The sequence below is a fragment of the Agrobacterium sp. AGB01 genome, from assembly GCF_014851585.1.
Taxonomy (GTDB): domain Bacteria; phylum Pseudomonadota; class Alphaproteobacteria; order Rhizobiales; family Rhizobiaceae; genus Agrobacterium.
Genome location: NZ_JACVAB010000010.1, coordinates 114,687 through 160,451 on the forward strand (window position 1 = coordinate 114,687; position 45,765 = coordinate 160,451).

Sequence of the window (45,765 nt, forward strand, 5' to 3'; positions counted from 1 at the left end):
CCGGCGACAGTCTCAACATTTCGACGACTACCGACTAGCACTGGAAAAACTTGTCGCCATGGATCTTGCCTATCCGGCATTTCTGACGCGCGGCGAAGTGAAGACAATCGTCAAGGCATCAGAGGCAGGTGGCACGCCATGGCCACGCGATCCGGACGGCGCGGCGCATTATCCTGACATCGACAAACAACGCACAGCGGCCGAACGGCAGACCCAACTTGCTGCGAATACCCCTTTTGCATGGCGGTTGAACATGCAAAAGGCCATTGCCCAGCTTGATGAACCATTGTTCTGGGACGAGTTCGGTAGCGGCCGGCATCAAACAATCAAGGCCGATCCGGCCCAGTGGGGAGATGTTGTGCTATCGCGTTCTGATGCGCCATCAAGTTATCACCTTTCCGTGGTGTTGGATGATGCGTTGCAGGGCATTACCGACGTGGTCCGCGGCATGGATCTCTATTACGCCACAGCCATTCATCGGCTGTTGCAGCAGTTGCTGAACCTTCCAGCACCAAGCTACCATCACCACAGGCTTATTCTGGGTGACGACGGACGCAAGCTTTCCAAAAGCGAGGGCAGCACCGGACTGGCAACCTTGCGCGCAGCCGGCAAAACACCATTAGATGTCCGCAGCCTGATCGGGCTCTGAACTTTCCTTGATTGTTTTGCCATTGATTGTGCGCTTGATGATGCGGCGGACCTGATACTTCATCAGGGCGGCATTGACCTCCGCACCCAGCATGAAGATCACTCCAATCATGTAGAGAAACACCAGCACGATCATCACCGACGCCAGACCGGCATAGGTGGCGGTGTAATTTGCAAATGTGGCAAGATAGGAAGCAAAAAGCAGCGCGCCAGCCACCCAGAACAGCAATGTCAGCACAATGCCCGGCAGCACATCCAGCAAACGCCGCCTGCCCGCTGGCAGCCACAGATGTGCAATCACCAGGCCGGTAAATAGGACGATGATAGTTCCGTAAACACCAAGGCTGGAGATGGTACTGAGAAAATCGGTCATCCACGGAAAGCGCACTTCCGCAAACGCAAGAGCCACCGGCACCGCCACCAGCACCGTGCTGATTGCAGCAAAAATGATGACCGCCATCAGCACATAAAAAAGGCTCCAGAGACGGGTTACGTACCACCAGCGCGTTTCGGAAACGCGATAGGCACGGTTGAGCGATATGCGCAACGCCTCTACCCCGTTAGACGCAAAGTAGGCGGCAGCCAGCACCGAAACTGTCAGCAGTCCCCCGCGCGGAATGGTCAGGACCTGCTGCACCTGGGCCGCAATGGGTGCGGCAATCGCCTCCGGCCAGGTATCAAAAATCAGATGAACGGCTGTTTCCGAAAAACTGTCCGCGCCAAGGAAACCGGCCAATGCCGTCCCAAAAATCAGGAACGGAAAAAGCGCCAGCAAAATGGACAATGCCACGTGACTTGCCATTGCCCAGCCGTCATCCTCCGCAAAATGGAAGTAGGCGTCAAAGGCAACTTTGTAGGCCAGTCGCAGAGTGGCGAACATGTCACCTCCTGATTTACGCATGCTGATTGTAACTTAGTGGGGAATATGGGAAATCAGCATCGCTTTGTACAGGGAAGAGGCATGACAGACAAACCGGTTATCATCATTACAGGTTGCTCCTCCGGCATTGGCGCCCATTGCGCGACAGCGCTGCAAGACGATGGTTGGCGGGTTTTTGCCACTGTCCGGAGAACTGAGGATATGGCGGCGCTAGAAAACCAGGGCATTGAAACCCTCCTGATGGACTATACCGAACCCACCTCGATTGCGGCGCTGGTCGACACGGTTGCGGCCCGCACTAACGGACGCATTGATGCGCTGTTCAACAACGGCGCCTATGGCCAGCCCGGCGCAGTGGAAGACCTCTCGGTTGATACGCTACGCCGCCAGTTTGAAACCAATGTTTTTGGCTGGCATGACCTGACCTGCCGCGTCATTCCCTTCATGCGCAAGCAGGGCAAGGGCCGCATCGTGCATTGCTCATCCATTCTCGGCCTTGTGCCATATCGCTATCGTGGCGCCTACACCGCCTCCAAATTCGCACTCGAGGGACTGGGTGTCACCTTACGCATGGAACTGGAAGGCAGCGGCATCCATGTCAGCATGATCGAACCGGGACCAATCGCATCAAAATTTACCGCCACCGCCCTTTCGCATATCGAGGCCAATATCGATCTCAAGAACTCGGCGCATGCGGCGCAGTACGAAAGACAACTGGCGCGCCTGGACGGAACAGGTCCGGTTAACAAGCATAAGCTTGGCCCTGAAGCAGTCTATAAAGTGCTCAACCATGCCTTGACCGCTACAAGACCGAGGCCGCATTATCTTGTTACCGTTCCAGCCAAACAGGGTGCGTTTTTGAAGAGGATATTACCCGCCGACATGTTCTATCGGCTGCTGCGCAAGTTCGACTAGCCAGAAACGGAAATTCAAAGCAAAGTTTCGCAATGTGCATTGCGAAAACTTGAAATGATGATGCGTATCAAACGCACGGCACCTCAGGGAAACAAGGATAAAATCATGTCGGGGTTCACAACAGTTCTTGCCCTCATCGTCATGGGACTTGTCGTTCTTGTGCTGATCCGTGGCCTGTTCAACATGCTCAAGGGAACGGATGGCAACAAATCCAACAAGCTGATGCAGCTGCGTCTGGTGCTTCAGGCACTGGCCATCGCGCTAATCATGCTGACATTGTGGATTACCGGTGGCGGACGTTAAGACAGGAAAAACATGGTCAAGCTGAACAAAATTTACACCCGCACCGGCGACAAAGGCACCACAGCTTTGGTGTCTGGACCACGTCGCCGCAAGGACGATCTGCGCGTTGAGACCTACGGCACGGTGGACGAAACCAATTCGGCCATCGGCATGGCACGCCTGCACACCAAGGCATTTCCCGAACTGGATGCCATGCTGATGCGTATCCAGAACGATCTTTTCGATCTGGGGGCCGACCTTGCCGCCCCGGATACGGGAGAGCCGCTGGGTTATGAACCGCTGCGGATCATTGCCGCGCAGGTAACCCGGGTGGAAACCGAAATCGATGCGTTGAATGCAAACCTTTCGGCGCTCACCTCATTCGTGTTGCCCGGCGGTTCACCGGCATCGGCCTATCTGCATCTGGCGCGCACCATTTCCCGCCGCGCTGAACGGCAAATCGTGGAGCTGTCTTTTACCGATGGCGAAACGGTAAGCCCGGCGGCACTGCAATACATCAATCGTCTGTCCGATTTTCTGTTCGTGGCAGCGCGTTTCACCAATGACGGAGGCGCTGCCGATATTCTTTGGGTGCCGGGCAAGAACCGCTGAAAATGATCATGCATCAGAGGAAAATCGATGTTCATACCGTTGCATGATTCGAACTCCCTCAAGCACATAAAAACCCAATACGTCACGATTTCGCTGATCGTCATCAATACGATTGTCTGGCTTGTGACCGGTGCGTTGGTTTCAGACGAAACCTTCGGTCGCGCGGCCATGGGGCTTGGCTTTATTCCAGCAGTGGTGTTCGACTATGCGCATCTGGAACCGGCATTGCAGATGATACCCGATGACGCCACCTTGATCACCTACGCGTTCCTGCACGCCGACTTCTGGCACCTCGCTGGTAACATGGTGTTTTTATGGGTTTTCGGCGACAATGTTGAAGATGCGCTCGGCCATGTCAGGTTTCTACTGTTTTATCTGCTTTGCGCGGCAGCAGGCGCCCTGTTCCATGGTCTGGTCGCGCCAATGTCGGAAGGTCCGCTGATCGGCGCATCTGCAGCCGTGTCAGGGATTGTTGCCGCTTATTTTCTACTGCACCCGAAAGTCCGTGTCTGGGTGCTGGTGTTGTTTCGTATCCCGCTTCCGCTACCGGCGTTTATTCCACTCGCACTGTGGATCGGCCAACAGTTTCTGATGCTGGCGGCAGGCATGGACGACAATGTCTCCTGGGCTGGGCATGTCGGTGGCATTCTGGCCGGCAGCCTCCTGGTTTTGGTCATGCGACGCAAAGGCGTGCCGCTGTTTGATCGGACTATTGTCACGCCAAAAGCAGTCAGACACATGACCGATGATGTAAAAACAATACCGGTGTCGCAAAATCAGCGGTCCAATGGCGGCATCCGATGGGGTCGCTGAAAACAAACCGCTTTATTTTATCTTCACGTAAACGTCAGATATCAATCCAACGCATGGCGTCATGAGCAATGGTCCGTTGAATTTATGGAAAAAATGCGTATCCATGTGCCCACTCGAAAATATGGTGGTCGTATGCTCTGTCCACATGATTGAAGTTGAAGGAAAGCTCCATGAAGATCCTTGTGCCCGTTAAACGAGTTGTCGACTACAACGTGAAAATTCGCGTGAAAGCAGATGGCACGGGCGTTGAACTTGCCAACGTCAAAATGTCGATGAACCCGTTTGACGAAATCTCCGTCGAAGAGGCTCTTCGTCTGAAGGAAGCTGGCAAGGCCGAAGAAGTGGTCGTTGTGTCGATCGGTCCGGCAAAGGCCGAGGAAACCCTGCGCACGGCGCTGGCCATGGGTGCCGACCGGGCCATCCTGATTGAAACCGATGAAACGGTTGAGCCACTGGCAGTCGCCAAGCTGTTGAAGGGCGTGGTCGATGCGGAAACGCCGGATCTGGTTATCCTCGGCAAGCAGGCAATCGATGACGACAGCAACCAGACCGGCCAGATGCTGGCGGCATTGCTCGGCTGGGGTCAGGGCACCTTCGCATCGAAAGTCGAGATTGCTGACGGCTCGGTTGCTGTGACCCGCGAAGTCGACGGCGGCCTGCAGACCGTTTCGCTGAAATTGCCTGCCATCGTGACCACCGATCTTCGCCTCAACGAACCACGTTACGCGTCGCTGCCGAACATCATGAAGGCCAAGAAGAAGCCGCTGGACAAGAAGACCCCTACCGATCTGGGTGTTGATATTGCGCCGCGCCTCAAAGTTTTGAAGACGGAAGAACCGGCTGGCCGCAAGGCGGGCGTCAAGGTTGGTTCAGTCGCAGAACTGGTATCGAAACTCAAGGCCGACGGCGTATTGTAAGAGACGGATAAGGGAGATTTTATCATGGCCATTCTTCTTCTGGCAGAACACGACAACGCAACCCTTTCCGACCAGACAGCCAAGACGCTGACGGCAGCCACCAAGATTGGCGGCGACGTGCATGTGCTGGTAGCTGGCTCCGGCGCTAAGGCTGCCGCCGATGAAGCATCAAAGCTGTCCGGCGTTGCCAAGGTGCTTCTTGCTGACGACGCGTCCTACGCAAACCAGTTGGCAGAACCGCTTGCTGCACTGATCGTTTCGTTGAGCGGTTCCTACGACGTCATCATCGCACCTGCGACCGCATCGGCCAAGAACGTTACGCCACGCGTTGCAGCTCTGCTCGACGTCGCACAGGTATCCGAAATCACCGAAGTGGTTTCCGCTGACACCTTCAAGCGCCCAATCTATGCCGGTAACGCCATCCAGACCGTACAGGCAACTGACGCCAAAAAGGTCATCACCGTTCGCACGGCATCTTTCGCTGCGGCTCCAGCCGGTGGTTCCGCTGCTGTTGAAGCGATCGCTGCTGCGACCAACCCAGGCGTTTCGTCCTTCGTGTCGGACGCACTGGCATCGTCTGATCGTCCTGAACTGACATCTGCCAAGATCATCATCTCCGGTGGCCGTGCACTCGGCTCGTCTGAGAAGTTCAAGGAAGTCATTCTGCCGGTTGCCGACAAGCTGGGTGCGGCCGTTGGCGCATCGCGTGCGGCTGTTGACGCCGGTTATGCACCAAACGACTGGCAGGTTGGCCAGACCGGCAAGGTGGTTGCTCCGCAGCTTTACATTGCTGCTGGTATTTCCGGTGCCATCCAGCACCTGGCTGGCATGAAGGACTCGAAGGTCATCGTGGCCATCAACAAGGACGAAGAAGCACCGATTTTCCAAGTTGCTGACTACGGCCTGGTGGCAGACCTGTTCGACGCTCTGCCTGAACTCGAAAAAGCACTGTAAGAAAACAGGCATCATGCCTTGATTGCCGGGCAGGAAACTGCCCGGCAATATTTATTAATCCCTGCACCCATATATAATGCCCGCATAACTGCACCCGCTTTGCCCGGAGGAAACAGCACCATGACCGTTACATTGAAAAATATCGGCATTATCGGAGCGGGCCAGATGGGTTGTGGCATCGCCCATGTTTCGGCATTGGCCGGATACAAGGTACATATTTACGACCTGAGCCAAAGCGGCATTGAAGCTGGCCTTGCCACCATCAACGGAAACCTGGCCCGTCAGGTCAGTCACGGCAAGCTGGAAGACGAAAGCCGCAAGAACGCGCTGTCCAAGATCAGCGGTTCGACCGATATCAATGATCTCGCATCAATGGATTTGGTGATCGAGGCGGCAACTGAAAACGAAGACATCAAGCGCAAGATTTACGCGCAGGTTTGCCCGGTTCTGAAACCTGAGGCACTGTTGGCGACCAACACATCGTCGCTGTCGATTACCCGCCTTGCATCCGCCACCGATCGCCCGGAACAGTTCATGGGCATCCACTTCATGAACCCGGTTCCGGTGATGAAGCTGGTGGAACTGGTGCGTGGGATCGCAACCGGCGAAAAAACATTCGACACCGCCAAGGGATATGTTCGCTCGCTCGACAAGGCGATCACTGTCGCCGAAGATTTCCCGGCCTTCATCGTCAACCGCATTCTGCTCCCAATGATCAATGAAGCGATCTACACGCTTTACGAAGGTGTTGGCACAGTTGAAGCCATCGATACCGCCATGAAACTCGGCGCCAACCACCCGATGGGTCCGTTGCAGCTGGCAGACTTCATCGGTCTCGACACCTGCCTCTCCATCATGCAGGTGCTGCATGATGGTCTTGCAGACAGCAAATATCGCCCCTGCCCGCTGTTGGTCAAATATGTCGAGGCTGGATGGCTGGGTCGCAAATCAGGCCGTGGCTTTTATGACTACCGTGGCGAAACACCGGTTCCCACCCGCTAACAATTCGCCATTATGCGGGGGAGAAAAGGTAAATTCACCCCCGCCAGATCATTGGATCACGGCCCCTTAGCCGCCGTGATCAAGGCTTTGGCATCAGGGCTATCCCATGCAGCCGGCCCATTCATCGATGCCAGCAGACATCCCTTGCCATCAAATAGCAGGGTCGCAGGCAGGCCAAAGGCCAGACCTTCCTTTTTCAGCACATTAAAAACACCCATCGAACTGTCGCGGTAGTAACCGAGCGCACCGATCTTGTATTCATCAAGGAAGGTTTTCGGCTTTTCATCGCCGCCCGTATCAATATTGACGGCAACCACTTCAAAGTCCTGCCCACCGATCTCCTGCTCGAGAGCGTTGAGTGCCGGCATTTCCTCACGACATGGCACACACCATGTGGCCCAGAGGTTCAAAAGCACCGTCTTTCCGGCAAAATCCGCCATCGTCAGGCTCTGACCTTCCGGCCCCTTGAAGGTAAGGTTGAGTGGACGCGGCTCGGAAGCCGGTGCCATCGCAGCCACCTGCCCCTTAGAAAACGGCGTCAACGCCGCAATACGGTCGCCTGCACCTTCACATAAACCGGCGACATTGGCCTGAGCCTCTTGAACCGAGCTGCCAGACCCAATATGCCTCATGTAAACCGCGCCTGCACCGGCGATGATACCGGCAATGGCAGCAATTCCAACAAGCTTGGCAGAGGGAAGGCGAAATGGTCTTTTTTCTGTCACTACATACTCCGGGACTGGCAAACCATGGCTGACGGCAACGACACGAAATCCTCTAACCAGATGTGGGGCGGGCGATTCGCATCCGGTCCGGCCGCAATCATGGAAGAGATAAATGCCTCCATCGGCTTCGACAAGAAACTTTATGCCCAAGACATCCGCGGCTCTATGGCGCATGCTGCCATGCTGGCTGAAAAAGGCATTATTTCGCACGAAGATAAAGACAAGATCACTGAAGGCCTGAACACAATCCTGTCAGAGATCCAAAACGGCACATTCGAATTCTCGCGCAAGCTTGAAGATATTCATATGAACATCGAAGCCCGCCTTGCCAACCTGATTGGCCCTGCTGCCGGACGCCTGCACACCGCCCGTTCGCGTAACGATCAGGTCGCACTCGATTTTCGTCTGTGGGTGAAGGAAGAACTTCAGAAAACCGAAGCCATGCTGACGGATTTGATTGCTGCGTTCCTCGACCGTGCCGAACAACATGCAGACACCGTCATGCCGGGCTTCACGCATCTGCAAACCGCCCAGCCAGTTACCTTCGGTCACCACTGCATGGCCTATGTCGAAATGTTCGGCCGTGACCGCGCCCGTGTTCGCCACGCCATCGAACATCTCGACGAAAGCCCGATCGGTGCTGCCGCACTTGCCGGAACCGGTTATCCGATCGACCGTCACATGACGGCAAAGGCACTCGGCTTCCGCGAACCGACCCGCAACTCCATCGACACGGTTTCTGACCGCGACTTCGCGCTGGAATTCCTGTCGATCGCCTCGATCTGCGCCACGCATCTGTCGCGTCTGGCAGAAGAAATCGTCATCTGGTCGACACCGCAATTCGGCTTCATCCGTCTGTCGGATGCGTTTTCTACCGGGTCTTCTATAATGCCGCAGAAAAAGAACCCGGATGCTGCTGAACTGGTGCGCGCCAAGACCGGTCGTATCAACGGTTCCCTGGTTGCCCTGCTAACCGTGATGAAGGGTCTGCCGCTGGCCTATTCAAAGGACATGCAGGAAGACAAGGAACAGGTCTTCGATGCCGCAGAAAGCCTCGAATTGGCAATTGCCGCGATGACCGGCATGATCCGCGACCTCGAAGTCCGCACCGACAAAATGCGGGCAGCTGCCGGTTCCGGTTACTCCACGGCAACCGATCTGGCCGACTGGCTCGTACGTGAAGCCGGCCTTCCTTTCCGTGATGCCCATCATGCCACCGGCCATGCTGTGGCACTGGCCGAAAAGAAGGGCTGCGACCTCGCCGACCTGTCGCTTGAGGAATTGCAAGCCATTAACCCGGCTATCACCAACGGCATTTTCGATGTTCTTTCGGTCGAAGCCTCGGTTGCCAGCCGCACCAGCTTTGGTGGTACGGCACCGTCTGAAGTCCGCAAACAGATCGCATGGTGGCGCGCGCGCAACTGATCAATTTAGCGTTACACCAGCATCACAAGAAACAGGGTGCACAAGCGCCCTGTTTTTCTGTATCAGAAGAGCAACTTTTTCCTTTGGACAGACCAATGCTTTCAAAAACGGTTCGTAGCTTCCTTCTTCCCCTTGGCATGACGCTTGCCGTCAGCCTCGTCGTTACCGGTTGCGGCCGTAAAGGCGCGATTGATCCGCCGAGCACGCCGGTAGAGCTGCGCAACAAACGCCCGGCAGATGGCCAGGAAGTCAAACAGGTTACGCCTGAACGTCATTTCGTTCTCGACCCGCTGCTTTAACGGAACTTAGACCGTGAATCATTTTCAATATATTGACGGCGTCCTGCACGCCGAAAACGTGCCTGTGCCAGAAATTGCCAAGGCCGTTGGCACCCCGTTTTATGTCTATTCCACAGCCACACTGGAACGCCACTACAAGGTGTTTTCGGCAGCCTTTGCCGATGTCGATTCCATGGTGTGCTACGCCATGAAGGCTAATTCCAACCAGGCTGTGCTGAAGACATTGGCCCGTCTGGGCGCCGGTATCGACGTCGTGTCCGGCGGTGAGCTACGCCGCGCGCTTGCAGCCGGTGTTCCCGCCAGTCGCATCATGTTCTCGGGCGTTGGCAAGACTGTTGTCGAAATGGACCTTGCGCTGGAAGCAGGCATTTACTGCTTTAACGTTGAGTCCGAGCCGGAACTGGAAGTGCTGAACCTGCGCGCCATCAAGGCTGGCAAGAAGGCACATGTTTCCTTCCGCATCAATCCGGATGTCGACGCGCGTACCCATGCCAAGATCTCGACGGGCAAAAAAGAAAACAAGTTCGGCATTTCCTACCAGCGTGCCCGCGCCGTTTACGCCCATGCAGCAACGCTTGAAGGTATTCAGGTTACCGGCATCGACATGCATATCGGCAGCCAGATTACCGAATTGCAGCCGTTCGAGGACGCATTCCGCCTGCTGCGCGAACTGGTTGAAGAGCTGCGCACCGAAGGTCATGTGATTGATCACGTCGATATCGGCGGCGGTCTTGGTATTCCCTACAAGGACGACAATAACCCGCCGCCACTGCCAGATGCCTATGCCGAGATCGTCAAGGCACAGCTTCGTAGCTTGAATTGCAAGATCGTTACCGAACCTGGCAGACTGATCGTTGGCAACGCCGGTATTCTGGTAACCGAAGTGCTGTTCGTGAAGGACGGCGGTGAAAAGACCTTCGTGATCGTTGATGGCGCCATGAACGACCTCATTCGCCCGACCCTTTATGAGGCCTATCACGAAATCCGTCCGGTCAGGATTTCTGCCGCCAATGCACCGCGCATCAAGGCCGATATCGTCGGCCCAGTCTGCGAAACCGGTGACTATCTGGCGCTTGATCGTGAAATGGCGATGCCGAAGCCCGGTGATCTGATTGCGGTCGGTTCGGCTGGCGCGTATGGCGCTGTTCAGGCGGGCACATATAATTCACGCCTGCTCGTTCCCGAAGTGCTGGTCAAGGGCGATGAATTCCACGTCATCCGTCCGCGTGGCACCTATGAAGAGCTGATCGGACTTGATTCCGTGCCAAAGTGGCTGGATTGAGATCGGCATTCCTGATCACTTTTGAGAGAAATCATCGGAAAAATGAGGGTGAGCAGCCGCTTGCCCTCGTCTTCGCCATAAACAGTGTTATCTTGTAGACATTGCACCAGAACGTCAGGCGTCCGTTTGGACAGCTGATCTGGTTGTGGAGATTTCGATGTGCGTGTCGTGCTTTGCGAAAAGCGATTAGGGTTTTCGCACCGATACGCTAGAATATTTTGCGATTCCGGTTCTTGCGGGATCAGGTGGCCAGAACCGGGAGAACGGATTGATGACCACATCCAGACAAGGCAGAAAAGGCGCCTTCGAAGGACAACCTGCGCTGGCCCGGAAGGTCGCAGCGAAACGGTTTGTGGCCAGATTGGTGCTGCTGGCTGAGCGCGCCGCCCCTCTTTCCATTTTACCGCTGTCGATTATCGCCATTTTCCTGTCGCTGGCTTGGTTCGGTATTTACCGTCAATTGTCGGACTGGCTTCGTCTCGGCGTCGTTTTCATTCTGGTCTTCGGCCTGCTGTCGTCGCTGTTGCCGTTCCTGCGTTTGCGCTGGCCATCAGCCGATGAAGCCGGGCGCCTGCTTGAAGAACGTAATGATCTGCCGCACCAGCCTGTCGGCGTGCAGGAAGACGAACCTGCATTCGACACGCCGTTTGCCCGCGCGCTATGGAAAGAACACCAGCTGCGCATGGCGCAACGTATTGCCACCCTCGATGCTGGCCTGCCGAAACCCGATATTGCCCGCCATGACCGCTTTGCGCTTCGCGCTATTCCAGCACTTGTTCTGGCAGCAGCATTCGGCTTTTCCTATTCCAACGGTGCCGGCACCGTTGTTGAGGCATTCCGCAACAGTCCGGCAGCCGGACCAATCAATCCTGATTTGCGCATCGACGCATGGGTCACGCCACCCTCATACACCGGACGTGCACCGATTTTCCTGACCGGACGTAACGAGGCTGCGACTGAGGCCGTGGCGGTGCCACAGGCATCGAAACTGACAGTTCGTGTCACCGGTGGTGAAGGTGGAGAGCAGGTTAGTTTTGAGCCGGAAATGGCAGGTCGTTTGCAACCCCTGCAGCCAGAAACAACTCCAAGCGGGCAGACACCACCGCAAGCGGCAAACAACGCCCCGGCTCCCGAAGCAGACAACAAACAGCTTCCACCACGAACCTACTCGCTGGAAATCGCCGAAAGCGGCACTCTTGTTGCCAATGGCGAACAATGGGTCTTTGACGTTATCCCGGATAAGCCTCCGGTCATCTCATTTGACAAGATGCCGCGTCGTGCCGTGAACGGCGCGCTTGAAATCGGCTTTATCGCTTCGGATGATTACGGCCTGCGTGAAGCGCACGCGATCATCGAACCTGCGGAAACAAACGAGGGCGCAACACCGCTTTATCCCCTGCCGGAATACAAGCTGGACCTGCCACGTCAAAACAGCCGCGAAATCAAAGGGCTGACCAGCCGCAATCTAACGGAACATCCGTTGGCTGGCAAAAAAGTGCGCATCACTCTGGTCGCCAGCGATGGTGCCGGACAGGAAGGTCGCAGCCCTTCACATGAAATGGTTCTACCCGGCCGCGGCTTCAGTGAACCACTGGCAGCAGCGGTTGCCGAACACCGCCAGATTTTCGCACTTGATACCCGACAGATGCCGAAAGCCATTGCCTTTAATGAGGCGGTGACAATGCGTCCGGAAGAAACCATCCCCAACAAGACGCATTATCTGCTGCTGCGCTCCGCTCATACCCGCATGAAACTTGCCTATGACGAAGCTAGCCTGAAGGACACTGCCGATTACCTCTGGGAAATCGCCCTCGGCATTGAGGACGGCGACTTGTCGCTGGCCGAGCGCCGGTTGCGCGATGCACAGAAGCAGCTTTCCGACGCCCTTGAACGCAATGCACCGGACGAAGAAATCGCCAAGCTGATGGAAGAACTGCGCAACGCCATGCAGGATTTCATGAGCGAAATGGCGCAGCGTATGCAGAATGCGCCGCAGTCCAACATGAACCAGCAGGCGCAAAATTTCCTGCGTCAGCGTGACCTGCAAAACATGCTGGACCAGATTGAAAATCTGGCCCGCTCTGGCAACCGCGATGCCGCCCAGCAAATGCTGTCACAGCTGCAACGCATGATGAACAATCTGCAGATGGCACGCCCGCAGCAGGGTCGCCAGAACCAGCAGAACAGCCAGCTGCGACAGCAAATCGACAAGCTCGGCGAAATCATGCAGCAACAGCAGCAACTGATGGACCAGACCTTCCAGTTCGATCAGGCGCTGCGTGACCGCATGCAACGCGGCGATCCCCAGCAAGAAAGCGAAAACGGCGAACAGCAACAGGGTCAGCAAGGCCAGCAGGGTGACCAGCAGCAGCCAGGTCAGGGGCAGAATCCCACCGACCAAATGACGGCGGAGCAGCTTCGCGAAGCCTTGAAGCAACTGCGCGCGCAGCAGGACGCACTTGGCAAGCAGCTAGGTGAATTGCAGCAGGGTATGAAAGATCTTGGCATGCAGCCCGGTGAAGGTTTTGGCAAAGCCCAGCAGGAAATGCAGGGTGCCGGTGAAGCCTTGGGCCAGGGACAGGGTGACCGCGCCGTTGAGGGTCAGGGCAATGCCCTGAATGCTCTGCGCCAGGGCGCACAGGACATGATGAGCCAGATGATGCAGGCCATGCGCCAACAAGGTCAGGGCCAAGGCCAGGAAGACGGCATGATGGGTCAGGGCGGCCAGAATGGTCGTGATCCGCTCGGTCGTCCACGGGCCACCAACGGTCCGGACTTCGGCGATCAGGTGCGTGTGCCCGATGAAATCGATGTGCAGCGGGCCCGCGAAATTCTCGAAGCAATCCGCGAGAAACTGGGACAGAACCCGCGAGGCGAAGCGGAACGCCGCTACCTCGAGCGTCTTCTGGATATCCGCTAATACATCTCCAAAAGCGCAGAACCGCTTTTGGAGAGCCCAGATACTGTCGTCAGGTCAGATCGTGCAGTTCTTTGCGAAGTGACGCGGTGAGTTGAAAATCTGAAAAACGGACCTTTAACCCTGACCGTTCAGGCGTGCAGGCCATAGGGCCAACCAGATAATGATCAGCGACATCAAAAGGCGCCAGCCGCACCAGCGGCCAGAACTGTCCATCGGCAGATACCTGCACGCGGATAACGCCCTTTTCAACTGTGACCCGCATCCAGAAATCGTCCGCGTTGCCTTCATATGGCGCGGTTGACCAGTCGGAGCGACCGTTGGTCAATACACTCGCCAGCATCGCGCGACCGTCGGAAAGCTCGATCCCGGCCTTGATCCAGCGGCGCTCATCAATCCGCACCATGATGCCGGCCTGATCGTAAAGCGCCTGATAAGAGCCGCGAATACGAAACTGGGCTGTAAAAGCCGGTGGTGTCTGAACCCCGAAAAAATGCCCGCTGTCACGCGTGAATCCATAATAGGTCTCACGCCAATAATCAGAACCCTCATCCGTCACCAGGTCAAGTATACCATCCTTGAGCGACCAATCCTTCGGCTCATTCAGCCAGACACCGTTTTTCAAGTCACGCTCCCGTCAGAAGTGTTGCGAAGGTTTAAACTGCACCGGTTTTAAAATGAGGATACAGAAAAGGAAAACCGAAATACCTAAGACATCAAACGCAATGCAGCTCAAGCCGCCGTGCGGGCCGCCAAGGCACGTGCAACAGCCATGCGAATATCCGGCAGAGCAAATGGCTTGGAAACCACGTCCACGACCTTCTCCATCAGGTCGTCAGCCCGCTCCCGCTGTTCGGCATAACCGGTCATCAACAGAATGCGCATGTCAGGAAATTGCGATGCCGCACGATGGGCAAGCTCGATGCCGTCCATAACCGGCATTCGGATATCAGACAAAAGCAAATCAAAGTTATGTTCTTGCAGTTTCTCCAGCCCCTCGGCGCCATCAGCCGCCTCATGGGTCTCGTGGCCATCAAGGCGCAAGGCACGCGCCACAAATGAACGCAGCGAATCCTCGTCTTCGGTAATCAAAATTTTTGCCATAATAACCATTGCTCCTGGCAGTCATCTCCAGCCGTGAGCAAAATCGCCGCTGCACCTTTTCAATCGGTAAAGATTGCGCCCTTTGTTACAAGATAAGACGCGATGCAGCGGACATGGTTAACAAGCGGTCATCAAAACGGAGGCGCTTATGCCTCCGCATCACCTTTCACGACGCCAACAAATGGCAGTTCGCGGAACGCATAAGCCACGTCCATGCCGTAACCAACGACGAAATAATCGGGGCATTCGAAGCCGACATAATCAGCCTCGAGGTTTTCCTTGCGCTTGACCTTCTTGTCGAGAAGAACGGCGATGGTCACGTTGCGGGCGCCACGCTCATAAAGCAGTTCCTTGGCGAACAGCAGCGTGCGGCCAGATTCGAGAATGTCATCGATCAGCAGAACGTCGCGGTCCTTCACATCGCTGTCGATGTCTTTGACGATCCGTACGCCCTGCGAAACCGTGCCAGCACCGTAGCTCGACAGGGTAATGAACTCGACTTCAGGCGCAAGACCGCTATCATGCAGCGAGCGAATGAGATCGGCAGCGAAAATGAACGAGCCTTTGAGAACCGCGATGACCAGCAGGTCTTTGGTTGGACCCGAAGCGATGCGCTGCGCCATATCCCGGTTACGCTCGGCGATTTGTTCCGCCGTATAAAGCGGCTCGATGATCTTTCCACGAACGACGGGCAATGCAATCTCCTTGACTGACTGTCGGGCAGACCTTGACCTACCCGTTCAACGAAAGGAAATCCGCTACCACAATCACGAACCGGAAACACCCGTTTCCATGAAGGAAAGCTTCACACGTGGCGTTTTTCCACCGGGATGGCGCAATTTTGTCGTGAATCCGTGGCTTTGACGCCCCAGAATTTCGCTAACCGGTGCTTCGATGACAATACTGGCAACCAATTGGCCATTTTCGGACAGAAGATCAGCACGGATATCTGGAACCGCCACCACATCGCCGCCATGGTTCTCGACAATACCGTTGATGGACAGCACTTCCATGCCATCTGCATCCTGTGGTGTGACGGTTACATGGGAAAGCCCAAGCGGATTCACCTGTTCCTGCGCAGCAGACGGGGTGCCCGAAACGAGTGTGAAACCACCGGAGACGCCGAAGACCACGATGACAGAAAGCGCCACCAATGCTGAATAAGCATCGACAGACAATTTGCCGAGGCGTCTTTCTACGCGCTGCATCACGCCGGAGACCGGACGAGACGGCATCACACGCTGTTGATAACGACGTTGCCGATTGTCATTGCCATAGCCGCGTGCCGGTGTTTCCTTTACCGTCACAAATTCGGCATCGACCACATCGTTTGCTGGCGTGCCGGAACGGGGCGCTTTTCGCGCCGGATGTTCAGGCAGGAGAAGATCGAAATCGAATGTGTCATGACGACGCGACGAACGGAACATACCCATGGAATTTCCTCTATGGTTTTCCGCCCTTTGAAAACTGGGCATTGAAACAAATACTCACCAAACGTAAATTTAAATGGTTAATGCTTCGCAAACATCGGGTCATCGCAGACACCGCACCACGGGCATGAAACCATGCAGCGACCTGAAACGTTCCATGCAAAATTGCCGTTGTGAAAGAGAAAGACTGGAAGTCCGTTGATCCATTTCGAAAATGTCGGGTTACGCTATGGTATGGGCCCAGAAATCCTCAGGGACATGACCTTCGATATTCCCAAAGGATCATTCCAGTTTCTGACCGGCCCTTCCGGTGCTGGCAAAACCACTCTTCTACGGCTTTTGTTTATGTCACTGCAGCCAACCCGCGGCATGATCCGCATGTTTGATCGTGACATTTCCCGCATTCCCCGCGCAGAACTTCCACTTTTGCGCCGCCGTGTTGGTATCGTCTTTCAGGATTTTCGCCTGCTTGAGCATTTGACGACCTATGAAAATGTCGCACTGCCGCTGCGAGTGCGCGGCAAGGACGAAAGCTCCTATCGTTCCGATGTGATTGAGCTTCTCAAATGGGTGGGACTTGGCGAACGCATCAACGTGTTGCCACCCATTCTATCCGGCGGTGAAAAACAACGTGCAGCAATTGCCCGTGCCCTGATGGATCAGCCGGAAATTCTGCTGGCCGATGAACCGACCGGCAACGTCGACCCTCCCATGGCAAAACGGCTTCTCAACCTTTTTCTCGAATTGAACCGGCTGGGAACCGCCGTTGTTATCGCAACGCATGATTTTGCATTGATGGATCAGATCGACGCACGCCGCATGATCCTTACCGAAGGGCGGCTCGATATCTATGAATGAGATCAACCGCCAACAGCTTTCACCGCAACAGAACCGCAAGCAGCGGTCTGCCATGCGCATCCGTCCGATGGGCCCGATCCTGCCCCCGTCCAATATTCAGGGCAATGCACTGATCGTCGTTATCGCCATCATGGCATTTCTGGCCTGTCTGACGCTGGGTGCTGTCAGCATGATCCGCGCAACGGCATCATCCTGGCAAAGCCAGATTTCCCGTGAGATTACCATCCAGATAAAGCCTGAGGACGGTCTGGACATGGCCGCCGCGCTGAGCAAGGCGCGCAACCTTGCTCTCACCTTCGTCGGCACCCGCGAAGGCACCATTCTCGATGACGCGGCCACAGCTCGCCTGCTCGAACCCTGGCTCGGTTCGGGCCTTGATCTCAATGAACTGCCTGTGCCACGCCTCATTGTCGTTACCATTGACGAAAACAATCCACCTGACTTTCAGGCCATGCGTGACTTGCTGAAAACCGAAGTGCCGCAAGCCTTTCTCGATGACCACCGCACATGGGTAGACCGTCTGGTGTCTATGGCGCGAACAACCGTGATGATCGGCATCAGCGTGCTGGGTCTGGTTTTCATTGCTATGGTGCTGACTGTGGTCTTTGCAACACGCGGCGCACTTGCCGGCAACAGACACATCGTGGAAGTTTTGCATTTCGTCGGTGCGGAAAGCAAATTCGTTGCGCATGAATTTCAGAAACACTTTCTCAAGATCAGCTTCAAAGGTTCAGCCGCTGGCGGATTGCTCGCCTCAGCGGTGTTTCTGCTGGCGGGCTTTTGGCAATCACGCTCGATAGCCACTCCGCAAAGCGATCAGGCAACAGCACTGTTCGGCACGTTTTCGGTTGGCTGGACCGGTTACCTCGGCATCTTCGGCACGATGATCTTCATCGCGCTGCTCACCACCCTGACGGCAAGGATGACCGTCATTCGCACGATTGACGATATTGACCAGATGCGTTCTGACGCTTCCCGCACTGATGGAATTCCTCCGGGCTGATATTGATTGGCGTGGAAATGCCTGTTCCTTGCCTCAATCTGCCATTATTGATTAGACATGCTGATGAGTCGGTCGCAACGCAACGATGAGACAAATATCTCACGGGAAAGCAGATCTGGAAAGGATTTGCTTTCGCGGCGTGGACCATTGCGCCGCACGGCGCGTTATCTGATCCTCATTATCCTCATCATCGCAGCCGTTGTTTTTGCCGGTTTCCTGCGCTTTGCCGATGCGGTTGCGACCATGCGACCGCCAGAAGATATCAAGGCAGATGCGATTATCGTATTAACCGGTGGCTACCAGCGGATCGATCAGGCCGTCGAACTTTTGCGCTCCGGTGCTGGTACGCGTCTGTTGATTTCCGGCGCCAATCCTTCGACCAGCCGCGCCCAGATCCGCAAGATGACACAAAGCTCGAGCGATCTGTTTTCCTGTTGCGTTGATGTTGGTTATGACGCTATCGACACCATTGGTAACGCCAATGAAGCGGCGCGCTGGATTACCGATCACGACTATACGAGCGTTCTGGTGGTGACGAACAATTACCACATGCACCGCAGCCTCTATGAACTGCGCCGCGCAAGCCCAAAGACCGAATTTGTCGCCTACCCGGTTGTCAGTTCGGACCTGACCCGAAAGAACTGGTTCGCCGACCCGGATGTGTTGCGCACCCTGCTCTATGAATATGCAAAATATGTTGGTGCAGCCGCCCGTGATATGGTTGGCATGGGCAAAAGCAATGGCCTTCGCGGCACGACTGGTACTACAGAATTAAAGTAAAGTGGTGCACACTCGAGGTTACCAATGACATTCTATGAGCAAATACAGTCGATAAGCCTCATTCTTGAATGAACCATCTGCGGGACCCCAAGTTATACTAAAATGTCAAACGGACTTGCCGTAACTGCGCCTTTTCGTGTAGGCGTGCGGTAATTGCACCCGATATTGTGGTTTCGAAATATCTCCCCTCGAAACAGCGGATGTGCCCGGAGAGTTGCCCTTTATGCTCAAGCTGCGTTCCGCACTGTTCAACACCCTGTTTTATGCCAATCTCATCCTCAGGATGGTCGTGCTGACGCCGATCTATTTCATCCTGCCACGCAAGATCGCCTATGAGATTCCCAAGAACTGGGCCCGTTCCAGCCATTGGCTGATGAAAAACATTGTCGGAACTACCTTCGAGATCGAAGGTCTGGAAAACATCCCGACCACTGGCTGCATTTTTGCGCCCAAGCACCAGTCCTTCTGGGACACCTATGCATTGCTGCCAAACCTCAATGATCCGGTTTACATCCTCAAGCGTGAACTGCTTTGGATACCGCTGTTTGGCTGGTACGCGATGAAGCAGCGCATGATCCCGGTCAACCGTGCCGCACGCGGCAAGGTTATGTTGAAGGTGATGGAACGCGCCAAGCAGGAAATGGCGAAAGGCCGTGAGCTTATCATTTACCCTGAAGGTACACGCCGCCCGCCCGGTGCTGAGCCACAGTACCGTTACGGCATCGCCCGCCTTTATCGTGATCTCAATGTTCCGGTCGTTCCCGTTGCCATGCATCCAGGCCTGTTCTGGCCACGCCGTTCGACCATGCGTTATCCCGGCCACTTCAAGGTGCGCATTCTGCCGCCGATTGAACCGGGTCTAGATCCGGATGCGTTTTTCAAAAAGCTGATACAGGTCACCGAACAGGCAAGCGACGAGTTGCTGGTCGAAACGGCAACCAATAATCCGAACCTTCCCTTGCCGCCAACCGCCATCAAGCGTCTGGAAGAAATCAAGGCGATGAAAAATCAAGACGGCTGAAGGTCGCTTCCAAACCTTTCACAGCAGGTTAGCGACCCGTCTTGCCTTTAGCACTTCCATGACAGGAACGTTTGTTACAAAATTGTGTACTAGTCACGGTTTTGCCGCTTATGACCGTTCTCATTGTGGTTGTCGCCCTGCGCTGCTGCATCCATAAGAGTGGATTACCGTTCGGGCGACGAATCGCCCAAACGACTCCGGGAGAGACGACGTCTATATGATTGCAATGAAACAGATGAGGTGGGGCGGAGCGGCCTTGCTGGCCTTAAGCTTCGCATGCGCTGGAATATTACCCGCATGGACTGGCTATGAAAATGGCCCGATTGAGAATGCGCAGGTTTTGATATTGCTGGGTGGCGCAGTCATGGCAATGGTTTTCGCCGCAGATGAACAATCAACGCTGCGATGGTTCTGGTTGGCCGTCTTTCCTGTTTGGATCGTTATGGCGCTGCGCGAATTGAGTTGGGGTGGCGTCTTCATGCCGGCCCTGTCCGTCAGTGAACACGGACCATATTTCTCATCCTCTCAGCTTTGGTATAGATCTTACATCGTACCAATGCTGGTGGCAGTGAGCCTTCTGGTTGGCGTGCTTTTTATCAAGGCCAACGGCCCGCATATTCTGAAGTACCTAGTCACTACGCGGCAACTTCCCTACGCTGATATTGTCCTTGTTATTCTCGCAATGATCATTTCAGCCGGCGCCGAGGGGCATATGGGCCTGAATTTCGGTGATTGGGGTCACATGCTGGTTCTGGAGGAGATGTCAGAAACGGCGGCTTATGTTTTCCTGCTCTCCGCCCAGGCACGGGTGAGGCTGGCGCTTCGGCACTACAGCCCCAACTAATCCCAATACGGCGACAAATGGGAGGAGATAGCGGCTTAACCGCCGCTCTGCTCTAGGCCAGATGCAACATTTTCCAGCCAAGGATCACGAATACCGATATCCGCCAGATGCTGGATTGTGTTGACCACGTAATCAGTGTTGGGGCCAGACCGACCAACACTTGATCTCACGATCCGGGCGGCATCTTCAGCGCTCAGGCCACCGGCATATTGTTCGTGCAGCGGGTCGGCCACATAGGTCACGGCACTGACCTTATGCCCGGCCGCCAAGCTAACCGGGACAATACGTTCTTTATAAACATTGGTGACAAGTTCGCGCTCGCGCAGGTAGCCGATAACCTCGCCATGATTGCTTCCCTTGACACGAAAAGCCACTCCACGGCAGGAGCCACCACGGTCCAACCCCAGAACAAGACCAGGTTTTTCCAATGTGCCACGATAAACGCTGGACCATATGCACAGAGAGCGTCTGTAACCATGCAAACGGGCCGTCTGACGTTCCTCAAACGCAAAACCCGGGTTCCACATTAAGGAGCCGTAGCCAAATACCCAAAAATCGTCCATATCGCACGCCAGATCATTATTATGTTTCGTCGCCAGCCTTGGAGAACATCATGGCAGCATCAAGCCAATCGACAAGCAACAAAAAATTTCTCTTGCTCGGTTCGGGCATTGTGCTGGCAATCGCTGTTTATACCGGCGGCTGGTTCTATGCCGCATCGGCCTTGCGTGAAACGGTCTTGAAAACCATCAGCCCGGCCGGTGGCAAGGAAATCACAGGCGAGTGCGTGGACATGGATTTCCGCGGTTATCCATTCCGCATCGGTCTGTTCTGCTCCAAGGTGAATGTCGATGACAGCACCAACGGCATTTCTGCTTCGTTCGGCTCGCTGCGGTCGGCAGCGCAGGTCTATGCCCCCAATCACATCGTCATGGAACTAGACTCCCCGGCGGAAATCCGCACGGCCCACGGCCTGTCGATCAATGCCGCATGGGAAAACCTGCAATCCAGCCTGATTGCCAAGTTGAAGGGTGTTGATCGTACCTCAACCGTTATCGACGGGTTGAAGGCCACAGCGGTCTCTTCCGTTAGCGGCCAGACAATCAACTTTAATGCCGGGCACACGGAAATTCACCTGCGACAAAACAATGCCGATCTTGATGCCGCCATTTCCATGACCGATTCGGCAACCGTGATTGAAGGCTGGCCGCAGGTGCTGCCACGCCTTTCCACCAATCTGGATGTCACGCTTGTCGGCAAGGCCGGTATGATTGATGGCAGCGACGAAGCAGGGCTTTATGGCGCAACCGGCGAACTCCGTCAGGCCGTTGCCGATATCGGTGAAGGCCGCACCATGACGCTGACCGGCCCGTTTTCTTTCGATGAAAGCGGTTATCTCTCGGGCAAGTTCAAGCTGGAAGTGCAGCAGCTCGGTGAATGGGGCAACAGCGCCAAGGAAGTGTTTCCGCAGCTGGCACCGACCATAGACAGCGCCACTAAGCTACTGCGTGCGCTTGCAGGCGGCAGCCAGCGTGTATCGGTCGATCTGGTGGTGGATCGTGGCCGCGCGACCGTAAGTGGCTTTATTCCTTTGGGAAATATACCGCCGATCTGAACCGGCGGCACGGTTTTCCAAACTACTTCTTGTCGAGGATATGCCGGCCGAAATCCGGCGTATCCACATCCTGCCCCGCCTGAACGATAGAACGGCGGATGGCACGTGTGCGGGTAAACAGCTCAAACAGCTTGTCGCCCTCACCCCAGCGAATGGCGCGCTGCAAATAGGCCAGATCTTCAGAAAACCGTGACAGCATTTCAAGGATGGCATCCTTGTTGTGCAGGCAGATATCCCGCCACATGGTTGGGTCGGACGCGGCAAGACGCGTAAAGTCACGGAAACCCGATGCGGAATATTTGATGACTTCCGATTCCGTCACCGTCTCCAGATCGTCGGCCGTGCCAACAATATTGTAGGCGATGATGTGCGGAAGATGCGAAACGATAGCCAGCACTTTATCATGGTGCTCGGGCGTCATTTCATCGACCATTGAGCCGAGTGTCTTCCAGAAGGTCTTCAACTTTTCCAGCGCCTGCTGATCGGTGCCTTCAAGCGGCGTGAAGATGCACCAGCGGCTGCGGAACAGTCCCGCAAAACCGGCATCTGGGCCGGACTTTTCCGTACCGGCCAGCGGGTGGCCAGGAATGAAATGAACGCCCTGTGGCATATGCGGCTGCATCTGAGCGATAACCGATGCCTTGGTCGAGCCCACGTCGGTAACGATCGCACCGGGTTTCAGATGCGACGCAATCTCGATCGCCACGCGTTCGGAAGCACCAACAGGCACCGACACGATCACCAGATCGGCATTCTTGACGGCCTCGGCCGCCGAAATTGTATAATGCGTGCCGAGTTGCAGTTCTTCCGCACGCTTCAGCGTCTCGGCACTGCGGGTCGACACTACAACATCGTTGGCGATGGACAGTTCCTTGATATCGCGTGCGATGGACGAACCGATAAGACCGATACCGATCAGGGCAATTCTCTCAAAATGAACATCGCTCATGCGCTGCGTCCCATAAATTCTTTCAAGGCGGATATAACGCCAAGATTGGCCTCTTCCGAACCCACGGTCATGCGCAGCGCATTGGGGAAGCCATAACCCCGCACAGCGCGCAGGATGAAGCCGCGGCTGGTCAGAAAATCATCAGCATCCGTTGCCCGTTTGCCGTCAACGTCAGGGAAATGCACCAGAACGAAGTTGGTGACGGATGGCGTGACAGTCAGGCCAAGGTCGGCAAACTCCTGCGCCAGACGCTCCAGCCAGATTTTGTTGTGCGCCACGGCCTTTTCAACAAAAGCCTGGTCACGAATGGCAGCGGCACCGGCAGCGAGCGCAGGTGCGCTCATATTGAACGGACCGCGCACGCGGTTTACCGCATCAACAACGTCAACCGGTGCATACATCCAGCCAACACGAAGTGCAGCAAGACCGTAAACCTTGGAGAAGGTGCGGGTCATCACCACATTGCGGTTGGACGACACCAGTTCAAGCCCGGCCTCATAATCATTGCGGCGAACATACTCGGCATAGGCCGCATCAAGAACCAGCAGGACATGTTTTGGCAGGCTCGCCTGCAGGCGGCGAATTTCCGCAACTGGAACGTAAGTGCCGGTCGGATTGCCGGGATTGGCGATGAACACCATTTTTGTCTTTGGTGTCACAGCTGCCAAAATCGCATCGACATCAACTGTGCAGTCACGCTCTTTCACTGTCACCGGCGTTGCGCCAGCACCCATGATCTGAATGCGATACACAAGAAAGCCGTGCTCGGTGATGATGGCTTCATCACCAGCACCCAGATACACATGGCACAGCAGACCCAGCAGCTCATCGGAACCATTGCCGCACAGGATGTTGGCAAAGTTCAAACCATGAATATCGGCAATCGACTGCCGCAAAACAGTAGCCTGACCGTCCGGATAGATTTCAAGATGGCTGGCAGCCGTGCGAAAAGCTTCAATCGCTTTGGGGCTTGGACCAAGCGGCGTTTCGTTGGACGAAAGCTTATACACCTTGGCGACACCCGGCGCATGTTCCTTACCCGGAACATAAGCAGCAATGTCCAGAATGCCCGGACGTGGAACGGGTTGGCTCAGCTCTTCATGCATGGAAACGACCTTTAGAAAAACGCCTGCTCAAACGGCATGGTGAATACCGGAAATTACAGCACCCAATCCGCGATTGCTCCCATCGCAATAAGGAACGCCATAACCTATTGAATGCCGATTGCTCCTAGACCGGAACGCAGGATTTGTCGAGGGTTAGGCCGTGTTGACTGGTCGTGTTTGGGCCTTTGCATGGAAGGAAATGGCGCAAGCCTCAGCAGCGCGGCCGAACGTCACGCCAATATCTCGTCAGCTTCGCGACACTAACCTGGAGATTTTCACCGATCTCAGCGCCGTTTTGCCTCGCGCGACCGCGTGCGGGTGGTCGGTATTCCCTGCGGCGCCAGCACCGGCACGAACACGCGGCGCGAGGCGCGCTGTGAAACCGGCAGGCCCTGATAAAGGCGCTTCTGCGCTTCCACGATAATCACGCCGGAAAACACCGGCCACAGCTTGCGGCCAATGGTTTCAAAATAGCGCCGCAGCTTGAGAATGAATTTGAGCTTAGAGGGCGGGAACAGAAGCGCTTCCGTCGACACACCCGGCGTAAAGTTTGCCTCGCGCAGCAGCGTCGTCAGCTGTCCGCGTGAATAGGGTCTGCCCGAGCCGAACGGTGTGTGCTCCATACGCGCCCAGACGCCGCGACGATTAGGAACAACGATCACCAGCCGTCCACCGGGGGCCAGCACACGCCAAAGCTCGGTCAGGGTTTCGCGCGGATTTTCGGCAAACTCCAGAGAATGCACCAACAACACACGATCAATCGACGCGTCCGGTAGCGGCAATTCTTCGTCAAACACCAAAGCAGTGGAAGACAGCTCTCCGGCGGGCCAATTCACCGCGCCCTGCCCGGCAGGCATGAAAGCAAAGGTCCGCTCGGTATCGGCACGATAACGATCGAGATAGGGTACGGCGTAACCCAGCCCCAGCAGGCGTTCCTCCGGCAGCGGCGGCCACATGGTGGAAAGCGCCATCACGATGGATTGCTCAGCCAGCCTTCCCAGTGTGGAATGATAAAATTCGCGCAGATCGACAATATCGGTGTTCATAGCCAGAATGTAGCAGCAGCCGGTTGGACTTCAAGGACAATGCACTTACATGAAAGAACGCACAACCGTAAGCCAAGGAGGAGCCTGCCATGAAACCTTTGGAAATAGAAACCTTCCTGTGCCGCAGTGATAATTTCGGCGTGTTGTTGCACGACCCGGTATCAGGTGAGACGGCTTCCATCGATGCACCGGAGGAGCAGCCGATCATCGAGGCGGCAAAGCGCCGTGGCTGGACGCTCACGCATATTTTCACCACCCATCACCACCACGACCATGTCGATGCCAATCTGGCGCTGAAAGAAAAGTTTGGCTGCACCATTCTCGGGCCTCACGGCGAAGCAGTTGCGATTCCCGGCCTGGACAAAACGGTGATGGACGGCGACGAATTCGATTTTGCCGGCCGCAGCATTAAGGTGATCGAAACACCCGGCCACACCGCTGGGCACGTTTGTTATTACATTCCCGATGACAACTTGCTGTTTGCCGCCGATACCCTGTTTGCGATGGGGTGTGGCCGCCTTTTCGAGCGTCCGGCAGCCGATATGTGGCACTCCTTCCAGAAACTGATGGCCCTGCCAGATGAAACCAAAGTTTATTTCGGTCACGAATATACCGTTTCCAATGCCCGTTTCGCCGTGACGGTCGACCTTGAAAACCCAGGACTGAAAACGCGTGCCGCCGAAGTATCCGCCCTGCGCGACGCCGGAAAATTTACGATCCCCACAACGATCGGCCTTGAGAAACAGACCAACCCTTATATGCGTGTTGGCGATGCGGCGATACGCCAACACCTTGGCATGGTCGATGCCAGTGATGAGGACGTATTTGCAGAAATCCGCACGCGGAAGGATAATTTTTGATGACAGCGCAGGCCATCATCAGGGAGCTTGAATTGCAACGCCATCCGGAAGGTGGCTGGTATCGCCAGACCTTTCGCGACACGCAGGGTAGCCAGCGCGGCCACTCAACGGCCATTTATTATCTACTGGAAGCCGGTGAACGTTCCCACTGGCACCGGGTAACCGATGCGGTGGAGGTCTGGCACCATTATGCTGGCGCACCGCTGAAATTGCATATTTCGGAAAATGGCACGGATAGCACCACCATCAATCTCGGCCCGGACGTTCTGGCGGGCGAACGGCCGCAGGGGCTTGTTCCGGCGGGCTGGTGGCAATCTGCAGAAACCACGGGAGAGTTTACCCTCGTTGGCTGCACGGTGTCGCCGGGCTTCGAGTTTTCCAGCTTTGAAATGGCTGCACCGGACTGGCAACCAGAAAACGCCTGAGGCAGTCAGGTCAAACCGTCAGCCGCCATATTTGGTCGCCGTTATATAAACGGGGCCAACCTTGGTCGGAATGCGTGCGTAGACCGGCGCGTAGAGATCCATGTTTTCGGCCTTTGCAAACCAGACTTCCATGGAGATGGATTTCAGGTACTCGATATCGGCGCGTCCCTCACGATAGCCTGATTTCGGCACATAACGAAGGGTGCAAACGATAGCATCACCACTAAAGCCGGTCGTCGAAAACGGCCGTGTGCCCTTCGAACTCAACACCAGATCCATGCGGGATTCACCGTCATAGATCGGCAGGCGACTGGGGCATACGCGACCACCGGCAGGAATGATCAGACCGGAAATCGGATCGAGAACAGAACGCAGGTCTCTGTCACGCACCTCCACCCAATTTTTAGGTTTGGTCTTCGGTTCAGGTCGCACAACCGTCGCTGTCACGTTGCCGTTGCGATAACGCACCTCATAGGTTCGGGTGCGTTTGCCATCCTTGTAAACCAGCGTGTACTGGTTTGCGAGCATACGGTTGCCACGCTTGATGCCGGATACCGCGGTACGACCGGAAATGTCCTTGATGACGCTGGCTATGCCAGCGGCGTTAAACGACCCGGTGATCGAATAATTGCCATCGGTCATCTTGGTCGAGAACGAAGCCTTGGCAATCGGCAGAATTCCAAGGTTAATGCTGTACTCGCTTTTGTGATATGTATCGGCAGCCTGCGACACGCCAAATGACGCCAGCAAGAAAGCAGTGGCCTGTAGATATTTCCGTCCGATGGCTATCATTCTCGCCTACCTTTGGCCCCGCAACCGTTTCGGACTGCATCATATAGCTGCACTTGTGGCAATAAAATAGCAGTGAATGGCGGGAAAACTCGGAAATTCCGCCTCAAAGCCAATGAGCGGCTTGACTGCGCCGCCCCACCTGACTATAGAACCGCAACTTTCCAATCATGGCCAATTGGATTGCCTTCCGGTTTTTGCCGGGAAGCTGGTTCAAAAGGCAAACACAAGAATAGGTGTACCCATGTCCCGTGTATGCGAATTGACCGGCAAGGGCGTCCAGACAGGCAACAACGTCAGCCACGCCAACAACAAGACCAAGCGCCGCTTTTTGCCAAACCTCTGCAGCGTTACGCTGATTTCTGATGCTCTTGGCCAGCGTTTCAGCCTGCGCGTATCCGCTGCAGCGCTGCGTACGGTTGAACACCGTGGCGGTCTCGACGCTTTCCTTCTCAAGGCAAGCGAAAACGAACTGAGCATGCGCGCTCGTCTGCTGCGTCGCCAGATCGCAAAGAAGACTGCTGAAGCAGCCTGATCTGCCCAAGCAAGAAATGCAAAGGCTTGATGGGCATCGCTCATCAAGCCTTTTTTATTGAATAAACATTGTTATCCCTCCAACTGGTGGCATCACCCAGGATAAAAAAATGCCCTACCTGCGTTACACATTTATCTATGTCGTCCTTATGACGCTCGTCGTCGTGGCTTCGAACATCCTCGTTCAGTACCCGCTCAGCGGCACGCTGTACGGTATCGCCCTTGGCGATCTCCTGACCTGGGGTGCATTCACTTACCCCATCGCTTTCCTGATTACCGACCTCACCAACCGCCAGTTCGGACCATCCATCGCCCGTCGTGTGGTGTTTGCCGGTTTTGTCGTTGGTGTCAGCCTGTCATTTTGGACATCTATTCCACGCATCGCCGTGGCATCGGGCACTGCCTATCTCATTGGCCAGCTTCTGGACATCTCGGTATTCAACCGTCTGCGCCGCCAGAGCTGGTGGCAGGCACCGCTGGCAGGTTCGATTGCTGGCTCCGTGCTCGACACCGCGCTGTTCTTCTCGATATCCTTTGCACCGGCATTCGCCTTCATTGGCCCCAACGATGCCTTTGCAATCGAGAACGCTCCGATCTTCGGTGTAATGGCAGCAGAGGCTCCACGGTGGATCTCCTGGGCACTGGGTGACCTCAGCGTCAAGGTCCTGGTCGGCTTGGTCATGTTGCTGCCCTACGGCGCCCTGATGACCACGCTGAAGCCAATGCCGCCAGCAAAGACTGTATAACCCCATAAAAATAAAGCCCGCTTCTGCGGGCTTTATTCATTCAGGCGAAACTCCAGCATCATATTTCGCTGAAGAAATGAGTGGTTGTCATCAGACACCAGAATGATGTGCGTGGCACCATCTGGCCCGGCGATCACATCCATTCCTTCCATATTGTCGATCTGGCTTTCCATGCCGGCCTCAAAGATCACAGGACCATCGAGAACTGCGCCCGGCTTGATAGTCGCACCTGGAATGCGGCGAATACGAACACCCACACCTTCGGCAAGGTTGAAGCGGCGTTCCAGCAATAGAAGATCACCATCGGGCAAAAACGCACTGTCGGTGACATCAAACGACGGATGGCGCGCAACCGTAAAAAGACCCTTGAGAGGGCCTTCCAGAATGGCTCCGAGAAGATTGCCATCCTCATCGATACTCTTTTCAGCCACCACGACCAACGCCCCTTCCAGGGGCGAATTTGCGGGTGAAAGGCCAATCGCTTCCACACCGCCATTGGCACGCAATTCCCCCGATGGAATAAGATGCGGAATACGTTTGACGGGCCGTGACGTGGCGAAGCCGGGATCGGGATACACATCAATCCGGTGGCGCTGCTCGTAACTGACGATAACCTGCCCATCCCGCAGAACCAGGCCTTCGGCATCCATTTCCATCTTGCGATGTGGTTCGCGCCCTGCGGCATCCAGCATCGGTGTTATTTTAACGCCGGTGACACTGACGAGCTTTCCATCAGCATCGCGTTGGATTTGACCCGTCAGCCAGTGGCCGGTATCGAGAACCGCTACAAAATTGCGTCCATCCGGACGGAAACGTATGCTGGACATAGCGCCGAACAGCGGTTCGCGCGAGCTGAGCACCAGTCCGCCGACATATTCGAGCTTTCCGAAACGGGTCTCCTTGCCGCTGACCTTGAAGCCCTGCAACACCCGTGCACTGACAGGCGCGTCAACACTGTTTGCAGCAAAAACCGGCAGCGGCATGGATAATGCGACACTGGCGACTAGCGCCGCCAGGACGCCAGTCAGAGATGCCGTATTTTTTGTCTTGCTGTCGGTATAATACGTGCGCTGCTTATCCCGCACGGCGCGCTCGTCCGGAAGCCTTTGTCGTGCCCTGCTCCTCAAACAGAGAGGCAAGCTGTTCCGTCATCGCACCAGCAAGTTCATCCGCATCCACAATCGTCACCGCGCGGCGGTAATAACGTGTCACATCGTGACCGATACCAATGGCCAGCAACTCGACCGGCGACCGTGTCTCAATCTGCTCGATAACAGCGCGCAGATGCCGCTCGAGATAATTGCCCGGATTGACCGACAATGTTGAATCGTCGACCGGCGCACCATCGGAAATCATCATCATGATCTTGCGCTGCTCAGGACGGCCGATCAGACGGTTATGCGCCCACATCAGCGCTTCGCCATCGATGTTTTCCTTCAGCAGGCCTTCACGCATCATCAGACCGAGATTGCGGCGTGAACGCCGCCATGGCGCATCGGCGCTCTTGTAGATGATGTGACGCAGATCGTTGAGACGACCCGGCGACGCGGGTTTGCCATTCGCAAGCCATTGCTCGCGCGACTGGCCGCCCTTCCAGGCCTTGGTGGTGAAACCGAGGATTTCGACCTTGACGCCAGAACGTTCCAGCGTCCGTGCCAGAATGTCGGCGCAGGTCGCAGCAACCGTAATCGGACGCCCCCGCATCGAACCGGAATTGTCGATGACAAGCGACACGACCGTGTCGCGGAACTTGGTGTCGCGTTCCTTTTTGAAGGACAATGGTTGCATCGGATCAATGATCAGACGCACCAGCCTTGCAGGGTCGAGGTAACCTTCTTCGAGATCAAAATCCCAGGAGCGGTTCTGCTGCGCCATCAGGCGGCGCTGCAAGCGGTTTGCGAGACGTCCGACAGCACCCTGCAAATGGGCAAGCTGTTTGTCGAGGAATGCGCGCAGCCGATCCAGTTCAGCCTCCTCGCACAGTTCTTCGGCAGGAATTTCTTCATCGAACTCCTGCGTGAAGATACGGTAGTCGACTTTCTCATTAAAATCGTCAAACGGACTGTTGGGGCGACGTGTTTCACCCGGCGTTTCGGAGTCGTCTTCGAGATCGTCGGACATTTCGTCCTCCGACATCTCGGCGCCATCCATCTCGCCTTCTTCCATTTCTTCCTGTGAGGCTTCACTGTCCTCGGCAGGGGCTGCATCAGAACCGGCTTCTTCTTCTACCTGCTCTTCTTCTGTCTCGTTGCTGCGTGGCTGATCTTCATCGCTCTGAGCTTCCTGATCATCTGCCTCATTATCAACATCGCCAAGATCTTCCGCCATCTGCATCGAGGTCAGCATATGACGCACGAGCTTTGCGAAAGCCTTCTGATCGTGAATGGCCGAACCAAGATTATCGAGATCGACAGAGGCCTTTTCTTCAATGAAAGGACGCCACAGATCCAGAACCTTGCCTGCACTTGCCGGCGGTTTTTCACCGGTCAGACGTTCACGCACCAGCAAGGCCACAGCCTCGGCAATGGGTGCGTCATCCTGTTTCTCAATCGTCGAGAAATTAGCTTTAGAATATTTCTCCGTATTCATGCTGCGAATGTTGGAGGCAACACCCGGCATGCGCAGCGAACCGATGGATTCGACACGCGCCTGTTCCACAGCATCAAAAATGACGCGCGCATCTGCACCCTGCGGTGCGAGGTTTGCGTGAATATCATTGTCGTGGCAGGCCAGTCGCAACGCCATGGAATCGCCAAGACCACGCGTGATGGCAATTTCCTGTGCCGTCGGCTTTTTGGAGATTTCCGGAAGACGCATACGTTCGCCAGCAAGACCCGGACGCTCATTGGCGAACACGACCTCAACCTGCGCACTGCCGGCCACGGACCGCACACTGCCGGCAATGGCATTGCGCAACGGCTCCGTATCGATCACCGTACCGCTTTTCGCTCTGGAATTATCGCCACGCATTGCCATGCTATTACCCATTCACCTGAGAAGCCCCGCCCCCCGCACGCCGTGACAGCAAAACCGTCACACAGTTTCACGTGGCATGCCATAAGGGGCGTAAAGCATTCTCATCCCTTGATAATCCGAATGTTCGATCAACCCTCAAAGAGGGGTGGTCTCACGCGGAGAGAACGATGTTTGCTGCACTCTCTTTCAGCTCAACGCCAAAGGCGCGCTGATAAAGTTCGGCAACCAGAGTGCGCTCAAGTTCGTCGCACTTGTTAAGGAACGTCACGCGGAAAGCAAAGGCGACATCGCCAAAGATTTCAGCATTTTCTCCCCAGGTAATCACAGTACGTGGGCTCATGACGGTCGAAAGGTCGCCATTGACGAAGGACGAACGCGTGAGATCGGCCAGACGCACCATCTTGGAAGCGGTTTCGCGGCCTTCCTTGGTGTTCAGCTTCTTCACCTTGGCAACAACGATATCAACTTCCTTGTCATGCGGCAGGTAGTTCAGCGTCGTGACGATAGACCAGCGGTCCATCTGTGCCTGGTTGATCTGCTGCGTGCCATGGTAAAGACCGGTAGTATCACCAAGGCCAACCGTGTTGGCGGTTGCGAAAATGCGGAATGCAGGATGAGGACGGATAACGCGGCTCTGGTCGAGCAGCGTCAGGCGACCGGAGGATTCCAGAACGCGCTGAATAACGAACATCACGTCGGGACGACCGGCATCGTATTCATCGAACACAAGCGCAACATTGTGCTGGTAAGCCCAAGGCAGAATGCCGTCCTTGAATTCGGTAACCTGCTTGCCGTCCTTCAGAACGATGGCGTCCTTGCCGACGAGGTCGATACGGCTGACATGGCTGTCGAGGTTGATACGGACGCATGGCCAGTTCAGGCGCGCAGCAACCTGCTCGATATGCGTGGACTTACCCGTGCCGTGGAAACCGGACACCATGACACGGCGGTTGTGAGCAAAACCCGCAAGGATTGCCAGCGTCGTCTCGCGGTCAAAAAGGTAATCCGGGTCCAGATCCGGTACATAGGCATCGCCCTGGCTATAGGCAGGCACGACCAGATCGGTATCAATACCAAAAACATCCCGAACAGAAACGGTTGTGTCCGGCAGGTTGGAAATATCAAGATCAATTTTGCTCATCACGTCTCCAAGGCGGGTAGCAAGCACCCAACCACATATCATCAGGCAATTATCAAGCGAGTTTAAGGTTCGCAGACCCTAACAGAAACCAGACTGCTTTAACAATTGATACGCTTGAATAACAGTCCGAAAACGCTCTTCCGAACCGCGATCGCCACCATTAGCATCAGGATGGTGCTTTTTGACAAGTTCCTTGTAGCGGCGCTTGATTTCATCCTGGGTTGCACTGGCTGCCAGACCAAGCGTATCAAAAGCCTGGGCTTCCAGTGTTTTCAACTTGCGGTTCTGCTGGAACCGTTGTCCGCCGCTACGCGCGCCACCGGAGCCGGTAAAACCAAACGGGTCGCGAATACGTGCATTTGCGCCGGCAGCGCCTGATTTCAGCGTGGAATGCAAAGGGCTATCGCGGGCGGTCTTGTTGACCCCAACCGTCCAGGTCGGACGATGACCGGTAATCGCCTCTTTCTGGTAACGCGCAATATCGCTATCAGACAGGCCAGAGAAGTAGTTATAACCCTTGTTATACTCCTTCACATGCTCGAAACAGAACATGAAGAATTGCCCCTCGGCGTTGCGGCCGACGGGTGCACGATGGGCACCAGGGCGCTCGCAGCCGTCCCATTGACAGGTAGGAGCTTGAACCTCCTGCTGACTGTCCTTTTTCCGGCGCGTGCGGATGCGATCAAAGTATTTCGAATCCAGTTTCATGATAGCCTGATTATGGGGTACGCAAAGGTACACAACAAGAATTGACAAACAGGAATGTTGCTGGCTTTTAAAGAGCCCCTTTTAGAATGGAATGAGACGATGTCACTGACCGCCCGCATAGAAAAAAAACTGAACGACGCTTTCGCACCGCAACGCCTTGCCGTCATCAATGAGAGCGGTAAACACGCAGGCCACCAGCCAGGAATGACCGGGGATGGGGAAACCCATATGCGTATCCAGATAGTGTCAGAAAGCTTTTCCGGCAAGTCTCGCATCGACCGCCACCGGGCAATTAATGCCCTGTTGCAGCCTGAACTGGACGAAGGTTTGCATGCTCTCGCCATCGAAGCTGCGGCACCGGGAGAACCCACCCGCTTTTAAGATATGTGGCCGTCAATCTGAGCAGCAGCAGGATTGGCATCGTAAGACACGATGCCAATCTCAAAAACATCAAGCCGGATGTTTTTCTTTCAGGAAGGATTCGACTTCGGAGGCGGCAACATTATCCGCAACGAAGGACTGGCCAATACCATGGGTCAGGATAAAGGTAAGCTTGCCGCTTTTGACCTTCTTGTCCTGTGCAATCGCCGCCATCAGCATTTCAACCGGTGGCAGGGTGCCGGGAATTTCATTCATCGAAACAGGCAGGCCAACCGCTTTCAGATGTGCCTCGACCCGCTTTGCGTCATCCGGGCTCGCCAGATTGACCCGCGACGAGAACTGGTGCGCAAGAACCATGCCGATGGCAACACCTTCGCCGTGCACCAGACGTTTGCTGTCATATTCAGTTGCCGCTTCCAGCGCATGTCCGAAAGTATGACCGAGATTGAGCAATGCGCGACGTCCGTTCTCGAATTCATCTTCGACAACCACATCGGATTTTGCCTGGCAGCTGGTGGCAATGGCTTCAATGCGCGCCGGACCACCGGCAAAAACCTCCTGCCAATTTTTCTCAAGCCACTCGAAGAAATCCGGTTTGTCGATAAGGCCGTATTTGACCACTTCCGCATAACCGGCGCGGAATTCGCGCTTGCTCAACGTATCGAGCACCGAGGAATCCGCCAGAACCAGATCCGGCTGATGAAACACACCAACAAGGTTTTTGCCGTGACGGGTGTTGATGCCGGTTTTGCCACCGACCGACGAATCCACCTGTGACAGCAGCGTGGTCGGTATCTGTACAAACCGCACACCACGCCGCACTGTGCCGGCGGCAAAGCCAGTCAGATCACCGATTACACCACCGCCCAAGGCAATGACTGCATCATTACGTTCAATGCGTGCCTCAAGAATGAGGTCGCAGACTGCCATGTAATGTTCGAAGCTCTTGGTCTTCTCGCCAGCTGGCAGGGTCAGGGAAACGGCCTCAATGCCATCGGTCTGCAGGCTGTCCATCACCATATCAAGGTAAAGCGGTGCGACATGTTCATCCGTGATGATCGCCGCACGGCGCCCTTTGAGACGCGAAGAAATTTCTCCGCCAGCCTTGGACATCAGACCTGGCCCGATGAGAATGTCGTAAGCGCGCCCTACCAACGGCACATGCACGCGCCGCTCCTGCGATGATCCTGTCGAGGTCGTCATGATTTGGCATTTCCATTCTTGGAGGTAGCGAGGTCACGTCCGGCCACTGCGGCCAGAACCTCAGTCACAATGATATCTTTACCCACATCGCGGGATTCGATGACCAAATCAGCCTCGGCATAGATCGGGTATCTCTTTATCATCAGGTTTTCGAGCGTGGCTTTTGGGTTCTCAGTTTTCAACAACGGCCGATGATCGCGCTTGTTGACGCGCTCCCACAATACATCCAGATCAGCCCTCAGCCACAGAGAAAGACCGGCGTTCTTGATATGATTGCGAGTAACCTCGTTGATAAATGCGCCGCCGCCTGTCGAAACCACCTTAGGGCCACCGCGCAAAAGCCTTCTGATGACACGAGCCTCAAGTGCACGGAATTCGTTTTCGCCGTATTTTGCAAACAGGTCAGTGATCGTCATGCGCGATACGCGCTCGATCTCCGCATCCGTATCGACAAAAGTAACGCCAAGTTGCTGCGCGACCAGACGGCCGATCGCGGATTTACCAGCGCCCATAAGACCGACAAAGACGATATTGCGTCTTCCGAGCTTCGCCCGTGCTTCCTCAGCAAGCGTGGGAACGGGAAATGTGAAAGATTCGCTCATTAATGTGCAGGTCCGGTTCGATTCCGGTATCTGCAAATGTTTAGCCAGCGTCAAGAGATATTCCTTATGGCTCAGGCTAAAAGCCTCAGACATTAACGGTCAAAGATTGAACGCGTCTGGTTGCCCTTTGCTTTCATCTTTTGCATATGGGACAAGACAAACCCAATCTGGCACAGCAATGATAGATGGAGGGCCAATGCCAACCCTGTTCCGCTTTTTGTTTATCTGCGCCGCCATTGTCGGAATTGTTTACGGATCCATGGTTTCACTTGTGATGCTGGTTGAACCCCGAGAACGCGATATAACCGTGCGCATTCCTTCCGAGCGCCTTAACCCGCCGGTCCAGTGAGACCAAGAGACCGCCAATGAGCAAGATGGACAGTGCCCGTCTGGAAAGTTTCCTGGAAATGATGAGCGCGGAACGGGGCGCGGCTGACAATACGCTTCAATCCTATGAACGTGATCTTTCCGACCTCTGGCAGTTTCTGATCGATAACGGCACTTCGCTGATGCAGGCGCAGCAGAGCGACCTTTCAGCCTATCTTTCTCATCTTGCCACACTTGGCTTTGCCGCCTCGTCACAAGCACGCCACCTGTCCAGCATGCGCCAGTTCTACAAATTTCTGTATGCCGAGGGTCTGCGCGACGATGACCCGACCAGCATCCTCGACGCACCAAAGAAAACAACGCCGCTGCCCAAAATCATGAGTGTGGCCGATGTGAATCGCCTTTTACAGCAGGCCTCAGCTGAGGCAGAGCAAGAAGGACCGGGGCAGCTTTCGCGGTTGCGCATGCGTGTTCTTCTGGAACTGCTTTATGCCACCGGCATGCGCGTCAGCGAACTTGTATCTCTGCCGCTCACGGCATTGGCACAAAAAGAGCGGTTCTTGTCGATCCGCGGCAAGGGCAACAAAGAGCGGCTGGTCCTGCTTTCGCGCACGGCAATGGACGCGATGTCAGCCTATGGCAGCGCCCTAAAGGCCAATAGCGACCCGAAAAACGAAAATCCCTGGCTTTTTCCTTCTTATGGTAAATCGGGCCACTTGCCGCGTCAGGTATTCGCCCGTGACCTGAAAGATATTGCCATTCGTGCCGGTATAAACCCTTCTGCGATATCGCCACACGTCATGCGACACGCCTTTGCCAGCCATCTTTTGCAAAATGGCGCCGATCTGCGTGCGGTACAGGAATTGTTGGGTCATTCCGACATTGCAACGACACAAATCTATACACATGTACTGGAAGAACGCCTGCAAGAACTGGTACAAACACACCACCCCCTTGCCAAACAGGGCAAAAAACACGATTAGAGCCTGCGGAACCGCCGGTAAGGACCGGATAAACCTTGGGCAAAACGATCGGAAACGGATCTCATGCACAACTACCTCGACTTCGAAAAACCAATCTCCGACCTTGAAGGCAAAATCATAGAGCTGAAAAAGCTCGCCACCGAGGACGAGAGTATAGACACCTCGGAGGAGATCACCCGTCTGGAAAGCCGTGTTCAGGATGCGATGCAGGACATCTATTCCAAGCTGAACCCCTGGCAGAAGACGCAGGTAGCACGCCACCCGCAGCGTCCGCATTTCGTGGACTATGCAACTGCGCTGTTTACCGACTTCACACCATTGGCGGGCGACCGCAAGTTTTCGGAAGATGCCGCCATTCAGGCAGGCCTCGGTCGCTTTAATGGCCAGCCGGTTGCCATTATCGGTCAGGAAAAAGGCAACGATACCAAGTCGCGCCTCAAGCACAATTTCGGCAGCCCGCGCCCAGAGGGTTACCGCAAGGCTATCCGCGTGCTGGAACTGGCTGATCGCTTCTCGCTTCCGGTCATTACACTGATCGATACCGCAGGCGCTTATCCCGGCGTTGGCGCCGAAGAGCGCGGACAGGCCGAAGCCATCGCTCGCTCGACCGAAATGTGCCTCAACGTCAAGGTCCCGATCGTCTCGGTTGTTATTGGCGAAGGTGGTTCGGGCGGCGCCATTGCCATTGCAACGGGCAACCGCGTGTACATGCTTGAGCACGCAATCTATTCGGTGATTTCACCTGAAGGTGCAGCATCCATTCTCTGGCGCGATTCCACCCGTGCAAAGGAAGCCGCCACCAACATGAAGATCACCTCGGAAGATCTGAAGTCGCTGGGCGTTATCGACGGCATCATTCCAGAGCCAATTGGCGGCGCACATCGTGATCCTTCCAAGGTCATCACCGCGACCGGTGACGTGATCAACAAGGCACTTTCTGACCTGTCGTCCCATTCTGCCAACCAAATCCGTGCGGAACGCCGCCAGAAATTCCTCGATATCGGCAGAAATCTCTGATTATGTCCGCATTACCAGCGAATATGGCCTAAACTAGGCCATATTCTGATCACAGACATGTGTGCGACGGAGGCAACCGGGGTGGATTGCCGATCAGTTAAGAACATGTAAACGGTTAACGCTGTATTTTAAATGACATGCTGTTGACGGAACAACGCCAACGGCGGCTTGTTTTTTCGGATCGATCTTCATGCGTTTGATACATCTTGCTCTTCTGGCGTGCACAGCCTTCGCATTGACAAGTTGCAACGATACGCTCGACACCGTCGAAGCGGACGTCTCGCACATCAAAAATAAGGTCGGCCACCCCCTTTCCCCGGCAAGACTTGCTGAAATGCAGAAAAAGGACATGGAGCGCAATGCGCCCATCATGATCCGCATTTTCAAAGAAGAAGGCGCGCTTGAAATCTGGAAAGCGAAACGTGACAACCGTTTCGACAAGATTGCCGAATATCAGATCTGTGCATGGTCCGGTAAACTTGGACCGAAGGTCAAGGAAGGCGACCGGCAAGCTCCGGAAGGTTTCTATAACCTGACACCCGGCCACATGAACCCGAATTCCAGCTACTATCTGGCCATCAACACCGGATTTCCAAACCGCTATGACCAGGCCAACGGGCGTTCAGGTACCAACCTGATGATCCATGGTGCCTGCTCCTCATCCGGTTGCTATTCGATGACCGACGCGCAGGTCCTGGAAATCTACGCTTTTGCCCGTGATGCATTTACTGGCGGCCAAAAGACCATTCAGCTGCAGGCATTCCCCTTCCGCATGACAGCGGAAAACATGGTACGCCACCGCCACAGCGAAAACCTTGATTTCTGGAAAATGCTGAAGGTCGGCTACGACAATTTTGAAGTGACCAAGCGCCCACCGGAAGTAAATGTCTGCGAGAAGAAATATGTCTTCAACCAGCAGACCGAAGGTGGATCGTTTAACGCTTCGGCACAATGCCCTGCCATGAGCACACCGCCAGCATTGGCGAACGCACTGGCAGGGTACGGCAAGACTTATGATCTTGCCTATGAAAAGGCAGTCAAAAAATACGACGGCATGGCGTGGTATGACCCAAGCGAGGCTGAGCGCAAGGCAGTTGTTGCCGACAAGCGCAAGGGCCGCGAAGCCGCTTACGCCCCCACCGGTTCTTCGCTGAAGGCTGGCAAGCTTATGAAGGAAGCGGAATTCGCTGCCCTCATGGACAAAAAGAACCATGTCACACCGGTTTTGACACCACAGGCGCCTGCGGCAACAGCCTCGACACCACGCCCGGCAACACCGCAACAGTCTCCAGTCAGCACTGGTCAGACGGCTATCGCTTCGAACACGACGCAGCCAGCCGCCGGCATGACAACAGCTTCGGTCCCTGTTCCGTCGATGAACCCGCTCGCCTTTGCGCCACAGCAGGCACCAGAGCCAGAAAAGAAAAAACCATTCTGGAAGCTTTGGGCAACGGAATGACCTCCAGCGGTCCGGAAATGCTTGACCTACGTGGGCTGCGTTGCCCACTGCCGGTTCTGCGAGCCAGAAAGCTACTTGCCAAAAAACAATCCGGATTCGAATTTATCATCGAGACCACCGATCCTCTCGCTGTGATCGATATTCCCCATCTTTGCAATGAAGACGGACACGCACTGCTGGAAAGCACTGCGCTGGAAAACAGCCACCGCTTTCACATTCGCAAGGGTTGAGCCCTTAACCTCTGCAATGCCTTCTAGGTAACAAAAGCCAAGATTGCCTTGCATAGCTGAAACCTAAAAAATCAGGTTGTCAGACAATGAAGAATGGTTTCTTATAAAACTGACTTCCCGCCTTTTGCATGCATTCGGCACGCGCCCTACACCGGCGTCGGCCAGAACCAAGATATGAGCTTTCAATGCAAGCCAAGACCACCGGCCTCCTTTATGCGCTGATTGCTTTCAGCATTTTTGCGGTTCAGGACGGTATCTCGAAATATCTTGGCACCCATTATCCGCCGGTCTTCGTGACCATGATCCGCTATTGGGCGTTTGCACTGTTTGCGATCTTCATGGCCATCCGATCCCGCGATGGGTTACGGGCAACAATCGCGGCAAACCGGCTGGGCCTGCAAATCAGCCGAGGCGTGATCCTTGCAGTGCAGATTTCGCTATCGATCACATCTTTCGCTATCGTCGGCCTGGCGCACTCTCATTCCATTCTCGCCTCCACACCCCTGATGGTGGCAGCGCTGTCAGTTCCCATCCTTGGTGAGCGTGTCGGCTGGCGCCGCTGGTCGGCTATTCTTGTTGGTTTTATCGGGGTGCTGATCATCCTCAAACCGGAAGGTGATGGATTTGACCCCATGCTGATCGTCACCTTCATTGCCGCATTCCTGCTTGGGCTTTATGGCGTTTTGACACGGCTGGCCAGCCGCACCGATAGTGCCATGACCAGCTTCTTTTATACTGGCGTTGCGGGCGCAGTGGCGCTGACCTTTGTCGGCCCGTTTTATTGGGTTTCTTTTGCGCCACATGATATTGTCTGGATGCTTGCATTGTGTGCCACCGGCATGAGTGGCCACTATCTGCTCATCAAAGCCTTTGAACTGGCCGATGCAGCCTCGGTACAGCCGTTCTCTTATTACCAGCTTGTTATGGTCTCGATCATCGGCGTGACGCTGTTTGGCGAGAGCCTGAGCACCAATATGATCATTGGCGCTGTGATCGTCGTCGCCGCGGGTATCTTCACCATTTGGCGTGAACACATGGCCGCACGCAAGAACCGCAAGACAGAGGGCTGACCGCCCTCCCGTCCCTTATGTCGCCGCGCTATTCGCGGCAGTTACCATATAGGTCTCAAGCACTTCAATCTGCTCTGCAGTGAGGTGGAGACCAATCTTGGTACGGCGCCAAACGACATCGACGGCATGGTTCGCCCATTCCTGCGTCATCAGCCAATCAACCTCTTTGGCGTAGAGATCTGCGCCAAAATGTTGACCGAGGTCGGGAAGCTGCGTGGCCGAGCCAAGCATTGGGGTGGCATTAGTGCCATAAAGCCTGACGAGGCGTCGTGCATGTGATGTTTCCAGAAATGGATAAGCAGCCGAGAGCTTTTTGACTTCGGTCTCATAACCAGTAACTACAAAATCACCACCCGGCAAACGGCTCTTTGCCGTCCATGGCGCCCCTTTGACGACCAAGGCCTTGCCAATGATTTCCATCGCATGTTCTGCAAGACGGCGATATGTGGTGAGTTTGCCACCGAACACGTTGAGAAGCGGTGCTTCGTCAGTGGCTCCATCCAGTTTCAGCACATAATCACGGGTCGCTTCCTGCGCCTTAGAGGCGCCGTCATCATAGAGCGGACGAACAGCGGAATAGGTCCAGACGATATCTTCTGCGCGAACCGGCTCAGCAAAGTATTCGCTGGCGGCATTGCACAGATACTGAATTTCCTCGTCACTGATCTTCACGTCCTTCGGATCAGCCTTGTAGTCACGATCTGTCGTGCCGATCAGCGTGAACTCATCCTCATAGGGAATGGCGAAAATTATGCGGTTGTCAGGGTTCTGGAAGAAATAGGCACGCGGATCATCGAACTTCTTTTTCACGATGATATGGCTGCCCTGCACAAGCCGTACATTATGCACGGCGTTGCGGCCCAAGGACTGCCCCAGCACCTGGTCAACCCACGGGCCCGCCGCATTGATCAGCATGCGGGCTTTAACCGTGGTGACCTGCCCACTAACCGTATCGGTCAATGTCAGCGACCAGAGCTTTCCATCACGCTGCGCTGACGTCACTCTGGTGCGGTTCATGATCTGCGCGCCACGGTCGGCTGCATCCCGCGCATTCAGAACCACCAGCCGTGCGTCATCCACCCAACCGTCAGAATATTCGAATGCCTTGTCGAAAATCGGCTTAAGAGGTTTGCCTGCCACGTCGCGACGCATGTCCAGCGACTTGGTCGGCGGCAACAACTTGCGGCCACCTAAGTGATCATAGAGGAACAGGCCGAGGCGAATGAGCCAGGCAGGACGCACACCGCCCTTGTGGTAAGGCAACACAAACCGCATCGGCTTGATGATGTGTGGCGCCATTGCCCACAGCACTTCACGTTCCATCAGCGATTCACGAACCAACCGGAACTCGTAATGTTCGAGATATCGCAAACCACCGTGAATGAGTTTGGTGGCACCAGATGACGTACCTGCAGCAAAATCGCTCATTTCAGCAAGGCCAACCGAGTACCCACGGCCAGCAGCATCGCGTGCGATGCCGCAGCCATTGATACCGCCACCGATAATGAAGAGGTCGTGTATTACTTCCTGCTGCAAGTCCGTCTCCCCAAAGGAAAATCTCATTGTATCCGGAACAGCTTACAGCACCGAAGATAATGAAATTCAAATGAAACTATGACGAATTTCAGCAGAATAACGTCATGAGTCTCAATCTGGCCAATGGGAGGCGTAAACAGATTACCCGACCTTTATCAGGCCATCGCTGCCTCACAACGCAGCAACATGCCGAATAGATCGCGAGGGTCATCCGGGTCAGCCAGAAGATCCAACTCCTCGAAAAGCCCTGTGTCGTGCAATTTGGCACGCACATAACGCAGAGCCGAAAAATCCTCGGTCGCAAAACCGACGCTGTCAAAAAGAGTAATCTGGTGATCGTCCACCCGGCCGTCCGCCATGCCAGCAATCACCTGCCACAACTCTGTGACCGGATAATCGGCCGGTAACTGCTGTATCTCGCCTTCGATACGGGTCTGCGGTGGATACTCGACAAAAATATCCGATCGCAACAGGATATCCTTGTGCAGCTCCGTCTTGCCTGGGCAGTCACCACCAACCGCGTTGATGTGCACGCCCGGGCCAACCATGTTGTCACTAAGGATCGTGGCATATTGTTTGTCTGCCGTCACAGTGGTGATGATGTCAGCACCTTCGACGGCATCCTGCGCCGTCGGACAAATCACAATATCAAAACCCTGTCCGGCAAGATTACGCCTGCATTTCTCACTCGCGGCGGGATCAATGTCATAGAGACGCAGTTGATCGATCCCGAGGATAGCCTTGAAGGCACGCGCCTGAAATTCGCTCTGGGCACCATTGCCGATGATCGCCATGGTGCGCGCGTTCTTGCGGGCAAGATGTTTGGCCGCAACCGCTGACGTCGCAGCGGTTCTAAGAGCTGTAAGGATCGTCATTTCGGTCAGCAGCATCGGATAACCGTTGCCGACGTCAGAAAGCACGCCAAATGCCGTTACGGTCTGCCGGCCTTCCCGCGTGTTCTTGGGATGGCCGTTGACGTATTTGAAGCCGTATAAAGTGCCATCACTAGTCGGCATCAGTTCAATAACACCATCGGTCGAGTGCGACGCGATGCGGGGCGTCTTGTCAAAACTCTCCCAGCGCAGGAAATCCTCTTCGACAACATTCGCAAGTTCGCGCAGGAATGTATCGATGCCGATCTTCAAGACCAGCTTCATCATGTGATCAACACTGACGAATGGAACGATATTCAGATTAGGTACGATTGTCATAGTCATCTCCTCCGCAATCAGCCTGCCCGGTTCGGGCGATCCATCACGCTCTTGCCCATCAGGCTGGCGGCGAGATCCACCATCAGCGTTGCTGTACGCCCTCTTTCATCGAGAAACGGATTAAGCTCGACCAGATCAAGGCTCGAAACCAGGCCGCTGTCATGCAGCATTTCCATCACCAGATGTGCCTCACGGAAGGTAGCGCCACCTGGGACCGTTGTGCCGACTGCCGGCGCGATGGCTGGCTCAAGAAAATCAACGTCAAGGCTGACATGTAGCAGACCGTTTGCGGCCTCGACCTTCACCAGAAACTCGCGCAGCAGCACGGCGACGCCATGTTCGTCGATCATGCGCATATCATGCACGGTGATACCAGAATCCTTCAAGGCGGCGCTCTCAGCCGGATCGACGCTTCGAATACCGATCATGCAGATGCAGTTTGGATCAACGGGGTGTTCAAGCGGTGGGAAATAGCCCGAAAAACTTTCCCGTCCGCTGTAATAAGCAACAGGCACGCCATGCAGATTGCCGCTGCGCGTTGTTTCAAGGCTGTGATAATCCGTATGGGCATCAAGCCAGAGCACAAAAAGCGGACGGCCCATTTCTGTAGCACGCTTTGACACGCCGGCAACCGTTCCCGCCGATATCGCATGGTCACCGCCCATGAAGATCGGCATGCCAAGCCCGCTTTCACGATAGGCCGCTTCACTCAGAGCTTCCGTCCAGGAAACAGTCTCACCGAGGTGGTGAACGGCGGCGTTGGGATGTGGGATTTCTGCGAACGCCTTGGGCGCCACATTACCGATATCAGTGACCGTGTGACCAAGAGCTTGAAGCGCAGTTTTAAGACCTGCAATCCTCAGAGCACTTGGCCCCATCTCACAGCCCAACTGCCCTGCTCCAATCTGCAATGGTGCACCAATCAGTCTGCATTCCATGGCCGTCACTCCTCTTGAATTCTATTTAGAGGATCAGACCATGTTTAACTGGCGAGATGAACAATAATTATTGGCAAATAGCTCCAATAGCTTTACCATTTTGGTCACTCATGGAGACAAAGTGGCAATATGGATCCGCTCGACGAAAAACTCATCACCCAACTGCGCCATAATGGACGTCGCAGCATTTCGGATCTGGCCGCAGAAACCGGCGCATCGCGTGCCACAGTGCGAGCGCACATAGAACGGCTGGAAAAGACAGGCGTTATTCTGGGCTATACCGTCATTCTACGGGCTGACGCCGTTGAAGAGGCGGTGCGGGGCATCATGATGATCGAAATCGAGGGGCATGTGACGGATCGCGTGATCCGCGCACTCGAAGGCATTGCTGAAATTTCTGAAGTTCATACCACCAATGGCCGGTGGGATCTGATCGCTGAACTTAGCGCTCCAACACTGGCCACCTTCGACGCGATCCTACGCCGCATACGTCTTATTCCCGGTATCACCGGCAGTGAAACCAGCCTGTTATTATCCTCGCCACACTCAACACGGGCGAGATTGTAAGCAAAGCGAATTTCCTTTGCTAAAAACGCATTTTGAGCTTGCATCAGGGGTTAAATCATTTATATGACGCCCTATCAGAGCGGCGCAGCCACTTCGCAGCGTTGGGGAATAGTTCAACGGTAGAACGACGGACTCTGACTCCGTTAATCTTGGTTCGAATCCAGGTTCCCCAGCCAACTCTCTTTTTCAAAAAATATAATATAATACAGTGAGAAAACGCTTCAATGAGCTGGCATTATATGTGTCTGCGTATGATTCGTAACTCACACCTTTCCAAGAACTTGCATCCTGTGACCTGCCATAACTGGGTTAGTTAATCACATTATGTCGCGTCTGATTCGGCAGCTTTTTCTTGGAGAATCCGTTGACGTCGCGGGCACCCGACCTGCCTTTGACGCGGCCGAATTATGTTGGCCCATGCCTCAACTTCTATTCCGTGCGGCTTTGCATGTACTCTCTTTAATTGGCTGCTCCGGCCTTTTAGATGCTGGCTGTATTTTGCACCCGATTATATCGGGACCTATTGTGATACGCTGGCCGCCTGCTTTCTGCTTTTGCTTCATTTCGATTTGTACGCCTCTCTCTGACGCGTTCGTCCGCCCACTATGACGTGGGCGCTGGCCTGTTGCGCAGCG

At 55.1% G+C, this 45,765-nt stretch carries 50 protein-coding genes and 1 tRNA gene (1 of these 51 cut by a window edge); 31 read left to right on the forward strand and 20 right to left on the reverse strand.

Annotated elements, in window-relative coordinates:
* Positions 1–649: the 3' portion of a tRNA glutamyl-Q(34) synthetase GluQRS gene (gene gluQRS, locus IB237_RS25300; protein WP_246788305.1), read on the forward strand. Its footprint begins 248 nt before the window's first position; the window shows 649 of its 897 coding nt (coding positions 249–897); its start codon lies off the left edge, out of view; its stop codon occupies positions 647–649.
* Here the strand turns inward: gluQRS and IB237_RS25305 are convergent.
* Positions 620–1,528, reverse strand: coding sequence for a YihY/virulence factor BrkB family protein (locus IB237_RS25305; RefSeq protein WP_192491513.1), 909 nt, complete (start codon positions 1,526–1,528; stop codon positions 620–622). The genes gluQRS and IB237_RS25305 overlap by 30 nt on opposite strands.
* Before the next feature lie 81 nt (positions 1,529–1,609).
* Between IB237_RS25305 and IB237_RS25310 the strand changes: the two genes are divergently transcribed.
* The 7 genes from IB237_RS25310 (at position 1,610) to IB237_RS25340 (ending at position 7,023) form a co-directional block, all read left to right on the forward strand.
* Complete coding sequence (locus IB237_RS25310) at positions 1,610–2,443, forward strand: SDR family oxidoreductase (protein ID WP_192491514.1); 834 nt, start codon at positions 1,610–1,612, stop codon at positions 2,441–2,443.
* Positions 2,444–2,548: 105 nt separating this feature from the next.
* Complete coding sequence (locus IB237_RS25315) at positions 2,549–2,746, forward strand: twin transmembrane helix small protein (RefSeq protein ID WP_192491515.1); 198 nt, start codon at positions 2,549–2,551, stop codon at positions 2,744–2,746.
* 12 nt (positions 2,747–2,758) lie between these two features.
* A complete protein-coding gene (locus tag IB237_RS25320; RefSeq protein ID WP_192491516.1) occupies positions 2,759–3,337 on the forward strand; it encodes a cob(I)yrinic acid a,c-diamide adenosyltransferase in 579 nt (192 codons plus the stop codon).
* A 27-nt stretch (positions 3,338–3,364) separates the two neighbouring features.
* Positions 3,365–4,150 carry a rhomboid family intramembrane serine protease gene (locus IB237_RS25325; protein WP_192491517.1) on the forward strand — a complete coding sequence of 262 codons (786 nt, stop codon included), beginning with the start codon at positions 3,365–3,367 and terminating at the stop codon, positions 4,148–4,150.
* 170 nt (positions 4,151–4,320) lie between these two features.
* Entirely contained in the window at positions 4,321–5,067 is a 747-nt protein-coding gene (locus tag IB237_RS25330; RefSeq protein ID WP_192491518.1) for an electron transfer flavoprotein subunit beta/FixA family protein, read from the forward strand.
* A gap of 24 nt (positions 5,068–5,091) precedes the next feature.
* Positions 5,092–6,021 (forward strand): electron transfer flavoprotein subunit alpha/FixB family protein, encoded by a 930-nt coding sequence (locus IB237_RS25335; protein WP_192491519.1) that lies wholly within the window; start codon positions 5,092–5,094, stop codon positions 6,019–6,021.
* Between the two features lie 120 nt (positions 6,022–6,141).
* On the forward strand, positions 6,142–7,023 hold the full coding sequence (locus IB237_RS25340; protein ID WP_192491520.1) for a 3-hydroxybutyryl-CoA dehydrogenase: 882 nt from the start codon (positions 6,142–6,144) through the stop codon (positions 7,021–7,023).
* Positions 7,024–7,079: 56 nt separating this feature from the next.
* Here the strand turns inward: IB237_RS25340 and IB237_RS25345 are convergent, their stop codons facing one another.
* Positions 7,080–7,748 carry a TlpA disulfide reductase family protein gene (locus tag IB237_RS25345; protein WP_192491521.1) on the reverse strand — a complete coding sequence of 223 codons (669 nt, stop codon included), beginning with the start codon at positions 7,746–7,748 and terminating at the stop codon, positions 7,080–7,082.
* A gap of 24 nt (positions 7,749–7,772) precedes the next feature.
* Here IB237_RS25345 and argH point away from each other — a divergent pair, with 24 nt between their 5' ends.
* From argH to IB237_RS25365, 4 genes are all read left to right on the forward strand, one after another.
* Entirely contained in the window at positions 7,773–9,173 is a 1,401-nt protein-coding gene (gene argH / locus IB237_RS25350) for an argininosuccinate lyase (protein ID WP_192491522.1), read from the forward strand.
* Positions 9,174–9,268: 95 nt separating this feature from the next.
* Positions 9,269–9,472, forward strand: a complete 204-nt coding sequence (locus tag IB237_RS25355) for a hypothetical protein (protein WP_192491523.1) — start codon at positions 9,269–9,271, stop codon at positions 9,470–9,472.
* A 13-nt stretch (positions 9,473–9,485) separates the two neighbouring features.
* Entirely contained in the window at positions 9,486–10,754 is a 1,269-nt protein-coding gene (gene lysA, locus IB237_RS25360) for a diaminopimelate decarboxylase (RefSeq protein WP_192491524.1), read from the forward strand.
* 271 nt (positions 10,755–11,025) lie between these two features.
* Positions 11,026–13,674, forward strand: a complete 2,649-nt coding sequence (locus tag IB237_RS25365; protein ID WP_192491525.1) for a TIGR02302 family protein — start codon at positions 11,026–11,028, stop codon at positions 13,672–13,674.
* 49 nt (positions 13,675–13,723) lie between these two features.
* Here the strand turns inward: IB237_RS25365 and IB237_RS25370 are convergent, their stop codons facing one another.
* The 4 genes from IB237_RS25370 to IB237_RS25385 all read right to left on the reverse strand — a co-directional run bounded on the left by IB237_RS25370 (position 13,724) and on the right by IB237_RS25385 (position 16,202).
* Positions 13,724–14,296 carry a DUF1349 domain-containing protein gene (locus IB237_RS25370; protein ID WP_192491526.1) on the reverse strand — a complete coding sequence of 191 codons (573 nt, stop codon included), beginning with the start codon at positions 14,294–14,296 and terminating at the stop codon, positions 13,724–13,726.
* A gap of 107 nt (positions 14,297–14,403) precedes the next feature.
* Positions 14,404–14,775: a response regulator gene (locus tag IB237_RS25375; RefSeq protein ID WP_192491527.1), complete on the reverse strand. Its 372-nt coding sequence runs from the start codon at positions 14,773–14,775 to the stop codon at positions 14,404–14,406.
* A 146-nt stretch (positions 14,776–14,921) separates the two neighbouring features.
* Positions 14,922–15,470: a hypoxanthine phosphoribosyltransferase gene (hpt, locus tag IB237_RS25380; RefSeq protein WP_192491528.1), complete on the reverse strand. Its 549-nt coding sequence runs from the start codon at positions 15,468–15,470 to the stop codon at positions 14,922–14,924.
* 72 nt (positions 15,471–15,542) lie between these two features.
* The gene (locus tag IB237_RS25385) at positions 15,543–16,202 is read right to left on the reverse strand and encodes a hypothetical protein (RefSeq protein WP_192491571.1); all 660 of its coding nucleotides are present in this window, start codon (positions 16,200–16,202) and stop codon (positions 15,543–15,545) included.
* A gap of 201 nt (positions 16,203–16,403) precedes the next feature.
* Here IB237_RS25385 and ftsE point away from each other — a divergent pair, with 201 nt between their 5' ends.
* From ftsE to IB237_RS25410, 5 genes are all read left to right on the forward strand, one after another.
* Positions 16,404–17,063: a cell division ATP-binding protein FtsE gene (ftsE, locus tag IB237_RS25390; protein WP_192491529.1), complete on the forward strand. Its 660-nt coding sequence runs from the start codon at positions 16,404–16,406 to the stop codon at positions 17,061–17,063.
* Positions 17,056–18,066 (forward strand): ABC transporter permease, encoded by a 1,011-nt coding sequence (locus tag IB237_RS25395; RefSeq protein ID WP_192491530.1) that lies wholly within the window; start codon positions 17,056–17,058, stop codon positions 18,064–18,066. The genes ftsE and IB237_RS25395 overlap by 8 nt, the downstream gene beginning before the upstream one ends.
* Positions 18,067–18,129: 63 nt before the next feature.
* Entirely contained in the window at positions 18,130–18,846 is a 717-nt protein-coding gene (locus IB237_RS25400) for a YdcF family protein (protein WP_371815408.1), read from the forward strand.
* Positions 18,847–19,069: 223 nt separating this feature from the next.
* Complete coding sequence (locus tag IB237_RS25405) at positions 19,070–19,867, forward strand: 1-acyl-sn-glycerol-3-phosphate acyltransferase (protein ID WP_192491532.1); 798 nt, start codon at positions 19,070–19,072, stop codon at positions 19,865–19,867.
* Between the two features lie 217 nt (positions 19,868–20,084).
* Complete coding sequence (locus tag IB237_RS25410) at positions 20,085–20,711, forward strand: hypothetical protein (RefSeq protein WP_192491533.1); 627 nt, start codon at positions 20,085–20,087, stop codon at positions 20,709–20,711.
* 35 nt (positions 20,712–20,746) lie between these two features.
* On the opposite strand, the gene IB237_RS25415 is transcribed toward IB237_RS25410, so the two are convergent.
* Positions 20,747–21,274 carry a gamma-glutamylcyclotransferase gene (locus tag IB237_RS25415; RefSeq protein WP_192491534.1) on the reverse strand — a complete coding sequence of 176 codons (528 nt, stop codon included), beginning with the start codon at positions 21,272–21,274 and terminating at the stop codon, positions 20,747–20,749.
* Between the two features lie 50 nt (positions 21,275–21,324).
* Here IB237_RS25415 and IB237_RS25420 point away from each other — a divergent pair, with 50 nt between their 5' ends.
* A complete protein-coding gene (locus IB237_RS25420; protein ID WP_192491535.1) occupies positions 21,325–22,326 on the forward strand; it encodes a DUF2125 domain-containing protein in 1,002 nt (333 codons plus the stop codon).
* Positions 22,327–22,348: 22 nt separating this feature from the next.
* Here IB237_RS25420 and IB237_RS25425 read toward each other — a convergent pair whose 3' ends face one another.
* The 3 genes from IB237_RS25425 to IB237_RS25435 all read right to left on the reverse strand — a co-directional run bounded on the left by IB237_RS25425 (position 22,349) and on the right by IB237_RS25435 (position 25,427).
* Entirely contained in the window at positions 22,349–23,275 is a 927-nt protein-coding gene (locus tag IB237_RS25425; protein ID WP_192491536.1) for a prephenate/arogenate dehydrogenase family protein, read from the reverse strand.
* A complete protein-coding gene (gene hisC / locus IB237_RS25430; RefSeq protein ID WP_192491537.1) occupies positions 23,272–24,381 on the reverse strand; it encodes a histidinol-phosphate transaminase in 1,110 nt (369 codons plus the stop codon). The genes IB237_RS25425 and hisC overlap by 4 nt, the downstream gene beginning before the upstream one ends.
* A 284-nt stretch (positions 24,382–24,665) precedes the next feature.
* On the reverse strand, positions 24,666–25,427 hold the full coding sequence (locus tag IB237_RS25435) for a class I SAM-dependent methyltransferase (protein WP_192491538.1): 762 nt from the start codon (positions 25,425–25,427) through the stop codon (positions 24,666–24,668).
* Positions 25,428–25,516: 89 nt separating this feature from the next.
* Between IB237_RS25435 and gloB the strand changes: the two genes are divergently transcribed.
* Together gloB and IB237_RS25445 are read left to right on the forward strand one after the other, a co-directional pair.
* The gene (gloB, locus tag IB237_RS25440; RefSeq protein WP_192491539.1) at positions 25,517–26,287 is read left to right on the forward strand and encodes a hydroxyacylglutathione hydrolase; all 771 of its coding nucleotides are present in this window, start codon (positions 25,517–25,519) and stop codon (positions 26,285–26,287) included.
* On the forward strand, positions 26,287–26,712 hold the full coding sequence (locus IB237_RS25445; protein WP_192491540.1) for a cupin domain-containing protein: 426 nt from the start codon (positions 26,287–26,289) through the stop codon (positions 26,710–26,712). The genes gloB and IB237_RS25445 overlap by 1 nt, the downstream gene beginning before the upstream one ends.
* 18 nt (positions 26,713–26,730) lie before the next feature.
* Here IB237_RS25445 and IB237_RS25450 read toward each other — a convergent pair whose 3' ends face one another.
* Entirely contained in the window at positions 26,731–27,504 is a 774-nt protein-coding gene (locus IB237_RS25450) for a DUF3108 domain-containing protein (RefSeq protein WP_192491541.1), read from the reverse strand.
* Between the two features lie 241 nt (positions 27,505–27,745).
* Here IB237_RS25450 and rpmB point away from each other — a divergent pair, with 241 nt between their 5' ends.
* Together rpmB and IB237_RS25460 are read left to right on the forward strand one after the other, a co-directional pair.
* Complete coding sequence (rpmB, locus tag IB237_RS25455) at positions 27,746–28,036, forward strand: 50S ribosomal protein L28 (protein WP_192491542.1); 291 nt, start codon at positions 27,746–27,748, stop codon at positions 28,034–28,036.
* Between the two features lie 109 nt (positions 28,037–28,145).
* Positions 28,146–28,781 (forward strand): VUT family protein, encoded by a 636-nt coding sequence (locus IB237_RS25460; protein ID WP_192491543.1) that lies wholly within the window; start codon positions 28,146–28,148, stop codon positions 28,779–28,781.
* A gap of 32 nt (positions 28,782–28,813) precedes the next feature.
* Here the strand turns inward: IB237_RS25460 and IB237_RS25465 are convergent, their stop codons facing one another.
* From IB237_RS25465 to IB237_RS25480, 4 genes are all read right to left on the reverse strand, one after another.
* The gene (locus tag IB237_RS25465; protein WP_371815409.1) at positions 28,814–29,866 is read right to left on the reverse strand and encodes an esterase-like activity of phytase family protein; all 1,053 of its coding nucleotides are present in this window, start codon (positions 29,864–29,866) and stop codon (positions 28,814–28,816) included.
* A complete protein-coding gene (gene cobT / locus IB237_RS25470; RefSeq protein ID WP_192491544.1) occupies positions 29,856–31,757 on the reverse strand; it encodes a cobaltochelatase subunit CobT in 1,902 nt (633 codons plus the stop codon). The genes IB237_RS25465 and cobT overlap by 11 nt, the downstream gene beginning before the upstream one ends.
* Positions 31,758–31,908: 151 nt before the next feature.
* Positions 31,909–32,898 carry a cobaltochelatase subunit CobS gene (cobS, locus tag IB237_RS25475; protein WP_192491545.1) on the reverse strand — a complete coding sequence of 330 codons (990 nt, stop codon included), beginning with the start codon at positions 32,896–32,898 and terminating at the stop codon, positions 31,909–31,911.
* Positions 32,899–32,976: 78 nt separating this feature from the next.
* Positions 32,977–33,606, reverse strand: coding sequence for a DnaJ domain-containing protein (locus IB237_RS25480; RefSeq protein ID WP_192491546.1), 630 nt, complete (start codon positions 33,604–33,606; stop codon positions 32,977–32,979).
* 99 nt (positions 33,607–33,705) lie between these two features.
* On the opposite strand from IB237_RS25480, the gene IB237_RS25485 reads away from it, so the two are divergent.
* The gene (locus IB237_RS25485; RefSeq protein ID WP_192491573.1) at positions 33,706–33,987 is read left to right on the forward strand and encodes a BolA family transcriptional regulator; all 282 of its coding nucleotides are present in this window, start codon (positions 33,706–33,708) and stop codon (positions 33,985–33,987) included.
* 69 nt (positions 33,988–34,056) lie between these two features.
* On the opposite strand, the gene aroB is transcribed toward IB237_RS25485, so the two are convergent.
* Both aroB and IB237_RS25495 read right to left on the reverse strand, forming a co-directional pair.
* Positions 34,057–35,190, reverse strand: coding sequence for a 3-dehydroquinate synthase (aroB, locus tag IB237_RS25490; protein WP_192491547.1), 1,134 nt, complete (start codon positions 35,188–35,190; stop codon positions 34,057–34,059).
* Entirely contained in the window at positions 35,187–35,792 is a 606-nt protein-coding gene (locus tag IB237_RS25495) for a shikimate kinase (RefSeq protein ID WP_192491548.1), read from the reverse strand. The genes aroB and IB237_RS25495 overlap by 4 nt, the downstream gene beginning before the upstream one ends.
* Positions 35,793–35,988: 196 nt before the next feature.
* Here IB237_RS25495 and IB237_RS25500 point away from each other — a divergent pair, with 196 nt between their 5' ends.
* The 6 genes from IB237_RS25500 to IB237_RS25525 all read left to right on the forward strand — a co-directional run bounded on the left by IB237_RS25500 (position 35,989) and on the right by IB237_RS25525 (position 40,878).
* Positions 35,989–36,141: a hypothetical protein gene (locus tag IB237_RS25500; RefSeq protein WP_192491549.1), complete on the forward strand. Its 153-nt coding sequence runs from the start codon at positions 35,989–35,991 to the stop codon at positions 36,139–36,141.
* Between the two features lie 16 nt (positions 36,142–36,157).
* Entirely contained in the window at positions 36,158–37,102 is a 945-nt protein-coding gene (gene xerD / locus IB237_RS25505) for a site-specific tyrosine recombinase XerD (protein WP_192491550.1), read from the forward strand.
* A gap of 63 nt (positions 37,103–37,165) precedes the next feature.
* A complete protein-coding gene (locus tag IB237_RS25510) occupies positions 37,166–38,119 on the forward strand; it encodes an acetyl-CoA carboxylase carboxyltransferase subunit alpha (protein ID WP_192491551.1) in 954 nt (317 codons plus the stop codon).
* A gap of 190 nt (positions 38,120–38,309) precedes the next feature.
* A complete protein-coding gene (locus IB237_RS25515; protein WP_192491552.1) occupies positions 38,310–39,578 on the forward strand; it encodes a murein L,D-transpeptidase family protein in 1,269 nt (422 codons plus the stop codon).
* On the forward strand, positions 39,575–39,808 hold the full coding sequence (locus IB237_RS25520) for a sulfurtransferase TusA family protein (protein ID WP_192491553.1): 234 nt from the start codon (positions 39,575–39,577) through the stop codon (positions 39,806–39,808). The genes IB237_RS25515 and IB237_RS25520 overlap by 4 nt, the downstream gene beginning before the upstream one ends.
* 185 nt (positions 39,809–39,993) lie before the next feature.
* A complete protein-coding gene (locus IB237_RS25525; RefSeq protein WP_192491554.1) occupies positions 39,994–40,878 on the forward strand; it encodes a DMT family transporter in 885 nt (294 codons plus the stop codon).
* Between the two features lie 15 nt (positions 40,879–40,893).
* On the opposite strand, the gene glpD is transcribed toward IB237_RS25525, so the two are convergent.
* The 3 genes from glpD to rocF form a co-directional block, all read right to left on the reverse strand.
* Positions 40,894–42,414, reverse strand: coding sequence for a glycerol-3-phosphate dehydrogenase (gene glpD / locus IB237_RS25530; RefSeq protein WP_371815410.1), 1,521 nt, complete (start codon positions 42,412–42,414; stop codon positions 40,894–40,896).
* 155 nt (positions 42,415–42,569) lie between these two features.
* Complete coding sequence (locus IB237_RS25535; RefSeq protein WP_192491556.1) at positions 42,570–43,625, reverse strand: ornithine cyclodeaminase; 1,056 nt, start codon at positions 43,623–43,625, stop codon at positions 42,570–42,572.
* Positions 43,626–43,642: 17 nt separating this feature from the next.
* A complete protein-coding gene (rocF, locus tag IB237_RS25540; protein ID WP_192491557.1) occupies positions 43,643–44,563 on the reverse strand; it encodes an arginase in 921 nt (306 codons plus the stop codon).
* A gap of 129 nt (positions 44,564–44,692) precedes the next feature.
* On the opposite strand from rocF, the gene IB237_RS25545 reads away from it, so the two are divergent.
* Together IB237_RS25545 and IB237_RS25550 are read left to right on the forward strand one after the other, a co-directional pair.
* The gene (locus IB237_RS25545; protein WP_192491558.1) at positions 44,693–45,130 is read left to right on the forward strand and encodes an Lrp/AsnC family transcriptional regulator; all 438 of its coding nucleotides are present in this window, start codon (positions 44,693–44,695) and stop codon (positions 45,128–45,130) included.
* Between the two features lie 102 nt (positions 45,131–45,232).
* Positions 45,233–45,306: transfer RNA gene (locus tag IB237_RS25550), tRNA-Gln, on the forward strand.
* The last annotated feature ends 459 nt before the right edge of the window (positions 45,307–45,765 follow it).

Excerpts from the sequence above, each read along its gene's own strand:
- IB237_RS25410 (WP_192491533.1), top strand. The coding sequence starts at position 20,085 with ATGATTGCAATGAAACAGATGAGGTGGGGCGGAGCGGCCTTGCTGGCC.
- IB237_RS25500 (WP_192491549.1), top strand. The coding sequence starts at position 35,989 with ATGCCAACCCTGTTCCGCTTTTTGTTTATCTGCGCCGCCATTGTCGGA.
- IB237_RS25355 (WP_192491523.1), top strand. The coding sequence starts at position 9,269 with ATGCTTTCAAAAACGGTTCGTAGCTTCCTTCTTCCCCTTGGCATGACG.
- IB237_RS25405 (WP_192491532.1), top strand. The coding sequence starts at position 19,070 with ATGCTCAAGCTGCGTTCCGCACTGTTCAACACCCTGTTTTATGCCAAT.
- IB237_RS25485 (WP_192491573.1), top strand. The coding sequence starts at position 33,706 with ATGTCACTGACCGCCCGCATAGAAAAAAAACTGAACGACGCTTTCGCA.
- IB237_RS25330 (WP_192491518.1), top strand. The coding sequence starts at position 4,321 with ATGAAGATCCTTGTGCCCGTTAAACGAGTTGTCGACTACAACGTGAAA.
- IB237_RS25510 (WP_192491551.1), top strand. The coding sequence starts at position 37,166 with ATGCACAACTACCTCGACTTCGAAAAACCAATCTCCGACCTTGAAGGC.
- IB237_RS25325 (WP_192491517.1), top strand. The coding sequence starts at position 3,365 with ATGTTCATACCGTTGCATGATTCGAACTCCCTCAAGCACATAAAAACC.
- IB237_RS25400 (WP_371815408.1), top strand. The coding sequence starts at position 18,130 with ATGAGTCGGTCGCAACGCAACGATGAGACAAATATCTCACGGGAAAGC.
- rpmB (WP_192491542.1), top strand. The coding sequence starts at position 27,746 with ATGTCCCGTGTATGCGAATTGACCGGCAAGGGCGTCCAGACAGGCAAC.
- aroB (WP_192491547.1), bottom strand. The coding sequence starts at position 35,190 with ATGACGACCTCGACAGGATCATCGCAGGAGCGGCGCGTGCATGTGCCG.
- IB237_RS25320 (WP_192491516.1), top strand. The coding sequence starts at position 2,759 with ATGGTCAAGCTGAACAAAATTTACACCCGCACCGGCGACAAAGGCACC.
- hisC (WP_192491537.1), bottom strand. The coding sequence starts at position 24,381 with ATGCATGAAGAGCTGAGCCAACCCGTTCCACGTCCGGGCATTCTGGAC.
- IB237_RS25310 (WP_192491514.1), top strand. The coding sequence starts at position 1,610 with ATGACAGACAAACCGGTTATCATCATTACAGGTTGCTCCTCCGGCATT.
- IB237_RS25375 (WP_192491527.1), bottom strand. The coding sequence starts at position 14,775 with ATGGCAAAAATTTTGATTACCGAAGACGAGGATTCGCTGCGTTCATTT.
- IB237_RS25305 (WP_192491513.1), bottom strand. The coding sequence starts at position 1,528 with ATGTTCGCCACTCTGCGACTGGCCTACAAAGTTGCCTTTGACGCCTAC.
- cobT (WP_192491544.1), bottom strand. The coding sequence starts at position 31,757 with ATGGCAATGCGTGGCGATAATTCCAGAGCGAAAAGCGGTACGGTGATC.
- IB237_RS25480 (WP_192491546.1), bottom strand. The coding sequence starts at position 33,606 with ATGAAACTGGATTCGAAATACTTTGATCGCATCCGCACGCGCCGGAAA.
- IB237_RS25445 (WP_192491540.1), top strand. The coding sequence starts at position 26,287 with ATGACAGCGCAGGCCATCATCAGGGAGCTTGAATTGCAACGCCATCCG.
- cobS (WP_192491545.1), bottom strand. The coding sequence starts at position 32,898 with ATGAGCAAAATTGATCTTGATATTTCCAACCTGCCGGACACAACCGTT.
- IB237_RS25340 (WP_192491520.1), top strand. The coding sequence starts at position 6,142 with ATGACCGTTACATTGAAAAATATCGGCATTATCGGAGCGGGCCAGATG.
- rocF (WP_192491557.1), bottom strand. The coding sequence starts at position 44,563 with ATGGAATGCAGACTGATTGGTGCACCATTGCAGATTGGAGCAGGGCAG.
- xerD (WP_192491550.1), top strand. The coding sequence starts at position 36,158 with ATGAGCAAGATGGACAGTGCCCGTCTGGAAAGTTTCCTGGAAATGATG.
- IB237_RS25385 (WP_192491571.1), bottom strand. The coding sequence starts at position 16,202 with ATGTTCCGTTCGTCGCGTCGTCATGACACATTCGATTTCGATCTTCTC.
- IB237_RS25515 (WP_192491552.1), top strand. The coding sequence starts at position 38,310 with ATGCGTTTGATACATCTTGCTCTTCTGGCGTGCACAGCCTTCGCATTG.
- IB237_RS25450 (WP_192491541.1), bottom strand. The coding sequence starts at position 27,504 with ATGATAGCCATCGGACGGAAATATCTACAGGCCACTGCTTTCTTGCTG.
- IB237_RS25425 (WP_192491536.1), bottom strand. The coding sequence starts at position 23,275 with ATGAGCGATGTTCATTTTGAGAGAATTGCCCTGATCGGTATCGGTCTT.
- IB237_RS25335 (WP_192491519.1), top strand. The coding sequence starts at position 5,092 with ATGGCCATTCTTCTTCTGGCAGAACACGACAACGCAACCCTTTCCGAC.
- IB237_RS25545 (WP_192491558.1), top strand. The coding sequence starts at position 44,693 with ATGGATCCGCTCGACGAAAAACTCATCACCCAACTGCGCCATAATGGA.
- gloB (WP_192491539.1), top strand. The coding sequence starts at position 25,517 with ATGAAACCTTTGGAAATAGAAACCTTCCTGTGCCGCAGTGATAATTTC.
- IB237_RS25435 (WP_192491538.1), bottom strand. The coding sequence starts at position 25,427 with ATGAACACCGATATTGTCGATCTGCGCGAATTTTATCATTCCACACTG.
- IB237_RS25395 (WP_192491530.1), top strand. The coding sequence starts at position 17,056 with ATGAATGAGATCAACCGCCAACAGCTTTCACCGCAACAGAACCGCAAG.
- IB237_RS25415 (WP_192491534.1), bottom strand. The coding sequence starts at position 21,274 with ATGGACGATTTTTGGGTATTTGGCTACGGCTCCTTAATGTGGAACCCG.
- IB237_RS25525 (WP_192491554.1), top strand. The coding sequence starts at position 39,994 with ATGCAAGCCAAGACCACCGGCCTCCTTTATGCGCTGATTGCTTTCAGC.
- IB237_RS25365 (WP_192491525.1), top strand. The coding sequence starts at position 11,026 with ATGACCACATCCAGACAAGGCAGAAAAGGCGCCTTCGAAGGACAACCT.
- IB237_RS25520 (WP_192491553.1), top strand. The coding sequence starts at position 39,575 with ATGACCTCCAGCGGTCCGGAAATGCTTGACCTACGTGGGCTGCGTTGC.
- IB237_RS25495 (WP_192491548.1), bottom strand. The coding sequence starts at position 35,792 with ATGAGCGAATCTTTCACATTTCCCGTTCCCACGCTTGCTGAGGAAGCA.
- IB237_RS25535 (WP_192491556.1), bottom strand. The coding sequence starts at position 43,625 with ATGACAATCGTACCTAATCTGAATATCGTTCCATTCGTCAGTGTTGAT.
- argH (WP_192491522.1), top strand. The coding sequence starts at position 7,773 with ATGGCTGACGGCAACGACACGAAATCCTCTAACCAGATGTGGGGCGGG.
- IB237_RS25315 (WP_192491515.1), top strand. The coding sequence starts at position 2,549 with ATGTCGGGGTTCACAACAGTTCTTGCCCTCATCGTCATGGGACTTGTC.
- IB237_RS25420 (WP_192491535.1), top strand. The coding sequence starts at position 21,325 with ATGGCAGCATCAAGCCAATCGACAAGCAACAAAAAATTTCTCTTGCTC.
- IB237_RS25460 (WP_192491543.1), top strand. The coding sequence starts at position 28,146 with ATGCCCTACCTGCGTTACACATTTATCTATGTCGTCCTTATGACGCTC.